Annotated in this window: 55 protein-coding genes and 1 pseudogene (1 of these 56 cut by a window edge); 20 read left to right on the forward strand and 36 right to left on the reverse strand. The window is 67.3% G+C overall.

What is annotated here, in order from left to right; genetic code table 11:
- From CA982_RS01780 to CA982_RS01810, 7 genes and pseudogenes are all read left to right on the forward strand, one after another.
- A pseudogene (locus tag CA982_RS01780) lies at positions 1 to 501 on the forward strand (IclR family transcriptional regulator C-terminal domain-containing protein); the annotation flags it as partial.
- A gap of 121 nt (positions 502 to 622) precedes the next feature.
- Positions 623 to 1,096, forward strand: coding sequence for a hypothetical protein (locus tag CA982_RS01785; protein ID WP_086533644.1), 474 nt, complete (start codon positions 623 to 625; stop codon positions 1,094 to 1,096).
- Positions 1,097 to 1,325: 229 nt separating this feature from the next.
- Positions 1,326 to 1,772, forward strand: coding sequence for a dihydrofolate reductase family protein (locus CA982_RS01790; RefSeq protein ID WP_086533645.1), 447 nt, complete (start codon positions 1,326 to 1,328; stop codon positions 1,770 to 1,772).
- A 59-nt stretch (positions 1,773 to 1,831) separates the two neighbouring features.
- Positions 1,832 to 2,755 (forward strand): enoyl-CoA hydratase, encoded by a 924-nt coding sequence (locus tag CA982_RS01795; RefSeq protein ID WP_086533646.1) that lies wholly within the window; start codon positions 1,832 to 1,834, stop codon positions 2,753 to 2,755.
- 1 nt (position 2,756) lies between these two features.
- Positions 2,757 to 3,923: an acyl-CoA dehydrogenase family protein gene (locus CA982_RS01800; protein WP_086533647.1), complete on the forward strand. Its 1,167-nt coding sequence runs from the start codon at positions 2,757 to 2,759 to the stop codon at positions 3,921 to 3,923.
- A 5-nt stretch (positions 3,924 to 3,928) separates the two neighbouring features.
- Positions 3,929 to 4,897 carry an acyl-CoA dehydrogenase family protein gene (locus CA982_RS01805; RefSeq protein ID WP_086533883.1) on the forward strand — a complete coding sequence of 323 codons (969 nt, stop codon included), beginning with the start codon at positions 3,929 to 3,931 and terminating at the stop codon, positions 4,895 to 4,897.
- Positions 4,894 to 6,000: an acyl-CoA dehydrogenase family protein gene (locus CA982_RS01810; protein WP_086533648.1), complete on the forward strand. Its 1,107-nt coding sequence runs from the start codon at positions 4,894 to 4,896 to the stop codon at positions 5,998 to 6,000. Before CA982_RS01805 ends, CA982_RS01810 begins: the two co-directional genes overlap by 4 nt.
- A gap of 6 nt (positions 6,001 to 6,006) precedes the next feature.
- On the opposite strand, the gene CA982_RS01815 is transcribed toward CA982_RS01810, so the two are convergent.
- The 7 genes from CA982_RS01815 to hsaA form a co-directional block, all read right to left on the reverse strand.
- Entirely contained in the window at positions 6,007 to 6,636 is a 630-nt protein-coding gene (locus CA982_RS01815; RefSeq protein ID WP_086533649.1) for a TMEM175 family protein, read from the reverse strand.
- Positions 6,637 to 6,674: 38 nt separating this feature from the next.
- Positions 6,675 to 7,817, reverse strand: coding sequence for a sulfotransferase family protein (locus tag CA982_RS01820; protein WP_086533650.1), 1,143 nt, complete (start codon positions 7,815 to 7,817; stop codon positions 6,675 to 6,677).
- Positions 7,810 to 8,601: an SDR family oxidoreductase gene (locus tag CA982_RS01825; RefSeq protein WP_086533651.1), complete on the reverse strand. Its 792-nt coding sequence runs from the start codon at positions 8,599 to 8,601 to the stop codon at positions 7,810 to 7,812. The genes CA982_RS01820 and CA982_RS01825 overlap by 8 nt, the downstream gene beginning before the upstream one ends.
- A complete protein-coding gene (locus CA982_RS01830) occupies positions 8,598 to 9,875 on the reverse strand; it encodes a hypothetical protein (RefSeq protein WP_244176092.1) in 1,278 nt (425 codons plus the stop codon). The genes CA982_RS01825 and CA982_RS01830 overlap by 4 nt, the downstream gene beginning before the upstream one ends.
- A complete protein-coding gene (gene hsaB, locus CA982_RS01835; protein ID WP_086533652.1) occupies positions 9,872 to 10,474 on the reverse strand; it encodes a 3-hydroxy-9,10-secoandrosta-1,3,5(10)-triene-9,17-dione monooxygenase reductase subunit in 603 nt (200 codons plus the stop codon). The genes CA982_RS01830 and hsaB overlap by 4 nt, the downstream gene beginning before the upstream one ends.
- Positions 10,475 to 10,490: 16 nt before the next feature.
- The gene (gene hsaC, locus CA982_RS01840; protein WP_086533653.1) at positions 10,491 to 11,402 is read right to left on the reverse strand and encodes an iron-dependent extradiol dioxygenase HsaC; all 912 of its coding nucleotides are present in this window, start codon (positions 11,400 to 11,402) and stop codon (positions 10,491 to 10,493) included.
- A gap of 213 nt (positions 11,403 to 11,615) precedes the next feature.
- Entirely contained in the window at positions 11,616 to 12,800 is a 1,185-nt protein-coding gene (gene hsaA / locus CA982_RS01845) for a 3-hydroxy-9,10-secoandrosta-1,3,5(10)-triene-9,17-dione monooxygenase oxygenase subunit (protein ID WP_064569517.1), read from the reverse strand.
- 226 nt (positions 12,801 to 13,026) lie between these two features.
- Here hsaA and CA982_RS01850 point away from each other — a divergent pair, with 226 nt between their 5' ends.
- The 3 genes from CA982_RS01850 to CA982_RS01860 all read left to right on the forward strand — a co-directional run bounded on the left by CA982_RS01850 (position 13,027) and on the right by CA982_RS01860 (position 15,338).
- Complete coding sequence (locus tag CA982_RS01850; RefSeq protein WP_086533654.1) at positions 13,027 to 14,265, forward strand: 3-ketosteroid-9-alpha-monooxygenase, oxygenase component; 1,239 nt, start codon at positions 13,027 to 13,029, stop codon at positions 14,263 to 14,265.
- 26 nt (positions 14,266 to 14,291) lie between these two features.
- On the forward strand, positions 14,292 to 14,675 hold the full coding sequence (locus CA982_RS01855) for a hypothetical protein (protein WP_086533655.1): 384 nt from the start codon (positions 14,292 to 14,294) through the stop codon (positions 14,673 to 14,675).
- Between the two features lie 135 nt (positions 14,676 to 14,810).
- The gene (locus CA982_RS01860; RefSeq protein ID WP_167383319.1) at positions 14,811 to 15,338 is read left to right on the forward strand and encodes a C40 family peptidase; all 528 of its coding nucleotides are present in this window, start codon (positions 14,811 to 14,813) and stop codon (positions 15,336 to 15,338) included.
- Here CA982_RS01860 and CA982_RS01865 read toward each other — a convergent pair.
- Positions 15,313 to 15,906: a hypothetical protein gene (locus CA982_RS01865; protein ID WP_086533657.1), complete on the reverse strand. Its 594-nt coding sequence runs from the start codon at positions 15,904 to 15,906 to the stop codon at positions 15,313 to 15,315. The genes CA982_RS01860 and CA982_RS01865 overlap by 26 nt on opposite strands.
- 155 nt (positions 15,907 to 16,061) lie before the next feature.
- On the opposite strand from CA982_RS01865, the gene CA982_RS01870 reads away from it, so the two are divergent.
- Positions 16,062 to 16,856, forward strand: a complete 795-nt coding sequence (locus CA982_RS01870) for a VOC family protein (RefSeq protein WP_086533658.1) — start codon at positions 16,062 to 16,064, stop codon at positions 16,854 to 16,856.
- Positions 16,857 to 17,288: 432 nt separating this feature from the next.
- Here CA982_RS01870 and CA982_RS01880 read toward each other — a convergent pair whose 3' ends face one another.
- Positions 17,289 to 18,359, reverse strand: coding sequence for an HNH endonuclease (locus CA982_RS01880; RefSeq protein WP_086533885.1), 1,071 nt, complete (start codon positions 18,357 to 18,359; stop codon positions 17,289 to 17,291).
- A gap of 180 nt (positions 18,360 to 18,539) precedes the next feature.
- Positions 18,540 to 19,679: a TDT family transporter gene (locus CA982_RS01885; protein WP_086533659.1), complete on the reverse strand. Its 1,140-nt coding sequence runs from the start codon at positions 19,677 to 19,679 to the stop codon at positions 18,540 to 18,542.
- Positions 19,680 to 19,781: 102 nt separating this feature from the next.
- Between CA982_RS01885 and CA982_RS01890 the strand changes: the two genes are divergently transcribed.
- A complete protein-coding gene (locus CA982_RS01890) occupies positions 19,782 to 20,699 on the forward strand; it encodes a LysR family transcriptional regulator (RefSeq protein WP_086533660.1) in 918 nt (305 codons plus the stop codon).
- 22 nt (positions 20,700 to 20,721) lie between these two features.
- On the opposite strand, the gene CA982_RS01895 is transcribed toward CA982_RS01890, so the two are convergent.
- The 12 genes from CA982_RS01895 to CA982_RS01950 all read right to left on the reverse strand — a co-directional run bounded on the left by CA982_RS01895 (position 20,722) and on the right by CA982_RS01950 (position 34,498).
- Positions 20,722 to 21,213, reverse strand: coding sequence for a nuclear transport factor 2 family protein (locus CA982_RS01895; protein WP_086533661.1), 492 nt, complete (start codon positions 21,211 to 21,213; stop codon positions 20,722 to 20,724).
- Complete coding sequence (locus CA982_RS01900; protein WP_208617869.1) at positions 21,210 to 22,097, reverse strand: LLM class F420-dependent oxidoreductase; 888 nt, start codon at positions 22,095 to 22,097, stop codon at positions 21,210 to 21,212. The genes CA982_RS01895 and CA982_RS01900 overlap by 4 nt, the downstream gene beginning before the upstream one ends.
- A gap of 2 nt (positions 22,098 to 22,099) precedes the next feature.
- Positions 22,100 to 22,954, reverse strand: coding sequence for an SDR family NAD(P)-dependent oxidoreductase (locus tag CA982_RS01905; RefSeq protein WP_086533886.1), 855 nt, complete (start codon positions 22,952 to 22,954; stop codon positions 22,100 to 22,102).
- A gap of 43 nt (positions 22,955 to 22,997) precedes the next feature.
- On the reverse strand, positions 22,998 to 23,780 hold the full coding sequence (locus CA982_RS01910) for a hypothetical protein (RefSeq protein WP_086533663.1): 783 nt from the start codon (positions 23,778 to 23,780) through the stop codon (positions 22,998 to 23,000).
- A 76-nt stretch (positions 23,781 to 23,856) separates the two neighbouring features.
- On the reverse strand, positions 23,857 to 25,323 hold the full coding sequence (locus tag CA982_RS01915; protein WP_086533887.1) for an FAD-dependent oxidoreductase: 1,467 nt from the start codon (positions 25,321 to 25,323) through the stop codon (positions 23,857 to 23,859).
- 161 nt (positions 25,324 to 25,484) lie between these two features.
- Positions 25,485 to 26,579 (reverse strand): 4-hydroxy-2-oxovalerate aldolase, encoded by a 1,095-nt coding sequence (gene dmpG / locus CA982_RS01920; protein WP_086533664.1) that lies wholly within the window; start codon positions 26,577 to 26,579, stop codon positions 25,485 to 25,487.
- The gene (locus CA982_RS01925; RefSeq protein WP_086533665.1) at positions 26,576 to 27,481 is read right to left on the reverse strand and encodes an acetaldehyde dehydrogenase (acetylating); all 906 of its coding nucleotides are present in this window, start codon (positions 27,479 to 27,481) and stop codon (positions 26,576 to 26,578) included. Before CA982_RS01925 ends, dmpG begins: the two co-directional genes overlap by 4 nt.
- A gap of 62 nt (positions 27,482 to 27,543) precedes the next feature.
- A complete protein-coding gene (locus CA982_RS01930) occupies positions 27,544 to 28,332 on the reverse strand; it encodes a 2-keto-4-pentenoate hydratase (RefSeq protein ID WP_086533666.1) in 789 nt (262 codons plus the stop codon).
- 198 nt (positions 28,333 to 28,530) lie between these two features.
- Positions 28,531 to 29,259 (reverse strand): ABC transporter ATP-binding protein, encoded by a 729-nt coding sequence (locus CA982_RS01935; protein ID WP_086533667.1) that lies wholly within the window; start codon positions 29,257 to 29,259, stop codon positions 28,531 to 28,533.
- Entirely contained in the window at positions 29,256 to 32,072 is a 2,817-nt protein-coding gene (locus CA982_RS01940; RefSeq protein ID WP_086533668.1) for a branched-chain amino acid ABC transporter permease/ATP-binding protein, read from the reverse strand. The genes CA982_RS01935 and CA982_RS01940 overlap by 4 nt, the downstream gene beginning before the upstream one ends.
- Before the next feature lie 25 nt (positions 32,073 to 32,097).
- Positions 32,098 to 33,354 carry an ABC transporter substrate-binding protein gene (locus CA982_RS01945; protein ID WP_086533669.1) on the reverse strand — a complete coding sequence of 419 codons (1,257 nt, stop codon included), beginning with the start codon at positions 33,352 to 33,354 and terminating at the stop codon, positions 32,098 to 32,100.
- 274 nt (positions 33,355 to 33,628) lie between these two features.
- Positions 33,629 to 34,498, reverse strand: coding sequence for an SDR family oxidoreductase (locus tag CA982_RS01950; protein ID WP_143412512.1), 870 nt, complete (start codon positions 34,496 to 34,498; stop codon positions 33,629 to 33,631).
- A 153-nt stretch (positions 34,499 to 34,651) separates the two neighbouring features.
- Between CA982_RS01950 and CA982_RS01955 the strand changes: the two genes are divergently transcribed.
- From CA982_RS01955 to CA982_RS01965, 3 genes are all read left to right on the forward strand, one after another.
- Entirely contained in the window at positions 34,652 to 35,221 is a 570-nt protein-coding gene (locus CA982_RS01955; RefSeq protein WP_244176093.1) for a TetR/AcrR family transcriptional regulator, read from the forward strand.
- A 132-nt stretch (positions 35,222 to 35,353) separates the two neighbouring features.
- Positions 35,354 to 36,562, forward strand: coding sequence for an NADH:flavin oxidoreductase (locus CA982_RS01960; RefSeq protein WP_086533671.1), 1,209 nt, complete (start codon positions 35,354 to 35,356; stop codon positions 36,560 to 36,562).
- A gap of 132 nt (positions 36,563 to 36,694) precedes the next feature.
- The gene (locus tag CA982_RS01965) at positions 36,695 to 37,471 is read left to right on the forward strand and encodes an IclR family transcriptional regulator (RefSeq protein ID WP_086533672.1); all 777 of its coding nucleotides are present in this window, start codon (positions 36,695 to 36,697) and stop codon (positions 37,469 to 37,471) included.
- 28 nt (positions 37,472 to 37,499) lie between these two features.
- On the opposite strand, the gene CA982_RS01970 is transcribed toward CA982_RS01965, so the two are convergent.
- Positions 37,500 to 38,123, reverse strand: coding sequence for a PadR family transcriptional regulator (locus tag CA982_RS01970; RefSeq protein WP_086533889.1), 624 nt, complete (start codon positions 38,121 to 38,123; stop codon positions 37,500 to 37,502).
- Between the two features lie 197 nt (positions 38,124 to 38,320).
- On the opposite strand from CA982_RS01970, the gene CA982_RS01975 reads away from it, so the two are divergent.
- Complete coding sequence (locus tag CA982_RS01975; RefSeq protein ID WP_086533673.1) at positions 38,321 to 38,668, forward strand: hypothetical protein; 348 nt, start codon at positions 38,321 to 38,323, stop codon at positions 38,666 to 38,668.
- Positions 38,661 to 39,359, forward strand: a complete 699-nt coding sequence (locus CA982_RS01980) for a Dabb family protein (RefSeq protein ID WP_086533674.1) — start codon at positions 38,661 to 38,663, stop codon at positions 39,357 to 39,359. The genes CA982_RS01975 and CA982_RS01980 overlap by 8 nt, the downstream gene beginning before the upstream one ends.
- 67 nt (positions 39,360 to 39,426) lie before the next feature.
- On the opposite strand, the gene CA982_RS01985 is transcribed toward CA982_RS01980, so the two are convergent.
- From CA982_RS01985 to CA982_RS01995, 3 genes are all read right to left on the reverse strand, one after another.
- A complete protein-coding gene (locus CA982_RS01985) occupies positions 39,427 to 40,338 on the reverse strand; it encodes an alpha/beta fold hydrolase (RefSeq protein WP_086533675.1) in 912 nt (303 codons plus the stop codon).
- A gap of 104 nt (positions 40,339 to 40,442) precedes the next feature.
- On the reverse strand, positions 40,443 to 40,703 hold the full coding sequence (locus CA982_RS01990; protein ID WP_244176110.1) for a hypothetical protein: 261 nt from the start codon (positions 40,701 to 40,703) through the stop codon (positions 40,443 to 40,445).
- 27 nt (positions 40,704 to 40,730) lie between these two features.
- Positions 40,731 to 41,279, reverse strand: coding sequence for a flavin reductase family protein (locus CA982_RS01995; protein ID WP_086533890.1), 549 nt, complete (start codon positions 41,277 to 41,279; stop codon positions 40,731 to 40,733).
- Positions 41,280 to 41,572: 293 nt separating this feature from the next.
- Here CA982_RS01995 and CA982_RS02000 point away from each other — a divergent pair, with 293 nt between their 5' ends.
- A complete protein-coding gene (locus tag CA982_RS02000; protein WP_086533677.1) occupies positions 41,573 to 42,388 on the forward strand; it encodes a mycofactocin-coupled SDR family oxidoreductase in 816 nt (271 codons plus the stop codon).
- A 65-nt stretch (positions 42,389 to 42,453) separates the two neighbouring features.
- Here the strand turns inward: CA982_RS02000 and CA982_RS02005 are convergent, their stop codons facing one another.
- From CA982_RS02005 to CA982_RS02050, 10 genes are all read right to left on the reverse strand, one after another.
- Positions 42,454 to 44,151, reverse strand: coding sequence for a 3-ketosteroid-delta-1-dehydrogenase (locus CA982_RS02005; RefSeq protein ID WP_086533678.1), 1,698 nt, complete (start codon positions 44,149 to 44,151; stop codon positions 42,454 to 42,456).
- A complete protein-coding gene (locus tag CA982_RS02010) occupies positions 44,148 to 46,157 on the reverse strand; it encodes a flavin-containing monooxygenase (RefSeq protein WP_086533679.1) in 2,010 nt (669 codons plus the stop codon). The genes CA982_RS02005 and CA982_RS02010 overlap by 4 nt, the downstream gene beginning before the upstream one ends.
- Positions 46,154 to 47,038 (reverse strand): SDR family NAD(P)-dependent oxidoreductase, encoded by an 885-nt coding sequence (locus tag CA982_RS02015; protein ID WP_086533680.1) that lies wholly within the window; start codon positions 47,036 to 47,038, stop codon positions 46,154 to 46,156. Before CA982_RS02015 ends, CA982_RS02010 begins: the two co-directional genes overlap by 4 nt.
- Before the next feature lie 19 nt (positions 47,039 to 47,057).
- On the reverse strand, positions 47,058 to 47,957 hold the full coding sequence (locus CA982_RS02020) for an SDR family NAD(P)-dependent oxidoreductase (RefSeq protein WP_086533891.1): 900 nt from the start codon (positions 47,955 to 47,957) through the stop codon (positions 47,058 to 47,060).
- Positions 47,958 to 48,061: 104 nt separating this feature from the next.
- Entirely contained in the window at positions 48,062 to 49,024 is a 963-nt protein-coding gene (locus tag CA982_RS02025) for an alpha/beta hydrolase (protein ID WP_086533681.1), read from the reverse strand.
- 18 nt (positions 49,025 to 49,042) lie between these two features.
- A complete protein-coding gene (locus tag CA982_RS02030) occupies positions 49,043 to 50,644 on the reverse strand; it encodes a flavin-containing monooxygenase (protein WP_086533682.1) in 1,602 nt (533 codons plus the stop codon).
- Positions 50,641 to 51,606 (reverse strand): VOC family protein, encoded by a 966-nt coding sequence (locus CA982_RS02035; RefSeq protein ID WP_086533683.1) that lies wholly within the window; start codon positions 51,604 to 51,606, stop codon positions 50,641 to 50,643. Before CA982_RS02035 ends, CA982_RS02030 begins: the two co-directional genes overlap by 4 nt.
- Before the next feature lie 28 nt (positions 51,607 to 51,634).
- Positions 51,635 to 52,819 carry an acyl-CoA dehydrogenase family protein gene (locus tag CA982_RS02040; protein ID WP_086533684.1) on the reverse strand — a complete coding sequence of 395 codons (1,185 nt, stop codon included), beginning with the start codon at positions 52,817 to 52,819 and terminating at the stop codon, positions 51,635 to 51,637.
- Between the two features lie 39 nt (positions 52,820 to 52,858).
- Complete coding sequence (locus tag CA982_RS02045; protein WP_086533685.1) at positions 52,859 to 54,049, reverse strand: 3-ketosteroid-9-alpha-monooxygenase, oxygenase component; 1,191 nt, start codon at positions 54,047 to 54,049, stop codon at positions 52,859 to 52,861.
- A 147-nt stretch (positions 54,050 to 54,196) separates the two neighbouring features.
- Complete coding sequence (locus CA982_RS02050; RefSeq protein WP_086533686.1) at positions 54,197 to 55,282, reverse strand: ferredoxin--NADP reductase; 1,086 nt, start codon at positions 55,280 to 55,282, stop codon at positions 54,197 to 54,199.
- A 250-nt stretch (positions 55,283 to 55,532) separates the two neighbouring features.
- Here CA982_RS02050 and CA982_RS02055 point away from each other — a divergent pair, with 250 nt between their 5' ends.
- Positions 55,533 to 56,333: an IclR family transcriptional regulator gene (locus CA982_RS02055; protein ID WP_086533687.1), complete on the forward strand. Its 801-nt coding sequence runs from the start codon at positions 55,533 to 55,535 to the stop codon at positions 56,331 to 56,333.
- A 128-nt stretch (positions 56,334 to 56,461) separates the two neighbouring features.
- Positions 56,462 to 57,169, forward strand: partial view of an SDR family NAD(P)-dependent oxidoreductase gene (locus CA982_RS02060; RefSeq protein ID WP_086533688.1) — the 5' portion only. The gene runs 90 nt beyond the window's last position; only the first 708 of its 798 coding nucleotides appear in the window; it begins with the start codon at positions 56,462 to 56,464; its stop codon lies beyond the right edge, outside the window.

Raw genomic sequence — 57,169 nt, forward strand, 5'->3', positions numbered from 1 at the left:
CCCCACCCCTGGCTGCGCAACGGCAGCCGGATCAGACTCCGTCCGCCGATCTGCCGGGAATTCATCGCGTTCGACCCGGACGACGACCGCTCGGACTGGATCGGCCGGGCCGCCGAATCCACCCGCACGCGGTTGCGCATGGTGCTCGACGTCGTCGCCGACCGCGGCTATTCGATCGAGCGCATGACCGACGACCACGTGGCGATGATCGAGGCCCTGAGCTCGCTCGACACCATGTCGGACACCCTGCGCGCCAGGGTCGGCGACCTGCTCACCGAACTGTCCGTCATCGACTACCTGCCCGAGGAGATCGACTCCTGCGCGGTCGAGGGCACCGGGGTGCCCGTGGTCACCATCGGCGCACCCGTCTTCGACGCCGCCCAGCGAGTGATCGCGGCGATCGTCGTGTGCCCGAACCGGACACTCGCCGTCGACGAGTTGCACCGGCTGGGCGAGGCCACGCGGGCAGCTGCCGACGGGATATCGCGCCATCTCAGGTGAGGAGACAATCGGCCGATCGAATGGACTCGCCGCGCCGAAATCGACACGAAACGGGCTTTCTGCGGGAAACTGACCGATGATCACGCCACGCGACCATCGCCACCAGCAAGGGAGTCGAGACATGCCCGGCACGAAGACGATCACCCGGTTGGCCGCCGCCGCCATCGCACTGGCCTCGGCCGCCGGCCTCGGCGTCGCCGCAACCGGCGACGCCGATGCGGTGACGCGCGAGTATCCGCTGTCGAACTGCGTGGGCCTGAGCCCCAACGTCGTCGACGTCCCGTTCCTGGCGCGACGCGCCATCGTCAGCACGTATGCCGGAAACGCCTACATCGCCAGCGACTTCACCAGCTACTTCCCCGGCGGGTATCAGTCCTCCGCCCGTCTCGACTGGCACAACCTCGCCACCGGCAAGCGTGGCTCCAAGGTGAGCAACGTCCGCGTGAACCCGCCTTACCAGGGCGTCCACTACTTCGTGATCCCGGTCAGTCAGATCGGCAAGGGCCGCGTCGCGGTGACCTTCGGCGCGGTCAACCGGAACGCACTCTGGAGCATCCCGTCCACGAGTTGCGGTGGGAGCATCGTCATCCCCTGAGCCCGGCTCCCGCCACCGATGACTTCCGGCGGCGGCACCCTGCTCCCCAATCTGAAAGAAAGCGACCCCATTGCTCCCTGAGGAGGCCCGGAGCTTGCGGAGGGCGCGTTCAACTGCTCCCTGAGGTGCGAGGAGCGCAAGCGACGAGCCACGAAGGGTTGGCGAGGCACGTCACCCTGCCCTTCGTGGCTCGCTTCGCTCGCTCCTCAGGGAGCAGAGAAATCATCGGATGGTCCTCGGTGCCACCACGTTTCGTGAGTTCGTCGAGTTGATCCCGGTCACCGCGGGCGCCCCCGCGGACACCGAGGACATCGACGACTGGCTCGCCCTGATGCGTGCGATGCCGGCGACGGTCATCTCCTCGACGGTGACCGACACCAGCGGGTGGCCCGACGCGACGGTCGTGTCCGGCGACGCGGGCGACACCGTACGACGCCTCAAGGACGAGTCGGACGTCCCGCTGCACTCGCACGGCAGCCTGTCCCTCAACGCCTCGCTCATGGCCGCCGGTCTCGTGGACTTCGTCCGGGTGACCATCTTTCCGGTGATCAGCGGCACCAGCGGCACCGAGCCCGTGTTCGGCGCGGCCACCGACTTCGACCTCGATCTCGTGGACAGCCGCCTCCTCGACGGCCGGATCCAGGAACTCACCTACCGCCCCACACCGCACTTCTGACCCGGGCGATCGCCCACACCGACTACCAACCAAGCACTTGCTAGGTTAGGCTCGGGGGCATGAGTGACGCCGTCATCCCACCCCCGCTCGGACCCGACGATCTGGGTCCCGACACCTCACCGGTCGCCTACGAGACCGGCGGCCCCGAGGGCGCGGTGGCCTATGTGACGCTGAACCGCCCGGAGTACCGCAACGCGCAGAACTCGGTGATGACCTATTCGCTCGACGCGGCGTTCCGCAGGGCCGTCGACGACGCCGCGGTGAAGGTGATCGTGCTGCGCGCCAACGGTAAGCACTTCTCCGCAGGCCACGACATCGGCACCCCCGAACGCGACTTCGACACGTACTACGCGAACGCGGCCGTCCTGCACTGGGATCACACCGACAAGACCGGGGCCGATCAGCGCCTGGCCCGCGAGATGGAGGTCTACATGGGGATGTGTCGCCGGTGGCGCGACATCCCCAAACCCCTCATCGCACAGGTCCACGGCGCCTGCATCGCGGGCGGTCTCATGCTCGCGTGGATCTGCGACTTCATCGTCGCCTCCGACGACGCCTTCTTCTCGGACCCGGTCGCGCGGATGGGCATCCCCGGCGTCGAGTACTTCGCCCATGCCTTCGTGCTCGGCCCGCGCCGGGCGAAAGAGATCCTGTTCACCGGCGAGCGGTTCACCGCCACGCAGGCAGCCGACTGGGGCATGGTCAACCATGTCGTACCGCGCGATGCGCTCGAGACCAAGGTGAACGAGATCGCCGAGAAGGCCGTCGCCATGCCGATGCAGGGTCTCTTCCTGAGCAAGAAGGCCGTCAACATCTGCGAAGACCAGATGGGGCTGCGCACGTCGATGGACTCGGTCTTCGGGTGGCACCACTTCGCGCACGCGGCCAACTCCGAGGCGGGCGGCGACTCGCTCGGCGGCATGGACGCGAAGTCGATGAAGGCGTCGGCATCGACCGGCACCGCGTCGGGATCGGGGAGCTGACGTGGACCTGCTGTTCGACGACGCCGCCGACGCCTTCCGCGCCGAGGTCCGCGCATGGCTGGCCGAGCATGTTCCGCACGAACCGCTCCCGTCGATGGACACGGCCGAGGGATTCGAGGCGCACCGCGAGTGGGAGCGGACGATGGCCGCCGACCGGATGTCGGTCGTCAGCTGGCCGGAGGAGTACGGCGGCCGCGATGCGCCGCTGCTGCACTGGGTCATCTTCGAGGAGGAGTACTACCGTTCGGGTGCGCCCGGACGCGTCAGCCAGAACGGCATCTTCCTTCTCGCACCCACCCTGTTCGAGCACGCGAGTCCCGCTCAGCTGGAACGCATCCTGCCGCGGATGGCCAACGCCGACGACATCTGGGGGCAGGCCTGGAGCGAACCCGAGGCCGGCAGCGACCTCGCGTCGCTGCGGTCGACCGCCGTTCGGACCGACGGCGGCTGGCTGCTCAACGGGCAGAAGACCTGGAGCTCGCGGTCGAGTTTCGCCGATCGGGCCTTCGGCCTGTTCCGCACCGACAAACAGGCGCAGCGCCACAAGGGGCTCACCTACTTCATGTTCGACCTGCGCAGCGAGGGCGTGACCGTCCGGCCGATCGCACAGCTCGACGGCGAGGCCGGATTCGCGGAACTGTTCCTGGAGAACGTCTTCGTCCCCGACGACCCGTCGAGCCCGGGTGAGTCGGGCGTCATCGGTGAGGTGGACAACGGGTGGCGGGTCGCGATGAGCACCGCCGCCAACGAGCGCGGACTGTCGTTGCGGGCGCCCGGCCGATTCCTGGCCACCACCGACCGCCTCGTCGAGCTCTGGCGGTCGAACCGGGATGACGTCCCGTCGACGGCGAACACCGATGCGCGCGTCGCGGATGCGTGGATCGGGTCGCGCGCCTACGAACTGTCGACCTACCAGACGGTGAGTCGCCTCGCGGCCGGCGGCGCGCTCGGCATGGAGTCCTCCATCAACAAGGTCTTCTGGTCCCAGTGGGACATCGCCGCCCACGAGACGGCGCTCGACCTCCAGGGCCCCGCGGCCGAACTCGACGACCAGTGGACCGACGGTTACCTGTTCTCGCTGTCCGGGCCGATCTATGCGGGCACCAACGAGATCCAGCGCAATGTCATCGCCGAGCGCCTGCTCGGCCTTCCCCGCGGAGATCGGTGATCATCATGGACTTTCGACTCTCCGACATCCACACCGATCTCGCCTCGACGGTGGATGCGATGCTGGGCAAGGCCGACATGCCGACCGCCACGCGCGCCTGGGCGGCCGGCGACCGCGCGGCCGTCGCCAAGGTCTACTCACAGCTCGCCGATGCGGGCATCAGCGGTCTGCTGATCGACGAATCACACGGCGGCAGCAGCGCCGGGGCGGTGGAGATGGTCGTCGCCGTCGAACAGCTCGGACGCCACTGCGCCCCGGGGCCGATCGTCGAGAGCGTGGCCGTGCTGCCGATCCTGCTGCACGACGCCGACGTGTCGGGCCCCCTCAGTGACCTCGCCGAGGGCCGGCTGGCGACGTGTGCGATCCGACCGCTCCAGCCGTTGGCCGCCGACACGGCCTCCGCCGATGTGTATCTCGTCGACGACGGCGTGCTCTCCCGTGCGACCGTGCAGAGCACCGAGGCGTCGGTGGACGGCACCCGCACCCTGTCCCGGGTCACCGCCGGGGAGGTGCTGGCGAGCGGGGTCGATGCCTCCGACGCGGCCGACGCGGGTGCTCTCGCCACGGCCGCGCAGCTGCTCGGTCTGGGTCAGGCCATGTTGTCCATCGCGTCGGAATATGCGCAGTCGCGCAAGCAGTTCGGCCGCCCGATCGGATCCTTCCAGGCGGTCAAGCATCACCTGGCCGACGTGGCGATCGCCATCGAGATGGCGCGTCCACTCGTCCACGCGGCCGCCCTGGGCATCGACGGCCAGGTGCCGGAGGGCACCGATGTCTCCCGTGACGTGTCCGCGGCCAAGGTCGCGGCCGCCGAGGCGGCCGACCTGTCGGCCCGCCGCTCGCTGCAGGTCATGGGTGCGATCGGCTACACCGCCGAACACGACATCTCGCTGTACATCACCAAGACCCGGGCGCTGCTCAACGCCTGGGGCTCCCCCGCCGTACACCGCCAACGCATCCTGGAGACGCTGTGACCGTCAGTACCAGCACCGAAAGCCCGGCGATCAGCGCCGAGGAACGGGAGGCACTCGTCGAGGCGGTGCGGGATCTGCTGCGCCGCCGCGGCGATTCGACGGCGGTCCGCGCCGCCATGTCGGCGCCCGGGCGGATCGACTCGAGCCTGTGGCGGACGCTGTGCACCGAGATCGGCGTGGCCGCGCTGGCGATCCCCGAGCAGTTCGGCGGCGCCGGGGCGTCGTGGGTGGAGTCGGCCGCGGTCCTCGAGGAACTGGGCGCCGCACTGAGTCCCGTCCCGGCGCTCGGCTCCGCGCTCGCCACCGGCGCGATCCTCCTCGCGGCCGACGACGACGCGTCGTCGCGACTGCTCCCCGCCCTGGCCGCCGGCGAACGGACGGCCGCGGTGTGCTGGGCCGGTGAACGCGGCTGGCAGACCCCCGGGGTGCGCGCCGAGGCCGGACTCCTATCCGGGACCTCACACTTCGTCGTCGACGGCGAGTCGGCCGACGTGCTCCTCGTACTGGCGGCCGGTCCCGGTACGCACGTGACCCTGCATGAGGTGGCCGCTGATGCGGACGGTGTCTCGGTGTCGCCGATGCCCGTACTGGACCCCACCCGAGCCCTGTCGTCGGTGCGTTTCGACGAGGCCGCGTCCACGGCGATCCCGGCCCCGGACGATCTCGCAACCCGCCTCCGGGCGCTCGCGTGGGCCCTGCTGTCCGCCGAGCAGGTCGGTGGCGCACAGCGGGCCCTCGACCTCACCGTCGACTACACCGGGTCCCGCAAGCAGTTCGGCCGCACCATCGGCTCGTTCCAGGCACTCAAGCACCGGATGGCCGACATGTACGTGTCGGTCGAGACGGCGCGGTCGATCGCCCGGGCCGCGGTCGCCGCGATCGCCGCCGACGACCCCGATGCCGACGCCCTGGCAACGGCCGCCCATGTGTACTGCTCCGATGCCTACCGTCGGGTCGCGGGTGAGGCGATCCAGTTGCACGGCGGGATCGGCATCACCTGGGAACACGACATCCAGCTGTATTTCAAACGCGCGCAGGCGACCTCGCAGATGTTCGGCGCACCGCACAGCGCCGTGGCCGAACTCGCGCGCTCGCTGCGCTGACGCCGGTCAGTCCCGCCGGCCGCGTCGGCGCGCGATCATCCGCTCGATCGGGTCGGTGAGCACCAACAGCACCAGCGGGAGATTTCCGCTGCGCGGGAACACGATCGCGACGACCAGGGCGATGGCGAGGATCACGAGTGTGCCGACTCCACTCGACGACGACGCCCACCGGTCGGTCGCGTCGTCGTCGGCCAGCAGCTCCCGGTGCCGGCGGCCCCATTCCGCGATCGCGATGAGCGAACCCACGGAGACGGCCAGCACACCGATGTAGAGGATGTTGGCCTGCCCGACGTGCGCGCCGTCGACGAGAGCCGTCGCGAATGGCAGCGCCACGATCGTCAGCAACCAGACGAAGTGGAGATTGATCAGCGTGCGATCGTAGGCGCGGAAGTACTCCATCGTCTGGTGGTGCTGACGCCAGAGGATCCAGATGACCGCGAAACTGACGAAGAAACTGACAAGCTCGACCGACCTGTCGGACACCACGTCCGTGACCGACGAGTCCTCACGCAGATCGTTGGCGATGTCGACGAGCGGGAGCACCAGCAGGGTCAACGCGATCGCGACCACCGCGTCGGCGAAGGCGATGAGCCGGCTCAGTCCCTCCGTCGACTGTCGGTTCTCCGGTTCTGTCATGCGATGCACTGTAGAGCGACCGGCCGGCGATCGGTGTGTCAGACGGCGAAGGCCGCCTCGACCGTGGCCTCGTCGAGTCCGTAATCGGAGAGCTGATAACGGTGCTGGGGCTTGCGTGCGCCCGACTGGCTCTCCTCGTCGAGGGCCGTGACCGCGGCCCGCGCCGCCTCCGACATCGGGGTGTCCAGCGCGGCGTAGACGCGCTCGACGGTGTCCATCGGGTCCGACCGCAGGTCGGTGAACTCGATGTCGAGGAACTGCGCCGGGTCATAGCGCTTGCGCGCCGCCGAGAACTCCCGCAGACCGCGCGACCACAACTCGAGCTGGTCCTGGCCGACCTGTGCGCCGGTGAACGTCGTCGACCACCCCGGGGTGGCGTGCTCGGCCAGGCTGCACATCGACGCGATGAGCGTGGTGGGCGGCCGGTGGGTCTGGATCACCAGGGCATCCGGGTACGCCGCCATGAGCGCATCGAGGGCGAACAGGTGGCTGGGGTTCTTCAGAACCCAGCGTTTCCCGGGATCGTTGAGGCCGATCAGCTGGAGATTCTTGCGATGCCGGAGATAGGCCGGCGTCCAGTCCTGGCGGCTGAGCCACTGCGAATAGGTCGGGACGTGCGCCAGCGATTCGTACGAGATCGACATGACGCTCTGCCGGAGCAGCTGCCAGCACTCCTCGACCTCACCCGCGTCCATGTAGTGCAGCCCCATGAACTCGGGGTTCTCGACGTGGTGCTGCTCGAAACCGGCTTGGATCTGCTGGTAGACCGGGTTGTCGGGCCAGGTGTCGCGGGGCGGCCGCGGTTGCGGGAACTCCGCGAGCCACATCTCGACGCCCTGATGCGCGGGATCGGCGGCGAGCAACCGGTGCAGCGCCGTCGTTCCCGTACGGGGCAGACCGGTCACGAAGATCGGCCGCGTCACCTCGACATCGGCGTACCCGGGGTTCGCCTTCCACGATGCCTCGCTGAGCAGCCGGGCGACCAACGCCCCCTTGAGGAAGAAGCGGAACATCTTGCTGCCCATCTCGGTCAGTCCCGCCTCGGACCGGTACGACTCGAGCAGGATGCCCAGAGGCTCCAGGTAGTCGGTGCCCCCGAAGTCGTCGAGGCCGGTCGCGCGAGTCGCCGAGGAATGCAGGTCCTCGATGGTGCCGACGTCGGTACGTGCCGCACTAGTCATGGTATTCACCGCAATTCACGTCCAGGGTGTGTCCGGTGATGGCACGCGCCATCGGGGAGGCGAGGAACACGACGGCGTCGGCGATCTCGTCCGGCTCCGGCAATCGCTTGAGGTCGGACTTCGAGGCCGTCTGTTGGTAGACGTCGTCGGGTGAGATCCCGTACTTCTTGGCGACCTCGCCGAAGTACCACTTCAGCTGGTCATCCCAGATGTAACCCGGTGCGACCGAGTTGATGCGAATCCCCTTGTCGCCGAGCTCGGAAGCCAGCGACTGCGACATCGCCAGCAGCGCCGACTTCGCGATCTTGTAACTGCCGTATCGGGGTTCGGAGTGCCGGATGACCATCGAGTTGATGTTCACGATCGAACCGTCGGCCTCGGCCAGCGCCGCGGTGAACGCGCGGATGACCCGCAACGTCCCCAGCACGGTGACGTCGATACTGCTCGCTATCTGGTCGAAGTCGGTGCGCGACAACGGCTTCATCGACGGGAGTGCGAAGGCGTTGTTGACCAGCACATCGGCTCGGCCGAACTCGGCGACGGCGGTGGCGACCAGGTTGTCGACGGCGGCGTCATCGGTGATGTCGGCCGGGACGACGAGACTGGTCCCGCCGGCGGCGTCGATCTCGGCGGCGACCTCCTTCAGCCGTGATTCCGTGCGGGCGGCGAGGACGACCCGCGCGCCCTCCGCGGCCGCACGAAGGCAGATCGACCGCCCCAGTCCCGGACCGACTCCCGACACCACGACGACCTTGTCGGCCAGTAGGCCCCCCGGCACGCTCATCCCAGCATCCTCTCGGCGAAGGCACGCTGACGTGCCGCAATCCGTTCCGCCCAGCCGTCGGCGTCGATCCTGTTGTGTTCGAGGTGCGGCAGGTGGGCGGCGACGTCGTCGAATGCGACGACCTGCGCGGTCGGGCCCAGCTCCGGGCCGATCGGGGAATCGCTACGCTGCCAGCGGAATTGCAGGATGCCCTGCGACCGGCCCGTCGTCTCGATCCAGTTCGCGACGCCCGGATCGCGATGCGACACCACCATCCGGATCATGCCGTCCGGATCGACCTGCGCCTGAGCGGAGTTCAGGCTGGTCTGGTGGTTGACGTAGTCGAGCGAGATGTACCACATGCTGCCGAGCTGGAAGCCCTGGTATGGGGCGTCCGACCGCGGGATGGTGATGACCATCGCCTCGTCCGGACCGAGCCGGAAATGACCGACCGAGGAGAACTGTGTGCTGAGCCCCCCGGGGGTCTGCCGCGGTTCGGTGAACGTGTTGACCGGCTCGTCGAGGTAGAACCATTTCGGGAAGTTGAACCAGGTGTTGATGCGGGCCGTCAGCATCTTGCCCGCGGTCGCGTACCGCCGCGACACCCGGGCCAGGTCCGGTTCGGCCGGCGCGGTCCCCACGGTGTCGACCCGCTCGATGGTGATCGACCCCTTGCGCGCCGACCAGTCGGAGTAGACCTCGCGCACCGCGAGCATCGACGCGCCCTCGCCGAGCGGAAAGTAGTCGTCCGGGGCGTCCGGGATGGGTGGGCCGAAGGTCAGCTCGTAGGAACCGTCGGAGGCGATCGTCAGTCGGCGATCGTCGAAGGCGTCCTCGCCGCCGGGCACGGACGAGGCCGTGTAGTCCCCGCGCAGCACCTGGAAGCTCAGATCCGCTGTGGTCCCGCGCCGTCCGCGCACCCGATACGTGCCGCTGGGCTCGACATCGGCGTGGTAGTAGAGCGTGTCCGGGTTGTCCAGGCCCATCTTCGTGGCCGGCCCCGTGGACGTGACGAAGTTCGGGTGCGAGAGGGACCGGGCGCGCACCAGCTGGACGATCGCGGCGATGCTGCCCGCGAGGTAGTCGTAGCCCTCGGCGAGGTCCTGGTCGGTCTCGGCGAACTCGGCCGACGCCACCAGCCTCTCGGCCTCCGCGATCGCGTCCAGGAGCGGCTGCGTGACCAGTGGCGGTGCGGTGCCCCCTGTGTCGGTGCCCCCTGTGTCGGTGCCCGCTGTGTCGGTGCCCGCTGTGTCGGTCTTCGTCGTGTGGGTGCTCGTCGCGTCGTCGACGGTCATAGCCAGGTGTCCCCGCCCGTCCATGTCAGGAAATTTTCCAACTCTGCCTGCGCGGGCGTGACCCGCGGGTGTTCGGTCGACAGGTAGCCGCCACGGTAGAACAGCAACGGCTTGTCCTGCAGCACTTCTCCGAGAGTCAGCGCACGTCCGATGACGATGTGGTGGTCGCCGCCGTCGGTGACACTGTCCACGTCACACTCCACCCAGGTGAGTCCGTGGCGGATGACCGGAAGGCCGGCCGGCGACGGGTCCCAGGTGATGTTCGCGAACTTGTCGTCGCCGGGGGCGCCGAACGCCGCGCTGACGTCCTGCTGGCGATTCGAGAGCACGTTCACGCAGAACTTGCCCGTCTTCTCGATCACCTTCCAGCTCCGGGAGGTCTTCATCGGGCAGAACAGGACCAGCGGCGGATCGAGTGACAGTGCGGCGAACGACTGGCAGGCGAAGCCGACCGGTTTGCCCTCGTCGTCGAGCGTCGTGATGACCGTGACCCCGGTGCAGAACTGGCCCATCGCGGTCCGGAACTGGCGGGAATCGAAGTCGGCGGACCCGTAGGGCGACCGCGCGTGGGGCTGCTGGGTCGTGGCGCCGGAGGGCATCTCAGAAAGGGGCATCTCAGCCCTTGAACCCGACGCTGAAGTCATGCCCCCACAGACTCACGGCCGTGCTCTCCCGGGCAATCCACTCGTCGTCCTTCACAGTTCTTCCCTCGCAACCGAACTCGATGTCGAAGCCGCCGGGCGTCTTCATGTAGAAGGAGAGCATGAGGTCGTTGACGTGGCGGCCGAGCGTGGCCGACATCGGCACCTTCTTGCGCAACGCCCGGTCCAGGCACAGACCCACGTCGTCGGCGTTCTCCACCTCGACCATCAGGTGCACGATGCCGGTGCTGTTCGGGATCGGCAGGAAGGCCAGCGAGTGGTGCCGCGGGTTACACCCGAGGAACCGCAACCACGGCACCTCGTCGCCCTCTTCGCGGCCGACCACCTGCGGAGGCAGCCGCATCGAGTCGCGGAGCTTGAATCCCAGTACGTCCCGGTAGAACTCGAGCGCGGCCTTGTCGTCGGAGCAGGTCAGCACGACGTGCCCCAGGCCCTGCTCCTCGGTGACGAAGCGGTGGCCATACGGGCTGACCACGCGCCGGTGCTCCAGCGCGGCGCCGTGGAAGACCTCGAGGGTGTTGTCCGCCGGGTCGTCGAAGACGATCATCTCCGCGACGCGACGGTCGGCGATCTCCTCGTCCTTGCCCTCCCGGAACACCACACCCGCGCGTCCCAGGCGATCCCGGACATCCTGCAGCTCGGCGGCATTCGCGACCTCCCAGCCCGCGCTCGCGAGCCGGTCGTGCTCGGACGGCACGATGACCAGCCGGGCCGGGAAGTCGTCCATGCGGAGATACAGGGCGCCCTCGGTGAGACCGGAACCCTCGATCATGCCGAGGACCTTGAGGCCGTAGGTACGCCACGCCTCGACGTCGGTGGCCTCGATCCTCATGTATCCCAACGAGCGGATCGGACTGTCGCTCATCTGCTGACTCCTCTTGTGTGCTCTTGTCGACGGCGCTGGCCAGACCCTTCGTGACGCCCTCCGCAAGCTCCGGGCTCCTCAGGGGGCAGGGGATGCGCCCTCCCGCCCGTTGAGGAGCGAGCTTGCGAGCCTCTGTCTTTGCTCCCTGAGGAGCGAGCTTGCGAGCCTCTGTCTTTGCTCCCTGAGGAGCGAGCTTGCGAGCGTCACGAAGGGTCACACCATCGTGTCGCCGATGGGAATCCCGAACTCGCCGTTGCCGAATGCGACGTAGGCGCGCTCCGGGTCGTTCGCGGCGTGCACACGGCCGGCGTGGGCATCGCGCCAGAAGCGCTGGATCGGTGTCCCGTTCTCCAGGGCGTGGGCACCCGAGTTCTCGAAGAGCCGATCGATGGCGGCGATCGCACGTCCGGTCGCACGCACCTGGTCACGTCGTGCGGACAGGCGCAGCTCCATGGGGATCTCCTCGCCGGCGAGGATGAGGTCGTACTCGGCCTGCAGATTGCCCGACAGCTGACGCCAGGCGGCGTCGATGTCGCTGGCGGCCTCGGCGATCCGGACCTTCGCGAACGGATCCTCCTTGGCCTTCTCGCCCGCGTACGCCGCCCGCACCCGCTTGCCCTGGTGCTCGACGTGGGCGCGGTAGGCGCCGTACGCCATGCCGACGATCGGCGTCGCGATGGTGCTGGGATGAATGGTGCCCCAGGGCATCTTGTAGACCGGCGCGGTGTTCCGCTCCAGGCCCGGACTCTGACCCATCGACATCGTGCGCATGCTGAGCATGCGGTGGCGGGGCACGAACACATCCTTGACCTCGATCGTGTTCGACCCGGTGCCCCGCAGTCCGACGACGTTCCACACGTCCTTGATCGTGTAGTCCTCGCGCGGGATCAGGAAGCTGACGAAGTCGACGGGCTTGCCGTTCTTGATGACCGGACCCCCGACAAAGACCCAGTCAGCAGTCTCGCACCCCGACGACCACGCCCACGAACCATTGACCTTGTAGCCGCCGTCGACGACCTCACCCATGCCCATCGGCGCGTACGACGACGAGATGCGGACGTTGGTGTCCGAACCCCACACGTCTTCCTGGGCCTGCTGGTCGAACAGCGCGAGGTGCCAGTTGTGCACGCCGATGATGCCGGAGACCCACCCGGTGGAACCGCACGCCGACGCGATACGACGCACCGCCTCGTAGAAGGTGACCGGGTCGACCTCGTAGCCACCCCATTGCTCGGGCTGCAACAGCCTGAAGAAGCCGGCGGTCTCGAGGCTCGACACGGTCTCGTCGGGGATGCGGCGCAGATCCTCGGTCGACTGCGCACGCTGCTCGAGTTCCGGGAGCAGGACGTTGATCTTCTCCAGGACCTGCTCGGCGGCTTCGCTCCGTTGTGCTGGCATCTCGCCTGCTCCTACTCGTCTCTCCCTCGACCGGACACGCCGGCCGCTGTAACCATCGAGTTCGAGATTAGAACACGTTCTCATTTCTGTCGAGCACCGGGACTTTATGCCCATGTACAGGCCCGATCGCCCTCCGAGGAGGCGATCGGGCTGACAAATCTGAAACGTGTTCTAGTATTGAGTACAGTTCTTCGACGCGACACGAGCCACAGACAGGAGAGGGCACATGTCTTCAGGACCCGAGACGATGACCCCGAGCAGCCCCGGCACGCCGAGCGCAGCCGCCGCCTCCGACGGAGCGGACGTGGGCATCCGGGAGATCGACACGGGTGCGCCACCCACCCGCTTCGCGCGGGGCTGGCACTGCCTCGGGCTGCTCGACGAGTTCTCCGACGGCAAACCCCACTCCGTCACGATCTTCGGCACCAAGCTGGTGGCCTGGGTCGACACCAAGGGCGAGGTGAACGTGCTCGACGCCTTCTGCCGGCACATGGGCGGCGACCTCTCCCAGGGCAAGCTGTCCGGTGACAACGTGGCGTGCCCGTTCCACGGCTGGCTGTGGAAGGGCAACGGACGCTGCGCCGGTGTGCCCTACGCCAAGCGCAATCCCAAGCTCGCCAAGACCCGCTCGTGGCCGTCGATGGTCCGCAACGGCCAGGTCTTCGTCTACAACGATCCCGAGGGCAACCCGCCCCCGGAGGAGTGCATCATCCCCGAGCTCGAGGAGTTCGGGTCCGAAGAGTGGACTCCCTGGACCTGGAATCGCATCGTGATCGAGGGTTCCAACTGTCGCGAGATCATCGACAACGTCGTCGACATGGCGCACTTCTACTATGTGCACTTCGCACTCCCGGACTACTTCAAGAACGTCTTCGAGGGCGAGATCGCCGCGCAGTACATGAATTCGCACGGTCGGCCCGATGTCACCCTCGGCACCAACTACGGCGACAGCCGTCTCGAATCGATCGCGGCGTATTACGGGCCGTCGTACATGCTGAACCCGATGATCCAGTACTACGGCGGGTACGCCGTGGAGACCATCCTCACCAACTGCCACTACCCCATCGACGAGAACTCCTTCGTCCTGATGTACGGCGTCATGGCCAAGGTCCCCGAGGGCCTGACCGCCGAGCAGGCGTCGAAGATGGCGACGAAGATCAGTGCCGGCGTCGAGGTGGGCTTCCTGCAGGATGTCGAGATCTGGAAGAACAAGACCCGCATCGACAATCCCCTGCTCGTCGAGGAGGACGGTCCGGTCTACCAGCTCCGCCGCTGGTACGACCAGTTCTACGTCGACAAGGCCGAGGTCACCGACGAGATGACCGGCCGGTTCGAGTACGAGATCGACACCTCCAAGGCACTCGAGAGCTGGAACGAGGAGATCCAGGAGAACCTGCGTCGCCAAGAGGCCGAGAAGGCGACCGAGTCCGCCGGCGCCGACTCCACCGAGAAGGCCGAGGTCTGACGGTGACCCGGGCAGCAGGGGTTCGCGTGGCTACCGACCGTTGGGCCAAGGCGCCCGACTTCCACGACGATCCGGACCGGCTCGCCCGGGTTCACGAGGCCACTCGCCGCGACCGCGAGCACTATCTGCAGGGCGGGATGCGCGAGATCGAGTGCCGGGCGTGCCACGCCTGCGTGCTCGTGAAGAAGACGAGTTCGTTCCACACCAGCGTGCAGTGGAATGCCGACGCCCGGGACCGCTGCCTCGGCCTCGAACAGATGCGTGCCGGTGGCGACGACGGGAACGGCCCGCTGCTCCCCGGTGCGATGATGCCCACCTGCGCCCGGCTGTCGGCGAGTATCGACCACGGGGTCACCGAGGGCATCATCCCCGCCGAGTCGCCCGCGTCGGATCCGGACGGTTACTGGTGACCGGGGCGTCGGCAATTAACCACACCCGCAGCACCATTAGTTAACACAAGCCTCAAGCATCACAGCGGTCACACCTTCGTCACACCTGGGGAACGACGGACGACACGCCGGGCCACCTCGGCCAAGCTGATCGTCATGTCCGTATCGATGACGCGTGCCACGCGCGTGACCTGCACCATCGCACTCACCGCCGCGCTGTCGGTCGGTGTTCCCCTTGCCGGCTCCCCACTCCTCGACACCGGTCGTGCCGCGGCTGCGGGGTCGTCGGACTCCTCCGGGTCGGTTCCCATCTACCTGCCGGTGCCGACCACCGTCGGCCTCAACGCACTCGGGGCGGCGATCACCCAGATCGGCAAGCCGTACAAGTGGGCCGGCGTCGGCCCGCATTCGTGGGACTGTTCCGGGCTGGTGCGGTGGGCGTTCTACACCACCGGCGTCCACCTCCCCCGGACCAGCCAGCAGCAGGCGAAGGTCGGACACGCGATCCCGTTCCGGGCACTCGCACCGGGCGACATCATCATCTTCGGCCGCGACGCCGGGCACGTCGGCATCTACGCCGGCGCGGGCCGCGTGTTCAACGCCTACGGCCCCAACGGCGTCCCGATCGGCTTCACGAAACTCAAGAACATGGGCTACATCAAGACGATTCGTCGGCTTGGCTGAGCCCGGTTCGGTTGAGCCCGGTTCGTTCGGTGGGCTCGCCCGCGACGGAACGCGGCCACACGGTGCTCAGCACCCAGAAGCCGACGGCGGCCAGTAGCAAGATCCCGACCACGACGGTCCCGATCAATCCGTAGCCCGCCTGCATCTCGGGAAGGTCGGCGTCGAGCGCCTCGGATACGCGGTCGGAGAACAGATGCGCGGCCGGGTCGCTCAGCGTCCGGATGCCGACGACGAGCACGACGATCGATGCGAGTCCGATCAGCCCGACGGCGGAGGGCCGCAGGCGTGGGCGCCACCAGCCGAGGGCGGCGACGAGCGCGATCACCGCGCCGAGCACCACCACGCTCAGGCCGGGTCTACCGGTGTTGTCCTCGAAGAAGAACGCGACGTCGTCGTCACTGGCGCCCAGGATCGTGACGCGTCCCAACCCGGTGATCGACGGTTCGACACCCTCGTCGGTGCTGCCCCACTGCACCTGCGCGAACAACACCAGCAGCAGCCCACCCGCCATCATCACGGGCCACGCCAGGCCGCGGAGTCGTTCGACGGTCACCGGATGCGTCGTCATCTGACCAGGGTGCCATGGCTCGATACCGGTGGATATGAGTCGACTCGCCGACAACACGGTCCGTGACCGATGAGTTTGCGCGACCCTGTCAGTCAGAAGTGTGTCGACGGGCAGTCGTCCACCAGTTCACGCGGAGCAAGAAAGAGGACCCAGCAATGGCAGAGTATGCAGCCCCCTCCGGGGCACCGATCTGGTTCGACCTGATGAGCAGTGACACCGCGAAGGCCGAGGAGTTCTACGGCGCGATCTTCGGCTGGGAGGCCGAGGCGCCCGACGAGGAGATGGGCGGTTATCGCAACTTCCTCAAGAACGGCCGACGCGTCGCCGGTCTGAGCCCGGTGATGGAGGGCGCCGGACCTCCCGACATCTGGTCGGTGTACCTCCACACCGAGGACGCCGACGCCACGGTGAAGGCCGTCGAGGCAGCCGGCGGCTCGATCATGGTGCCTCCGATGGCCATCGGCGACGAGGGCACGATGCTGGTGGCGGGTGATCCCGCGGGCGCGGCGATCGGGTTCTGGCAGCCGAAGAATCATCAGGGTTACACCGAGTTCGGCGAGCACGGCACGCCCTACTGGTTCGAATGTCAGAGCATGGACTACGCCAAGTCCCTCGACTTCTATCGGGCCGTGCTCGGCGCGCGCATCGAGGAGGTCGGCACCGGCGGCGACCCGGACGCCGTGGGACCCGACAACTACGGCCAGATCTTCTACGGCGAGACGTCGTACGCGGGGATCATGGACTCGGTCAAACTCTTCCCCGCCGGGGTGCCGTCGTTCTGGCAGATCTACATCACCGTCGACGACGTCGCCGCCACGGTGAAGCAGGCCGAATCACTCGGTGCCGAGATCCTCATGGCCGGCGAGGACACCCCGTACGGCACGCTCGCCGCGATCAAGGACCCGATGGGCGCCCTGATCTGTCTGGGGCATCCGCCCGCCGGCATGTGAGGTGCGGCCGCGGTAGGGCTCACGCGTACCGCGCGTGAGCCCTACCTGCGACCTCAGTTGCGCACGGTGGTGTGGTCGCAGACGATCTGTACGGCACCGAGGGGCGCCGTCCTCATCGATGCCTGGGGAACCGCGATGATCGTGTTGCCTCTCGCCGGAACGTCGATGCTGGGCGCGTTCGTCACGTGGGCCTTCCGAGTCGAGACCACCGGCCTGAGCCACGACGAGCGGACCGAATGCACGACGCCCCGTCACCGATCGGAACCGTGCAAGCTCCGCAGCCCGACCCAGCCGGGATTCGTAGCGAAACGACCTGCTATGGGCCGTCTTCCGCTACGGCATCCCGGCGGGGGCCGGTCGTTGCACACTGTGGAGTTGTCAAAGGTCGTGTGGCATCGAAGTCGACGCCGGAGGGTTCGAGGGCCGAGGTGGTTACACGAGGGCGTCGTCGAGTCGCATGGTGCGCCGGTTGTAGGCCGGTCGGGGTAAGCGGCGTGGGTCGATGTCGGCCGGCGGGATCAACCACGGATGCCGGTCGGGTCCCATCACCACGCGCCAGCCGTGGTGATGCACCTGGGTGTGACAGCGCTGGCACAGCAGGCACCCGTTGTCCAGATCAGTCGCACCACCATCAGCCCAATGGACGAGGTGATGGACTTGGGTATGCGCCGCGGGGGCACCGCATTTCACACAGCACTGATCGCGCACGACGATCGCCTGCCGCAGATGATGCGGGAACAACCGTTTCGTGGTGCCCATCCGCAACGGCACGCCCTCGTCGTCGAGGACGATCTCGGCCACGCCGCCGTCACACGACAGGCGTCGGGCTGTCGACGCTGTGACCGCCCCGACCCACGGCAGGCGCGCCGGATCAGTGCCGTCGGCCGGGATGGTCACCAACACCTGCGTACGCGGCGCCCCCGCCTGTGTCATGGCCGCGCCGATCGCCGCCTGATCCAACAACAACTCCAGCGCATCCGCACGACGCTCCCCGACACCGCGCCGATCGTCGGCGCCGTCGGGTTCGGGTCGCGGACCGGATCGTTCGTCGATCATCGACAGGAACTTCTCCCCGATCACCGCCGTCACATCTGCGGTGATCGCGACCCTGCCCTCCTCGCTCACCCGGGTGTGCAGGGTGTTCAACGACGCATCATCTGCGGCCGCCACCGTGTCGGGATCGGCGTCGGCGACGCGCATCGCTATCCCACGGGCGTGGTCGTCGATTTCGGCGGGTGTGGCACCGGAGAACGCCTGGGTGAGCAGTTCGCTCTCGAATACCGACCGGTCGTCGTCGGAAAGTGTTGTCGCAGATCGCGACCCCGCGCGCGCCGCCGCGCCCGATGCATCTAAAAGCACTATGTGGATGGCGATTTGGTGGTCGAGGACGTTGCGCAACACCCGTAGTTCGTCGAGTCGGTCGATCACCGCGCGACCACTTCCGTCGTCGGGCGGTGGCGACAAGACGATGAGAGTGTCACGGAGCTCGGTGATCGAGGGCATGACACCAAGATACTCGCCAACACGTTCGATGACGAAGATTCTCCACAACCCGATCGTCTTCGAGTTCAACTGTGCTGCACACAATGTCACTTACGCATCAGCGGTGAACCATGGTGGACTGTGGTGAACAGAAACCCCACCAGTCACATCACGTGTCTGACCGGACCGACGGGCAGTGGGTCACGGCGCGCGCAGCAGCTCGCGGGACACGACCCCGCGAAGAGTCCGAACCGCCACCACGCTCCATGCCACGACGAGGACCGTGAATCCGACGACGGCCACGACCTCGAAGACCGTCCCGCCCACCGTCAGGGCCAGCGCACTCGAACCCGTGACGTAGGTGCCGAGCGGGAAGGTGAACGACCACCAGGTCATCGCGAACGGCATCCCCGACCTCAGCGTCCGCGCGGTGAGCCGAGCAGCCACGACGATCCAGAGAGTGGCCGCCACCCAGACGGTGAGGCCGTAGCCGACGGCGAACGAATGCAGCGTCCCCGCCATGGGCGCGGCGACCACCTGCGGTGACACGTGGGCGAGCAGGCACGCGGCGGTGACCGACTGGCCGAGCGGCCCGAGGACGATCCACCAGGTGGGGATCATGTGGGCGGCACCGACGTCGCCGGTGCGCAGTCGCGCCGCCAGCACGCCCATGATCGGGAGCGAGGCGAGCGCGGCCAGCACGAACATCACGCCACCGATGGCCATCACGCCGTGCGACGCCCAGCCGGCGGGCAGCTGCGCGGTGAGGACCGCGGCCGCCGACGCCGAGACCATCGGGGGGACGACCGGCATCAGCCAGCCGCCGAAGGCGGCGCCGACCGCCGGACGACCGATGATCAGGTGCCGGTACGGGATGGCCACCGCGGTGAAGACCCCGCCGATGGTGCCGATGACCCAGCACACGACATCGATCCCCAGTGCCAGATCCCGCCCGATCACCGTCGCGCCGACCACCATCGTGCTGGTCCCGACCGTCATGATCGCCATCGGCACGGCCCCGTAGAAGTGGGCGACCACCCGATGAGCATGGTGACCGCGGGCGATCTCCGGGTCACGGACCCAATGGCGGACGGTGGCGACCAGCACGGCGGCGAACACGGTGCACGCCAACAGCCAGAAGACCGTCGCCACCTCTGCCAGACCCGCGGGCTGCCAGGGCAGGCTGTGCGCGGCGATCGCGATGATCCCCGTGCCCATCACCGCCGCGAACCAGTTGGGCGGTACGTACGAGGCTCGGCGCTGGACCGTCGCGCGACCTGTGGCGGTCGCGAGGTCCGTCGTCGCGAGTCCGGTGGTCGCGGTCATCGTGGTCATGTCCATCAGAGTCCCGCGGATGCCACGATGCCGGTAGGACCCGAAACGTTGGCAGGGTACAACCGTTGTTTGTAGCCGGGGCATCAGCGGTGCTTGTACCCTCGAGCGATGGTGCTGAGTCCGCGGATGCCCGACCTCGCCTCGCTGGAGACCCTGCAGGCGGTGGTCGGAACGGGCAGTCTCAACGCCGCCGCGACCCGACTCGGCGTCACCCAGCAGGCGGTGTCGGCGCGTATCCGTGCGATGGAGACCCAGCTCGGCGTGGCCCTGTTGACACGCACGCCGCGCGGCTCGGTGCCGACCCAATCCGGACGACTCGTCGCCGAATGGGCCGACCGGTTGCTGACCCTGGCCGGCGAGTTCGACGCCGGGCTGGCCGCGTTACGCCTCGAACGACGCGATCAGCTACGTCTCGCGGCCAGTCTGACCGTCGCCGAACACCTCTTGCCCCGATGGCTTGTCTCCTTCGCCGCCCAGCACGAACCCGCACCCAAGGTCTCCTTCACGGCGACCAACTCCGATCACGTGTACGACCTGGTCCGTGCCGGTGGTGTCGAACTCGGTTTCGTGGAGGGATCGCGCGTTCCGACCGGCCTGCGCAGCCGGACCGTCGCGCGCGACGAGCTGATCCTCGTCGTGCCGCCGGGTCATCCGTGGACGAGGCTCCGGCGCCCCGTCACGGCCGTCGAGCTCGCACGCACCTCGCTGGTGACACGTGAGGAGGGTTCCGGGACGCGGGAATTCCTCGAGCGAGCGCTGACGAGGACCCTCGGACCGGGACGAGAGTCGGCACCACCCGTGTTGGAACTGTCCACGACGGCGTCGGTGCGGGCGGCGGTCATCGCGGGGGCCGGGCCCGCCGTGCTCAGCGATCTCTCGGTCGCTGACGATCTCGGACATCGGTCGACCCACGTCGGCATCGCCGACCTCGACCTCGCCCGGCCCCTGCGCGCGGTCTGGCTGTCCGGCGCCCAACCGGGTGCCGGTGCCGCGCGCGACTTCCTCGCGCACATCAGCCGTAGCTGAGCACCAGCCGGGTGGCCGACAATCAGATGTCGAGGCCGCGCACCGCGGCGTTGAGCAGGGCGTGGGCCACGGAATTCCCGTCGAGCGCACGGCTTGTCCGCCGGCTCGCTTTCCATCCCGCGCCGGTCCGGACAAACCGCCAATGATGTGCGGTCGCACGATGAACTCGAAAACCACTGTCCTGCGACAGGATCAGAAGTGAGTAGCCGGCTGCCGTCGCCTCGTCGGCGTTCACGGTCACATGTACCGGCCCCTGGAAATGGGCGCAGCCTCTCGCGATGAAGTCCTGATGAGCCCGCGACCTCACCATCGCGACGATGTCGTCACGTCCCTGCATGAACAACCCGTCGACGTCGTAGACCCCGTCGGACGTCCACAGCGCGGCAACGGCATCCGCGTCACCGCTGTCGACGAGAGGGCCATACGATGCCACGAGGCGGGTGATCTCGCGCTCGTCGCGCAGAATGCGCAACTCGGCCTCCACGGCTGAGATCCGGTCGTCGGATGACGTCATGGGTGTCCACCTCCGCTGCTCTTCGTTGCCGGCGCCGCAAGATCGAAGAGTTCCGCCAGTGCCGTCAACTGGTCGATGTAGTGATCGACCGACGACGCCACAACGGTCACTCCGACCACCGTGGCCCCGGCAGCCGATGCCGCTGCCACGTCGGCGCGCGCTCCGTCTGGGTCGTCGGCCGGGTCCAGGCCGCCGGCCGGCAGGATCACCTCGAAGTCGGCCGGCAGGTCCACGTCGGACAGCATCTCTCGCAACCGCTCACGGTCCAGACCGAAGGGCACCCAACCGTCACCGAGCTGCGTGGCACGGCGGAGCGACCTGACAGTGCGGCCCCCGACCCACACCGGGACCGAAGGCTGGACCGCATGCGGTTCGACCAGCATGCCGCCGAAGCGATGATGAGTCCCGTCGTACGACGGCTCGCGCTGTGACATCGCAGCCCGTATGGCACGGAGCGCATCATCGGCGAGTTCGCCCCGGCCGGCGAACCGGGCACCGAGAAGATCGAACTCCTCACGGAGCGAACCGACTCCGACGCCGAGCGTGACCCGGCCACCGCTGATCGCATCGAGGGTTCCGTACCGCTTCGCGATCTCGAGCGGATGATGGTAGCCCAAGACCAGCACTTGCGTCAGCAGCCTGATGCGCCGCGTCCGCGCCGCGAGGAAACCGAATGTGGACAACGGGTCCCAGTATGTTCCGCCACGCGTGGCGGCGACGCCGGTCGGCACGGCCACGTGCTCACTGCAGGTCAAGTACTCGAAGCCGAGTTCGTCGGCCGCCACCGCGATCTCGGCCAACTCGGCGATGCCTGCGGACGCCTCCCACTCACCGGCGACGCCGGGTAGCCGGGTGACGATCGGACTGGTGACCCCGATGCGCACCATCAGCCTCGACCCCGGGCACGTTCGGAAGCATCACCCGCCCGCTGCGGGAACAGCTTTCGCATCCGGGCATCCTGCCGGAGGATCAGCTCCCGACGGTTGGGCCCGTTGATCTCCGCCACACGTTCGGCATTGCCGCCCGCGACCCAGACCGGCCCATCGGCAAGATGGGCGAGGCCTTCCCGGGCAACATCGTCGGGCTCACTGATGCCCGATGCACCAGCGAGATTCATCCCGGCACGCTCCATCGCCGGTGTTCGGGTGACTCCCAGCACCAATTCGAGCACATCGACGCCGTGGTCACGCAGCTCCAGCCACAGCGACTCGGCGAACACGCGACCGAACGCCTTGACCGCGCTGTAGATCGACAGGTGCTTGCCGCCGAGATAACCGCTCATCGAGCCGATGAGCAACAGACCGCCACTCCCCCGCGCACGCATCCGGGCACCGAAGTGGTGCACGAGAGCCAGCTGAGCGGTGATGTTGAGGTCGATGACACTGTGGAAGCGTCCCAGGCCCCCCTCGACGAACTCACTTCCGTAGGTGTTCGCGCCGGCGTTGTAGATGAGCATCCCGACATCCAGATCCTCTGTCTCGGCGATTATCCGACCCGCCGATGCGGCCTCGGTGAGGTCGAGCGACAGTGTCCGCACCTCGACTCCGCATTCCCGCACCGCGTCAGCGGTCTCCTGCAACGGCCCTGGTTTGCGAGCGACGAGGACGAGATTGATCCCGGCCTCGGCGAGCCGATGCGCAAACGCGGCACCAACCCCCTCGGATCCGCCCGCGATCACGGCCCAGGGGCCGTACTTGCCCGGGTCGACGAGCTTCGACCCATCGGTGTCGGTGTCGGTCATCGTTGTCCACCTCTCGGTTTCATCCATTGCACGTCGCGACTGGTCACCAGTCGACGAAGGGCACGATGGTGCGCAGCGGGACGCTCGCCAGCGTCTGGACCGCCGAATCGTCTCGGCCGTATCCATGCTCGGTGTCGAACGCGGCGGCCGCCTCCTGGAGGCGCGTGGTCGTCGACGCGAGATCGTCGTCGATGTACACCAATCGGATTCGCATCGAGCCGGCCGGATCGTCCGCGTTGACCCGTGGGCGCATCGTGACGTTCTGATGGTGGCTGAAGCTGAATGTCCACACGCCCGCCACCCCGGCGAGATCGAGAAGTTCCGGTATCAGCTCGCGATCCTCGGCCGCATGGTGCTCGTGCGCGAGAACACCGCGCGCGTCGTCGAATCGGGTGAGTGTGAGGTGAACACCCTGATTCGGGCGGAACGGCAACACCTCGGCCGAGACGAGTGCCGATGGCGCCGCGTAACCCTTGACGGGCCGAAAGAATCCCAGGAGTGGCCGCTGGACTCCGGGGATCAGCGGCCCGCGCCCCCACTCGAACGAATCCGCGCCGAGCTGATTCCACTCCGCGACCGACTTCTCGACGGGGTTGTCGAACCAGTACATCGCAACGTAGTCGATCGCGTCGAATTCGTCGTTCACACAGGGACTTCCGGTCACCTCGACGTTGCGCGACCAGCGTTCACCCCACGCGACCCCGGGAAGCGCGAGATTCTCTGGCCGGTGGTCCATCAGGTGCCATCGGTTGTAGTCCCGATGGTTCTCGGGTGTGTTGTCCGAGAGCGCGACGAACGAGAAGAACGCCAGCGGGAAGCGAGTCACTCGGGTGCCTCCTGTCGTGTCATGGAGCAGCCGTCCTGTTCTCTGACGGCGCTGTCCTACCGTGCATGTGCTTCGCTCAGCCGGCCGCCGCGGCGCTCACCCCGGCCCGACGCCCGAAGAAGCTGCCGTCCCCCAGACTCGCGCCGCTCGCGTACCCGCCGGCGCACACCCCCGAGGTGCACCGGCCGGCCGCGTACAGGCCCGGTATCGGAACACCGGAGACGTGCAGCACCTCGGAGTCGACGGTGGTCTTCAACCCGCCGAGGGTGAACCCGCCCGTCATCCCCCGCAGATCGTAGGCAGCCACCGGCGTCGAGATCGGCTTCAGCCATTGCGATTTCTTGCCGAACAGTGGATCGGTTCCGTTGGCGGCGTGCATGTTGTAGAGATCGACCGTCGCCGACAGCGAACCGGTGGGCAGGCCGATCTCGGCTTCGAGCTCACCGACGCTCTCGCACACCCACTTCGGCGTGGCACGCATCATCGCACTGGTCGACTCGGTGGTCAGCGCCTCCTCGTACGATGCCTCGTCGATGATCACGAAGGCCTCGCCCCCTTGGTTCAACAGCGTCGCCTGCCCGATCCGGCCGGGATAAGTGTCCTCGGTGACAAACCGCTGGCCCTGTCCGTTGACGAGGATCCCACGGGCCATCAACTGCGGGTCGCAGAAGATCGCCACCTCGGTCGCGTCCATGTGCGCCGTCGCCGCGCCGAGTGCTTGACCCATCAGAATCGACCGGCCGTCGTGACTCTCGATCGAGGCCGCGGGACGACCTTCGATCTGCGGCGCGTGATCGTGGAGCATCGTGTCGTCGTAGGCGAAGCTCCCGGTCGCGAGGACCACGCCGCGACGTGCACGGATCGCCATGTCGTTCCCGAAACTCCGTGAGACGACGCCGACCACTCGTCCGTCGTCGTCGACGACCAGCGACCGGATGCTGTTGTCGTACAGCGTTCGGACGCCCAGATCGTCGACGAAATCGAGGAGCGGCTTCATCAGCATGTACCCGCCGGCCTGCTCGCCGCCGGTGACCGCCGCACGACGTGGGAGGTGTCCACGCGGCGCCGGCGGGATGGTCGCGTTGAACGGCGCGGCATTCTCTCCGCCCGAGTACATCAGGCCCTCCCCGTGAGGAGGTTCCCATCCGGGCTCGCCCCAGAATGATTCGTCGAAGACGACACCCGCACCGACGAGCCAGTCGTAGTGCTCGACACTTCCCTCGCAGTAGACGTCTATCTTGGCCTCGTCGACGCCGGGTCCGAGCGCGGCCTTCATGAAGGACTTCATGTTCTCGACCGAGTCGTCGAACCCGAGCGCCCGTTGCAGGGCGGTTCCCCCGCCCAGGTAGATGAATCCACCGGACATCGCCGCGGCGCCACCACCGCCGCCGAGCCGTTCGAGTGCCACCACGTCGGCACCGGCCCGCGCGGCCTCGATGGCCGCTGCCGCACCAGCCACCCCGAGTCCGGCGACCACGACGTCGGCCTCATCGGTCCACTCGATCTCAGCGGCCGAGACCGGCATCAGTGTCCCATCGTTCATGTCATCCTCCTTCGACGTGAATCTCATTCATTCATCGCCACATCGGGAGGGGTATCCCCGATCCCGGACACCGGGAGGGTTTGCCGTCGGAGTGCGTCTGTCTTCCAGCACGACGACGGCGGACCGAATGACATCGGCCGCCGTCGTCGTGGTGTGGCCGGTCAGACCCCGGCGTTCGCGTCCTGCTTCTTCTTGAGCTCGAGCGCGATGTCGATGAGCTGATCCTCCTGGCCACCGACCAGTTTCCGGCTACCCGCCTCGAGGAGGATCGCCGCGGCCGAGACGCCGTAGCGTTCGGCGTGACCCTCGGCGTGTTTGAGGAACGAGCTGTAGCAACCGGCGTAGCCCATCATCATCGCGGACCGGTCGACCAGGCACTCCGACGGCATGGCCGGCCGGACGACATCCTGTGCGGCGTCGGCGATCTTCATGAAATCGACCCCCGTGGTGATGCCGAGCTTGTCACACACACCCACGAAGGCCTCGGTGGGCGTGTTGCCGGCGCCCGCCCCGAAACGCCGGATCGAGCCGTCGATCTGTTGCGCGCCCGCGCGGATCGCGTTGACCGAGTTGGCAACCGCGATGTCGAGGTTCTCGTGCCCGTGGAACCCGACCTGCGCGTCGTCGCCGAGTTCGGCCACCAGGGCCTCCACCCGAACGGTCACGTCCTCGAGGACCAGCGCACCGGCGGAGTCGACGACGTAGACACACTGACACCCGGCATCGGCCATGATGCGGGCCTGCTTGGCGATGACCTCCGGAGGCTGGCTGTGGCTCATCATCAGGAACCCGACGGTCTCCAGGCCGAGATCGCGCGCGAGTCCGAAATGCTGGATCGAGACATCGGCCTCGGTGCAGTGCGTCGCGATGCGGCAGATCTGACCGCCGTTGTCCTGCGCCGCGCGGATGTCGTCCTTGGTGCCCAGCCCCGGCAGCATCAGGAAGGCGATCTTCGCGCGCTTCGCCGTTTCGGCGGCGGCTTTGATCAGCTGCTGCTCAGGGGTTTTGGAGAAGCCGTAGTTGAACGACGACCCGCCCAGGCCGTCACCGTGGGTCACCTCGATGACCGGCACGCCGGCCTCGTCGAGGGCGCCGACGATCGCACGCACCTCGTCCTCGGTGAACTGGTGACGTTTGTGGTGGCTGCCGTCACGCAGCGACGAGTCCGTGATGCGGATGTCGAGGGCGTCGGAGTACTTGCGCGCGTTCGCCATCAGCTTCGGGTCACGCGGTGTCAGAACCACATTGGTGCTCATGCGGGGACTCCCAACTTGGTTTTCGCGATCTCTTCGCCGACCTTCGTGGCGGCAGCGGTCATGATGTCCAGATTCCCGGCGTACGGCGGCAGGAAGTCCCCTGCACCCTCGACCTCGACGAAGATCGACACCCGGGCGTGTCCGCCGTTCAGGACGCTCGGCGGGTCGAACTGGGGGTCCTGCAGCAACCGGTATCCCGGCACGTAGGCCTGGATCTCTTTCTCCCGCCGGTGAATCGACTCGGCGATCGCGTCGGTGTCGGCATCCTCGGGGATGGCACAGAAGATGGTGTCGCGCATGATCATCGGCGGGTCGGCCGGATTCAGGATGATGATCGCCTTGCCGCGCTGCGCGCCGCCGATCGTCTCCACTCCCGCCGAGGTCGTCGCGGTGAACTCGTCGATGTTCGCGCGGGTGCCCGGCCCGGCCGACACCGAGGCCACCGATGCGACGATCTCGGCATACGGCACCGGCACAACCGAACTCACCGCGTGCACCATCGGGATGGTCGCCTGACCACCGCACGTGATCATGTTGGTGTTCGGTGCATCGAGATGCTCGCGGAGATTGGCCGGGGGCACCACCGCGGGGCCGACGGCAGCCGGGGTGAGGTCGACGGCGATGATGCCCGCCTCCTCATACTTCGGCGCGTACTCGCGGTGCACGTACGCCGAGGTCGCCTCGAAGATCAGATCCGGACGCTCCGACGACGCCAGCAGTTCGTCGGCACCACCACTCATCGTGATGAGGCCATGATCGGCCGCGCGCTTCATGCCCTCGGAGGCGGCATCGATGCCGACCATCCAGCGCGGCTCGATCACCTCGGAGCGCTCCAGCTTGTACATCAGGTCGGTGCCGATGTTGCCCGACCCGATGATCGCTGCGGTCAGCTTGGCTGCCACGGGTTCCTCCTCTTGCTCGGTGAAAGCTGTTGTTGTCTCGGTGAATCGAGGGACACTTCGCGTCAGGTGAAATCGAGTGTGACGCTGCCCAATCCGGCGAAGTCGGCCACGAAGTGATCGCCCGACGAGATGTCGATGGCCCGCGTCGCGGTGCCCGGGAGGATCACGTCGCCCTTGCGCAGGCGCACCCCGAAGCCCTCGACCTTGCGCGCGAGCCAACTCACGGCATTCAGCGGATGACCCAGCACCGCCGACGAGTTGCCCTTCGCGACGATCTCACCGTTGCGCGTCAGCGTCGCCTCGATGTCACCGGTGTCGATCTCGGAGATCGGGACGCGTTGCTGACCGAGAATCCAGCCACACGACGACGCATTGTCGGCGATCGTGTCGCCGAGCGTGATCTTCCAGTCCTTGATCCGGGAGTCGATCAACTCGATCGAGGGCACCACCCAGGCCACCGCGTCGATCACATCCTCGTTGGTGCATCCCTCGCCCGGCAGGTCCTCGCCCAGGATGAAGCCGACCTCGACCTCGACGCGCGGAAAGCAGAGCTTCTTGGCATCGATCGGGGTGTGCTCGAAGTACTGCATGTCGTCGAGCAGATGGCCGTAGTCCGGTTCGTCGACGCCCATCATCTTCTGCATGGCCTCGGATGCCAGGCCGACCTTGTGCCCGGCGACCTTCGCCCCGGCGTCGAGCCGCTTGCGGATGTTGATCAGCTGGATCTCGTACGCATCGACCACATCGAGGTCGGGGTGGGCGTCGGTGGGGCGGTCGATGGCGGTCGCCGACGCCTCCGCCCGCGCCAGATCGGCCGCGATCTGCTCACGAATCGACTGGTCAACCGCCATTTCGCCTCACTCTCGTACACCTGGGGGAACGCTCACCACCGTGGTGGTACCGAAGCGCATCACTCAATTCTAGAACACGTTCTAATATTCCGGAATCCCGTTGCACCGGATCCGGGTCGACGTGACCATGCTGATTCCACTACGTCTGTGCGCTCCGTTGGCCGGAGAGTCCATTCAGCGGGACCGTCACCGCCACGGTCAGACCGCCACCGAGCCCTCGGTTCCCATGTACGCGCGCTCGATTCGCCCCGGTTCGGCGAGCAGAGCCGACGCCGAATCGTCGATGAGCACGTTCCCGTGCACCACCACGGCCGCGGTGTCCGCCACACTCAGGGCGAGGTGTACATGCTGTTCGACGAGGACGACCGCCATCCCGGTGTCGGCGGCGAGGCGCCGGAGAACATCGAGGATCTCGTCGACGATCACCGGCGCGAGCCCCATGCTGAGCTCGTCGATGAGCAGGACCTTCGGCCGCTGGACGATGGCGCGGCCGATCGCGAGCATCTGCTGCTCACCACCGGACAGTCGCCCCGCGTCGATCTTCAGCCGTTTCTCGAGAGAGGGAAAGTACTCGATCACCTGGTCGACGGCCGCGGCCCGCCGACTGCGCTCCCGCACGGCCAGTCGGAGGTTCTGCACCGTCGACAGCTGCCGGAACAGCGCGCGATCGTCCGGCACGAGCACCATCCCGGCACGAACCGCGTCACGCGGACGCCCGCCGGCGAGTGATGTCCCGTCGACCGCGACGTCACCGCCGAATCGCGGCAGCATCCCGGAGAGTGCCATCAGCAGCGTTGTCTTGCCCGCGCCATTCGGACCCAGCAGACATCTGATCTCGCCCGGCTCGACAGTCAGGTCGACATCCCGGACGCACGGCCGCTGCTTGGTGTAGCCCGTCGTCAGTCCCTTACATTGCAGCGCGCTCACGACAGAACCTCCTGAGTGCTCGTGGTCTCGGTGACGGTGGACTGGGTGGCGCTGTGCAGTTCCGGGATGACATCGGGGTCGACATCTGCGGCGCCGCTGGGCATCCCGAGGTAGGCACGGACAACGGCATCATCGGTGCGGATCTGTTCGGGCGTTCCGGTCGCGATGACCTTGCCGAGGTCGAGAACCACGACGCGGTCGCAGATCGACAGGACGAGGTCCATGTCGTGGTCGACCATCAGGATCGAGGTCCCGGCGTTGCGGGCCATCCGCAGCCGTTCGCCCAGCCACCGGCTCTCCGCGGAGTCCAGCCCGGCGGCCGGCTCGTCGAGCAACGCGACCCTCGGCGATGCCGCAAGCACTCGTGCCACCGACACCAGCTGGCGCCGGCCTTGGGAGAGGGTGGCGACCTCGGCGTCGGCCATCTCGTCGAGCCCGACCATCTGCAGCACCTGTGAGACCCGATGGTCCACCGGCACATCCGACCGGGACCGGCTGGCGCCGACGGTGACGTTCTCGGCGACGGAGAGGTCGTCGTACAGCTCGACGTCCTGGAAACTCCGCCCCAAACCGTGCCGACTGCGGACGTGCGGGCGCAGCGTACTGATGTCGCGGCCACCGAGCATGACCGCGCCGGTGGACGGCGCGAATCCGGTCACCGCATCGATGATCGTGGTCTTCCCGGCGCCGTTCGGTCCGATGAGTCCGACGATCTCGCCCGGATAGACCTCGAAGGACACGTCCTCGGCGGCGACCACCGCACCGTAGCGGACGCCGACACCGGCCACCGCCAGAACCGGATCGGTGCGGTCGATCGTCGGCGCCGCATCGCCGGAGGGCGCGGGACCTGCGGCAGCCGATGCCTCGCCTGCGGTCCGCCGCAGCGCGGGCAGCGCCGGCCAGGGGATGCGCGGCAACCGGCTCGCGATACCGTCCGGGTTGGCCATCACCGAGACGATCAGCAGGATTCCGCTGATCAGCGTGTAGTACTCGCCGATGTCGGCCGCCCGGTCGAGGACGATGTACAGCAGACCGCCCGGAGCCATCAGGCCGGCCAGGATTCCGCCGGTGATCGAGGTGATGCCGGCGATGTACATGACCGCGAACAGACTGATCCCCAGGAACACCGTGAACGACTCGGCGGTGGCGAGGGTCTGCTGGTAGCCGAGCAGGGAGCCGCCCAGGCCGGCGATGAACGCACCGATCCCGAAGGCGGCCAGCTTGGTTCGCGACACATCGATGCCGGTGGCCGCCGCCGACCGCTCGTTGGCGCGGACGGCCAGCATGTCGGTCCCCAGTGTGCTGCGTCGCAGCCAGGCCACGCCGAGCCCGACGAGCACGAGCACGATCAGGCACAGGACGCCGAACGCGAGGCGCGGGTAGTTCTCCCCGGCGCCGATCCCCAGGTCGATCCCGAAGATCCGCGGAGTGTCGATGGGCGCGCCGGTGACCCCGCCGTTGAGCGAGGGATTCCGGAACCAGAACGCCTCCAGGAAGACCGCGAACGCCAGGGTCACGACCGTCAGCGGGAGACCCCGGACGCGCAGGGCCGGCAGACCGACCACGACACCGAGCACGGTGGCGACGGCCGCCGCGACGATCGGCGCGAACGGGAACGGGATACCGAGGTGGGTGTTGAGGACAGACAGCGAGTAGGCGCCCACGCCGGCGAGGGTCAACTGCGCCAGCGACACCTGCCCCGCATACCCGGTCACCACGACCTGGGACAGTGCGACCACGGCGAAGATGATGCTGGTGATCACGGCCGCCCGGTAGCTGCCGGTGGTCAACATCAAGGCGACGACGGCCACTGCGATGGAGACCAGTGCAGGGAAGAGGATCCGCTCCGGACGGGGCGCCCGGCCCAGGGCCTGTCGCACCAACGCACCACGATCGGGGAGCGGCCGTCCTTTCACCACCAGGAAGCCGAGGATGAGGATGAGTGGGATCGCCTCGGAGAGGCCGGTTTTCGGAAGCCAATCGAAGGTGTTCTGCAGATTGGTCGCCTCGGACTGCAGGGCGCCGATCGCGATCCCGGCGATCACGGTGAGCCAGATCGACGAGAAGTTGCCGACGAGCGTCGCGGCGAGCGCAGGCACGATGAACATCGTGTAGGCGACCGGATTCAGCGAGACCAGCGGGGCGATGAGAATGCCGCCGAGACCCGCCAGGACCGAGGACAGCGCCCAGTTGCTGAACGCGATCTTGTCCGGCGACAACCCGGTCAGGTAGGCGCCCTTCTCCGATTCTGCCGCCGCCTCGGTCGCGACGCCGAACCGGGTGTAGCGGAAGGCGAGGGTGGTGACGATCGCGAGACCGACGACGCAACCCGCGAGCCACAGGCGATCGGTCGGCGCGACGCTGTCGCCGATCGGGATCGTCTTCATCGGGAAGATCGGTTCCACCAACGGGATCTGGGTGCCTACGCGCTGGGCGATGACCGCCTGCAGCACGATCATCAGCCCGATCGACGCCACCGCCTTGGCCACGACAGAGGCATTGCGCATGGGCCGGAAGATCAGCGCATAGCAGAGCACACCGAGAACAGCAGCGATCGCGAGGGCGATCGCCATGGCCGGGACCACCCCAAGCGGTCCACCGAGGTGGATCGACTTGGGGAGTCCCGGTATCGGGACCATCAGCTCCCCCGTCCTCAGCAGGACGTAGGTGTACGCGGTGTACAGCGCAACCGCGCCGGTCGCGAAGTTCACGACGCCGGAGCTCTTGAAGGTCATGACGAGCGCGAGCCCGATGGCCGCGTACACCGCCCCGTTGCCGAGGCCGAGCACGAGATAGGAGAGATGGTCAGTCATGTCGTTTCCTCTTGTGCCGGAACGCTTACGCGGCCGGCTTCTGTCCGGCGAGCTTCAGGTCGACCGGGACACCCTGATCGTTGATCGTGCCGTAGAGCATCTGGCTCGAGCAGAGGGACGGCATCTGCGGGAAGGCAGTTCCGTTGCAGGTGAATGTGATTCCGCCGCCGGCGGGCATCTCGATGTTCTTGCTCGTCTTCAGTGCATCGGCGATCGAGGCCGCGTCGACATCACCTTGGATACCGTCGGCCGCGCGCACCAATCCGAGGAGCACCTGGTAGCCCGAGGAACCGGGGCCGGTGATCGACAGGTCGGGTGCGTACTGACCGAGGACGCTCCGGTACAGAACCGAATCCGGCTCGTCGGAGAGATAGTCGGTCGCGGTGACGCCGAGGTTGCCCTTGATCGAGTCGATGCCGATCACGTTGGTGACGTTCGGGTCGAGGCAGGTCGGGATCAAGATCTTCTTGACCGTCGGGTCCTGGGTCTGGACCGACTTGAGGACCGCGGCACAGGTCGCCGCGTCGGCCACGACGCTGATCCCGTCCGGCTTCTCCGACAGACCGGCCGAGACCATCGGAGTCGGGTCCGGCACGCCCAGCGGGATCGGCACGACGTTGAGATCGATGCCCATTCCCTGGAAGATCGGACCGCCCATCTGACTGATCACGGTGCCGATGCCACCGCCGTCGCTGGCGAAGACGGTGACCTTTTTCAGGCCTTCGCTCTTCGCGGCGGTCGCCGTGGTGGTGAGCGATCCCGGCAGTCCGGCCGACAGCGCCGACACGCCCGGCGAGGTGAGCTCGGCGGCGGAGACGGCGTTGAGCGTCACGTACGGGATCTTGGCGCCGGTGATGATGGGGACGATCACCTGCCCCATGGACGTACCGGGCGAGAGCACCGCAGCGACACCCTGTTCCACGAGCTCGTTGGCACATTTGGTGGCCGACGTGGGCTCTTCCTGCTGCTTGCAGACGACCAGGTCGACCGGGTGCCCGGCCAGGCCGCCGCCGTTCTGGTTCACGTATTCGACTGCCGCTTCCGCGCCCTGCCGGTACTCGGGCAGCGAGACCGCGGCACCGCCCTCGGCGGAGATGAAGCCGATCTTGACAGGCGTGCCGTCGGCCGGGTCGGCGGGCAGGGACGTCGTCGCCGCCGACGGTGCGCTGCTGCTCGAGGAATCGTCACTGCCGCATGCCGTCAGGCCGACCACGCTCACAACCGCGAGCGCGCTCAGGCCGGCCACGGCTCGCCGATGGCGAGTCAGTCCACCGAGTTTCATAACAGGTACTCCTTCACAGAACTGCGAGGCCCGCGCATCGGACAGGACATCCCACACATCGGCTCCCCCGCGTGATTCGCATCACCCTCCGGGTGCAAGCAGTGAATTATGTGCGCACGCGATGCCGATGCGAAGACAGCAGTTCCCGGTCACCGGGACATTCGTCGAGCTCTCCGCCCCGCATTCCCTGCGGCGCCCTGACCTGCACAGAAACCGCCCCGGGCCGCGGAGGACGGAGCGGGGCGGTTGGTGAGGCGAACGAAGGAGATCCGTGTCAGCGATACGGCGTGAATCCCCGGAACCGTCGGACGTAGCCGATCAGGTGCCGGATCGGCACCGCTCGCGGCCAGTCCTTCGCACGGAAGTACGCGTCCGAACCGCCGTCCACGAAGAGCACACTCCCGCAGAGGAATCGCGACGAGTCGGACAGCATGAACAGGACCCAGTCGGCGAGATGCCCGGCATCGCCGAATCCCCCGATGGGGACCGGGAAGCTTCGGATGGCCTTCGCCTCGGTCGGGGTCGCCAGCTGCTTCTCCAGCAGCGGGGTCAGGATCGCACCGGGCGCCAGCGCATTCAGCCGGATGCCGGCGCCCGCCCACTCACGGGACACGGCTGCGCGCCGCACCCAGTGACTGACCGCCAGCTTGGAGCCCGCATAGACGATGGGCGCGGCCTGCTTGCCGAAGATCCGCACCGACCGGCACACCTTGTCGATGTCCCGCTCGGCGAACGCCGCGAGGGTACGCGAGGGCACCGCGGGGACGGTCGTGGTCGAGTTGCTGGAGAAAACCACCACCTTCGCCTCGTCGGCAGCGGCGAGGGCGGGCCGCCAGCCCTCCAACAGTTCCACGACGCCCAGATAGTTGACCTCGGCGATGAGTCGGAGCCGCTCCTTCCCCGGCGTCGGCCCCAGACCCGCGGCGAGAACCGCACCGTCGAGCCGTCCACCGGCTGCCGCAAGGACGTCGGCGATCGCCCTGTGCCGCCCGTCCGCGGTGGACAGGTCCGCGAGGACCTCGGCGTCGACGAGGTCGACGCCGATGACCGTATGCCCCTGTGCGCGTAGCTTTTCTGTGACGGCACGGCCCATTCCCGACGCCGATCCGGTCACCACGTAACACTTCACCGCTCGTTCTCCCATCTCGCGCTCCGCTGTCTCGATGACGACGGCACCGCACTGCCGCCAATATTTGACACACTAGGACAAAAATGGTCTGCTCGATAGGTGTTACCCGTCGACGATCCGCCCTCGCCACCCTCCCCGGGCCGCCGGCGCGGTCGCGGGCGGCCGTCGGTGATCGACTCCGGAGCCGTCGCGGAAGCTGCATTCCGCCTATGGCGTGAGAAGGGATTCGCCGACACGAGCTGGGCCGACCTGGCCGAGGCCACCGGGGTGAGCGCGCGAACGCTGCTGCGCCACTTCCCCACCAAGGCCGACATCGCCTGGATCGGCGTCGCGCACGCCACCGACCGGTTGCGAGATGCTCTCGAGAAAACTTCTGCTGCAGACTCCCTCGCCGATGCGATCCGCGCCGGCGTCGTCAGTTCGGTGTCGCATCACCCCCGCGTGCAGCGCGTCAATCCGGCCTGGTTACGGCTGATCGCCGACGAGCCAGAGCTCGTCGCGATGGCACCCCGCGCCTATCGCCCCTGGATCGACGAGTTGGCTGCCTTCATCGGCCGGCGGGTGCCGCACGCTCCGCCCGCGATCTGCCGCGCACTGGCGTCGACATACCAGGCCGCCGCGTTCGCCGCTCTCACCGAATGGGCCGATTCCGGCGCGATCGGGGACTCCGCGGACGCGGTCGACGCGATGCTCGGCTGGATCGACATCCGGATCCCGGAAACCCCCACCCGCACCTGAGGTCCCATCTCACACGAGGCCACCCGGTCCACATCCCCCGTCACAACCGGTCCGGCACCGGTTGTGCACGGTCCCCTGTCATCTCATCCGCAGTCCCGGCCCCGGCCCAGCCCACCGAATCAAGGAGTCCCGATGCCCGACATCGCATCCCCCGTTCCCGCGACGACCACACCGAATCCACTGGCACCGGCCCGACTGGGTCCGGTGTCGATGCGCAACCGCATCATCAAGTCGGCGACCTTCGAAGGTGTCACCCGCAATGCGCTGGTGACAGACGAACTCGTCGACTTCCATGTGGCCGTCGGCACGGGCGGCGTCGGGATGACCACCGTCGCGTACCTCGCCGTCGCACCGGAAGGGCGCACCGAGCGCGATCAGATCTACTGGCGGCCGGAGGCCCTGCCGGGTTTACGGCGGCTGACCGAGGCGGTGCACGCCACCGGCTCCAAGGTATCGGCCCAGATCGGGCACGCAGGGCCGGTGGCCAACTCGCGGTCCAACGGACTGCCATCCATCGCCCCGTCGGCCCGACCGAACCCGCTGGCGATGGGATTCGACCGTGCCGCCACCGAGGACGACATCGTCCGGGTCATCAAGGCGCACGGGGACGCCGCACGCATGGCGAAGGACGTCGGCTTCGACGCGATCGAGATCCATCTCGGCCACAACTACCTCGCGAGTTCTTTCCTCAGCCCGAACATCAACAGGCGCAGGGATTCGTGGGGTGGTTCGCTGTCCAATCGCGCGCAGTTCGCCCGCCGGATCGTCGCCGAGGTCGGCGACGCGGCCGCCGGAGAGGTCGCCGTCATCGCCAAGATGAACATGGCCGACGGCGTTCCGGGCGGGCTGTGGCTCGACGAATCACTCCGATTCGCCCAGATGCTCGAGGCGGATGGACATCTCGACGCGATCGAATTGACCGGCGGATCGTCTCTGCTGGACCCGATGTATCTCTTCCGGGGCGACGTACCGATCCGAGCGATGGCCGAGACACAGTCGGGCATCGTCAAACTCGGCATGAAGATGTTCGGCCGCTTCGTCTTCAAGCAGTACCCCTATCAACCGCTCTACTTCCGCGATCACGCGCGGCAGTTCCGCGAGGCACTGACCATGCCTCTCGTGCTCCTCGGCGGGGTCACCGATCATGACGGCATGACCACCGCGATGCGCGACGGCTTCGAGTACGTGGCCATGGCGCGCGCACTGTTGCGTGAGCCCGACCTGATCAACCGCATCCAGAAGGATCTGGCGACGACCTCGCTGTGCATCCACTGCAACCTGTGCACGGCGAGCATCTTCACCGGCACCAGATGTCCGCTGGTGGTCGACGCGAGGGCGTGAACCCGGCCGCAGCCGGCGTCGATTCTGTGCAGCACTTTCGTGAGCCGTTTCACATCGGCTACGCTCTGTGGCACAATTCCTAATAGAAATAGCCACGTCAGGGCGATGCAGCCCGGAAACAGGAGCGACGTTATGTCCATCCCGAACGAGATCGCCGACGACGCCCCGTCAGCCCCGAGCGCAATTCTCGATCGGCTGTCGCTCGTCCTCGACGCCTTCGACGGCCGGGACCGGCTGAGCCTCGCCGAGATCGTGCTCCGGACCGGCCTGCCGCGATCCTCGGCGCACCGGATGCTCGAGCGGCTCGTCGCCCTGCGGTGGCTGAGCCGAGACGGCCGCAGCTACAGCCTCGGTATCCGGCTCGTCGAACTGGGATCGCTGGCCGTTCACCAGGACCGTGTGCACGCCGCGTCGACCGAACACCTGCACCAGCTGTATCGGACGACCGGCATGGTCGTGCACCTGGCCGTCCTGGACGGTGACGATGTCGTCTACCTGGACAAGATCGGCGGCCGGCTGGCGCCCCTCGTGCCCACCCGGATCGGGGGTCGCCGGGACGCACGCCGATCGGCGCTGGGACGGGCATTGCTCGCCTACACCGGGCACCGGATGCCCGGCGCCGATCTGATACTCGAGCATGGAATCGCTTTCGAGCGCAACGAATCCGTCAGCGGGTTCGGTTGTATAGCCGCGCCGATCGGACCGATCGGCGAGGCGACCACGGCAGTCTCGGTGTGTGGGCCCCTGCGCGATCTGACCTTCGATTCGACGATGATCACCCCGGTGCGCCTGACCGCCGGCGCCATCTGGCGCAGCATGTGCGACGGAACCCGGGTCACCCCTACCCTGCAGCGCCGCAACCTGATGCGGTCATTGCCCACCGCGGCGCGAGTACTCGCCGAGGGGTGACCGTGTCGCCAACTCGGGGCGCGACCCGTCAGCCGGGCTGTCCGGGGTCGGTCGTTGTCGAGTCGGCGGGGACGTCACGCCACGCGCCGGGATTCCGCGGGATGGGCAGTCCCCGATCGTCGTGGTCGGCGGCCGACTCGAACCGCGCGGCGGCGGAGTCGATCTCCGCCAACAACTCTTGCGCGAGCTCGATCTCGGACTGGTAATAGCGCTGCGCCCACCGCAGGCTCATCTGGGAGAAAGCCCAGCCCGGTTCTGCCTCGGAGTGTTCGGCGTGCAGAGCAGCCCGGTCCGCGGTCTCGCGGAGGTTCGCGATGTGGGCACGCACAACATGTTTGAGTTCCTCGGGTGTCTGCAGATGACCCATGTACAGACGCAACATCACCCCGTGTTTCAGCACGGGGATCTCGACGTCGGCCGAGCGAGACCAGCTGCGCAGCGCCTCGAGACCGGTGTCGGTGATGCCGTAGACGCGCCGTCCCCGGACACCTTCGTCGGACACCTTCCGCGACACGACCAGCGACTGGTCCTCGAGCTTCTTCAGTTCGGCGTACACCTGGCTCACCGACGGGCTCCAGTAGAAGAAGCCGATGCTCCAGTCCGCCCACTTCTTGAGATCATTGCCGGTCAATTCCTCGCCGAACGACAACATGCCCAGCACCGCCCAGCTCGTCGCCGGCAGGTTCGGATGGAGATCGTCGCTCACCAGGCGAGACTATCAACGGGCCGCCCGTGACCAGGCGTCTGCTTTCCCGGCCATCGGGAGCGCAGCGCACCCGATCCGCTCACCTCCCGGCCACCGGGAAACAGACCGGCAGGTCGTCCACCAGCCCGATACCGTGATCGTCCATGAGCGACCGAACCATCTTCGTCGTCGATCAGGTCCTCCTCGAACCCGGTGCGGCGCGGGACTTCGTCGCCGCCTATCTCGATGTGTACGCACCAGCCGCCGCGCGCCGAGGCCTCACCCTGGACCGGGTTGTCATCAGCCCGCCGGTCTGGCTCGACGACGCCAGCAACACCGTGACCGCCACCTGGTCGGTCGAAGGAGCGCGTGGCTGGTGGCAGGCCATGGTCGCCGCCCGGCACGACCCGACCCCCGCGCAGTGGTGGACCGACATGGCCCCCTTCATCGTCGAACGGTCGCGGTCGATGGCGGCGGATGTCGCTGACGTGGAGGGACTCTGCGATGTATGAGATCACCCGATTGCTCCATCTGAAAGACCCCGGCGATGCCCATGCGCTCGACGAGGTCGTCGAGCGAATGACCTCGGCCGCCTCCGCAACAGGTGCGCGCCGGACCCTTGTGTCGCCGACGCTGCCCGGAGTCCGCAACGGCGGCGACCTCGTCGTCCACCTGCAGTTCGATTCCGAGGAGCAGTGGCGGCGCACTCGCGCCGGTGTCGACAGCGCGACCTCGGGCGTGGCTGTCGCTCACGTCAACTCGGTCGAGTACCACGGCGCGAACACCCGCCTGACCGGGGATTCGGGCCGACGGCACCGCACAGGCCACGGAATCGTCTATCGCGCTCTGCTCCTGCGCGTCGACGAGAAGGCGTCGGATCACCAGATCGACGAATTCGAACGTGCACTGCTGCGCATGCCGCGGTACATCACCTCGATGCAGGCGTGGCAGCTCAGCCACGTCGCCGAGGCGGGCGGTGACTCGCGGTGGACGCACGTCTGGGAGCAGGAATTCGCCGGCATCGACGGCCTGCTCGGCGAATACATGGACCACCCGATCCACTGGGCGACGGTGGACCCGTACTTCGACCCCGAGAATCCGCTGTGCATCGTGCGAGAGCGGGTCTGCCACAGCTTCTGCATCGTCGGCGAACCCATGGTGGCGACAACCGAGCTGGCGGGTTCGATGGATTCCGCGCGGTAGGACATCGAGACGAGCGCCGGCCCACGAGATTCTCCCGCGGGCCGCCGGTCGTCCGCCCCCCGCGACCTCAGCGCCTCAGAAACGCGAGAACCGCCGACTCCCAGGCCTTCTGCTGCTCGATCATGACCCAGTGTCCGCAGTTGGGGAAGATGTGGACCTCGCCGAACGGCAGGGTCCGCATCGGGATGATCGACATGTCCACGGGGCTCACCCGATCGTCGCGCCCCCAGGTGATCAGGGTCGGCACCTGGAGCTTGCGCAGGTTCGCCCAGCCGGGTGTCGCGTCGGAGGTCCGCATCGCATCGGACATCCGTCGTAAGGCTGCCGAGCCGTACATCGCGCGCGAGCTGGCCAGCGTGTCCGGATCCGTCGCCTGACCCCATCGCTCCTCGATCATCTCCTCGGTGATCAGCGATCGGTCGTAGACCATCGAATTGAGCCAGGCGACCAACGATTCTCGGGTCGGGTTCTCGACGAACTCGCTGAGACGGATGATGCCCTCCCCCGGCTGCGGGCCGTAGAGATTGGTCCCGGCGCCACCGACGGTCACCAGCCGCTCGACGCGATCCGGAGCGTTCAGCGCGAAGTCGGTGGCGATGAACCCGCCCATGGAGTTGCCGATCAGGCGGACGCGCTCGAGGCCCATTCCGTCGAGAAAGGCCGTGACCGCGGTCTGCGCGGACATCATCGGATGGGGCTCCCCGAAGCTGTCGCTGACCCCGAAGCCCGGTAACTCCAGCACGAACGTCCGGAAGTGGGCCGCGAGCGCGGGGAGGTTTCCGCGGAAATTGCGCCAGCCGGTGACTCCGGGACCCGACCCATGGAGAAGGACCAACGGCGGGCCGTCGCCGGCCTCGCGGTAGCGCAACACACCGTGTTCGGTGGGCAATTCGAGGAGCTCTGGCGTGGTCCGGGGGTCTGCGCTCTCGGTGTCTGAGATGTGGGTATCCGGGGTTCGGGTGTCTCCGTTGATCGTCATCTCACGAGCGTGCCACCGTCACCGCGAGACGACCGACGCCGTTCCCGTTCACCGGCACACGCGGGACCGGTCTCTCCGCGCGGCGTCGAGGACGACGCCGGACCTCAGTGCAACCGCGGGAGCTGCTCTGCTGTAGGAAGTTCCAGCACGGACTCGGTCAGTTCGTGATCGGCGACGGCCTCATCGATCGTTCGGCGCAACTGCTCACACCGGCGCGAGTGCGAGCCGAAGACATCGGCATCGGCAAGCGCGGCGATGAAGGGACATTCGCGCGAGTCGAAGGTCCATTCGATGGATGTATGTGCCGCGCTGAACTTCTCGACGCGCACGACCCGGCCGCAACCCCTGCAGTCCAACGGTGTCATCGTCACGGTGTTCTCCCCTCTTCCCGCTCAACCCGCCCGTGCCGCGGACAGGCGCCCGTACCGGCCGCGGAAGAACAGCAGCGGCGCCTGGTCGGTGGCGTGCAGGTGACGAACTCTCGCCACCACGATCGTGTGATCGCCCGCCTGGTGTTCGTCCTCGATCTCCGCTTCGACCCAGGCCACGGTTCCGGTCAGCACGGGCGCGCCAGACGGTGACGGGTCCCAGCTCAGGCCGCGGAATTTCTCGGTCCCACGCGCCGCCATCTGACGACAGATGTGCTCCTGCGCCTCCGCGAGGATGTTGATGGTGAACCGTCCGGATGCGCGGACCAGCGGCCACGATGAGCTCGTCTGCGCGACGCAGAAGGCGACCAGTGGCGGGTCCAACGAGACGGAGGTGAACGAATTGGCGGCCAGGCCGGTGGGTTCCCCGGTCTCGGGGTGCACGCCCGTCACCGCGACGACACCGGTCGCGAAATGGCCGAGCACCTGACGCATGAGTTGCCCGTCGACCTCCGGCAGGCCCGCGCCGCCGTCGGTGTCCGTGCGCACCGCCTGATCCGGAACTGATGCCATCACACCCATCTCCTCGTGTCGACACCGATGTGAGGGCGACCATAGTTGCCGTGATCCTCTCGCGCGTCCCGGTTCCCGTTGGCCGGGACGAACCCCCGAGTCGCGAGGGCGGCTCGCCATCCGGCCCCATCCCACTGATCAGGAACACGGCTTGGTACGGCCTGGCGCGCCCTCGTAGCTTTGCCGGGAATCCTCCCCTCCGGAGGGCCGGACCCTGGTGCGCAGAAGTGTTGCGCATCAGGGGAACAACACCAGCAACTGAACAATCACGTGGTCGGGACCGAGAGGAAACAATGGGAACGCTCGATGGCAAAGTAGCCTTCATCACCGGTGCCGCACGGGGCCAGGGCCGCAGTCACGCGATCAAGCTCGCGAGTGAGGGGGCCGACATCATCGCGCTCGACCTCTGCGCGCAGATCCCGACAGTCGAGTACGCGATGTCGACGCCGGACGACCTCGACATCACGATCAAGGAGGTCGAGGCGCTCGGCAGCAAGATCGTGGCATCCCAAGGCGATGTCCGCGATCCCGAGGCGGTGTCGTCGGCCCTCGCACGCGGTGAGGAGACACTCGGCCGACGTGTCGACATCGTGCTCGCCAACGCCGGCATCATGCCCCTGGGCGTGAACGTGAACACCCATGAGGCATTCCTCGACGTGATCGACGTCAACCTCACCGGTGTCCACAACACTGTCGACGCGGCCGTGCCCAGCCTGCTGGAGAATCAGGGCGGGTCGATCGTCATCACCAGCTCCAGCCAGGGCCTCAAGGGCACCGGCGGCATGGGTGGGGTGAACGCGGCCTACACCGCCGCCAAACACGGCGTGGTCGGTCTGATGCGCAACTACGCCAATTGGCTGGGCCCGCAGAACATCCGGGTCAACACGATCCATCCCACGGGTGTGGCCACCCCGATGATCCAGAATCCGATCATCGAACAGTTCTACAGCGACCCGAACGCCGACTTCGACGCGGTCCGCAACATCATGCCGGTGCCGTTCATCGATCCGATCGACGTGTCCAATGCGATCGCCTTCCTGGTCAGCGACGCCGGCAAGTACATCACCGGCGTGACCTTCCCCGTCGACGCGGGTTTCAACGCGCGCTGACCCCTCGCACACGAGCGAACGGCCCCGATGACCTGGTCATCGGGGCCGTTCGCGGTGCTCGGTTGTCAGGGAGCGGCTTTCGCCGGCGCCGGCAACCGGCCGGCGGCGGCAAGTGCGGCGATGTATCCGTAGACGAGCCCCTGGCCGATCGTCGCACCCGCACCGGGATAGGTGGCGCCGAATGCGTTGGCGGCCGAGTTGCCGATGGCGTACAGACCGTCGATCACCGAGCCGTCCTCGCGCAGCACACGCGCCCGATCGTCGGCACGCAAGCCGCCACAGGTCCCCAGGTCGCTCAGCACGACCCGGACCGCGTAGAGCGACTTCCGCTGTAGAGCACGCAGATTGGGGTTCGGCGTGACAGTCGGGTCGCCGTAGTAGCGGTCGTACGCGCTTCCACCCCGGCCGAACGCGTGGTCGACCCCCACCTCGGCGGCGGCGTTGAACGAATCGAAGGTGTCCACGAAGCGGGACTCGTCGACCCCCATGCGAAGCGCCAGGTCGCGCGGATCGTCGGCAGCGACCGCGATCCCCTCGTCGTACCACTTCTGAGGCAGCGGTTGCCGCGGGAACAAGCCGCCCGCCATGACATAGCTGTTCCGGTACTTCTGGTCGAAGACGAGCCACATGTCCCCGACCGAGTCCCCCGCGTGTTCGCGTTCGAGCACCCGCTGTCCGAAACTCATGTAGTCCACTGCTTCGTTGATGAACCGGCGGCCCGAGGAGTCCACGATGAACGAACCCGGCAGGGACCGTTCGGCGAGCAGGACCGAGGGCGAGTCACCCGGGACTGCCGCCACGGCGGGGAACCACCACGACTGGTCCATCGAGGCCAGCCCGGCGCCGAGTTCCTGACCGATCTTGATGGCGTCGCCGGTGTTCGTCGTGGCGCCGAGGCTGATCCCGTCGATCAACTGCTCGGACTGGAACTTGTGGCGCATCTCCATGTCATGGTCGAATCCACCGGCGGCGAGGACCACGCCCTTACGGGCCTGCACGACGGTCTCGACACCGTTGCGCCGCACCACTACACCCGTCACCCGGCCCTCGTCGGAGAGCAGCCGAATCATCGGCGAGTCGGTCCACACCGGTATCCCGGCACGTACGACTCCGGCGAACAGGCCCGCGGCGAGGGCTTGACCGCCGGCGACGTACTCCCGCTTCAGGGCGAGTCCGCCGACGCCGATCGAGAGCGCTTTGGCGACCCGCCACACCGCCTTGCGCGGCACTCTCGTCAGCAGGTTGAGCCATTTGTAGTCGGCACCGGTGACGGGCATGGGCAGCGGCGCTTCCATCAGACCGGGACGCAATCGCGGTCGCTCGGACCCGAGCTGCGCCGCATCGAACGGCTTGCACTCGCAGGTCCGTCCGACCGCGGAGCCACCCGGCAACTCCGGGTGGTAGTCCGAGTAACCCGGTGCCCACATGAACTTCATGGGCGTGGTCCGCGAGAGCATTTCGACCGTCGCCGAACCATGGTCGAGGAAGGCGGCGCCGCGCTCACGGGGCGCGGTGTCGGCGACGACCGAGGCCAGATAGGTCGCCGCGACCTCGGTCGTGTCCTCGGGCTGCTCACTCGCGAGCACCGGGTTGCCGGGAATCCAGAACGCCCCGCCGGAGCGGGCGGTCGAACCACCCACGTACTCCGACTTCTCGACGATCAGGGTGCTCAGCCCCACCTCGTGCGCCGCAAGTGCGGCGGCCATCCCGGTACCGGCACCGATGACCACGAGGTCGACGGTGTGTGTGGAAGGTGCGCTCATCGGGCCACCTCCGCGGGCGTGCCGGTGCCGGAGACGAAGGTCATGTCCTCGGCATCCGGTTCCCGCATCATCGTCCAGTAGTCGACGAGGCGCCACGGGCACGGCACGATGGCACGTCCGCTGCTGTTGCGGTAGTAGCTGTTGACCGGTCCACCGGTGTGCACCCAGACCGTCTCGTCGAGGGCTTTGTCGACTTCGGCGTTGTACTCGTCGAGCACTTCCGGCCGCACGTCCATGGAGGCGTGGTCGTGCTCCAGCAGATACTGCAGGCACTCCACCACGTAGTGGACCTGTTCCTCGCTCGTGATGTTGTGTCCGGCACCGTGATTCGGTGCCGAGTTCGGACCCGAGGTCACGAAGAGGTTCGGGAAGCCGGACACCTGCACACCCTTGTACGCGCGCGGATCCTCACCGCCCTTCCAGACGTCCGCCAGTTTCTGGCCGTCCCGACCGACGATGTCGATCGTCGTCGTGAAATCGAGCGTGAAACCGGTGGCCAAGATGATCACATCGGCCGGGATGAACTCGCCCGTGGTGGTGTGCACACCGTCGGGGGTCACCCGCTCGAACGAGGCCCGGTGCAGCGAGACGTGGTCTCTCCTCAGCGCGGCGTAGAAACCGGGATCCTTGACGATCCGCTTGGCGTAGGGGCGGAAGTCCGGCGTCAACTTCTCGATGAGGTCGGGACGGTCCGGAAAGCTGTCCCGGAGATACTTCTGGGCGTTCTTCAGGACCATGTCGTTCTCGGCGGACGCGGAGAAGTGGCTGGCCGCCCACTCGGGGTCGACGCGCGGCAAGCGGTAGAGGTTGTCGGAGGCGAACCAGTAGGAACGCAGGCGGAACCATTGGTTGTAGAACGGGAGGTGTTCGAGCGCCCAGCGCTGTCCGGCCGGAACGTCGTGGACGACGGTGCGCTCGGGGACGATCCAGTGCGGGGTGCGGACGACCACGTCGAGGGCCGACACCTTGTCGACGATGCTCGCCACGACCTGGACCGACGTGCAACCGGTTCCCAGGACGACGACCCGCTTGCCGGTGACATCGACGTCGGCGTCCCACTCGGCGGTGTGGACGACGCGACCGCCGAAAGTGTCCAGGCCCGGGACGTCGGGGATGTTGGCAGAGTTCAGCATCCCCAGCGCCGAGATCACGGCCTTGGCACGGTGATGCTCGACGGCGCCGGAGCGGTCGCGTGTCACGACGTCCCAGATCTGGTCCTTCTCGGACCACGTCATGGACTGTACGGCGGTCTCGAGCCGGATGTGTTCGCGGAGCTCGTGCTTGGCGACCACGTCGAGCAGGTACTTCTGGTATTCGGGGCCTGTCGGGTAGTACCGGGACCAGTTCGGGTTCAATTCGAACGAATAGGAGTAGTAGTGGCTCGGCGTGTCGACAGCCGCGCCCGGATAGGTGTTCCGGGTCCAGGTGCCGCCGATCTCGTCGCGGGATTCGAACACCGTGTAGGAGAACCCCGCCTGGCCCAACTTGATAGCGGCGTTGATACCGGTGATACCGGCACCGATGACGATCACCTCGAAGTCGGCCGGCGGCGGGACGGTCACCGGCACGTGCCGCTCGTCGGTGACGAAACCGGCCTGTTCACGCAGCAGCGGGATGAACTCCTCGTCGACCTCTTGCGAGGTGGCCACCCGGGCCATCGCGGCGAACAGGTCGGGCGCGGGCACCTCGAGCTGCGTCGCGAGATCGGAGCCGGTGAGGATCTCCAGCGCCCGAGCCCGGATGTCGTCGGCCACGTCCTGCGGATACTGCCCGGCGGGCAGGGCATTCGGCGACGGAGTGCCGTAGTGCGTCCCGGGGCGGGAGTATTCGAGCCGGGAGCCGAATTCGTCGAGAAGTGCGGTGTCGCCGGTGAGATGCACGAGCGACATGAGCAGTGGCGCGGGATCACACTCCGCGAGCACATCGCGGAGCGAATCCGGATCGATTCGTGCGCCCGCGGGGTCGATTCCGCCGAGTTCGACTTCGGCAGAGATGGTGTCGGTCATGGTTTGCCTTCCGGGAGCGGCACACCCATGCGGGTGAGCATGTCTCGTGGGTCTGATGGTGGGCGAAGGTCCAGGAGCTGGCGGCCACGACGATGCGCGGCGGCCGTGCACATCTCGTCGTCGGAGTGAATCCAGAACTCACCCTCGGCGATCTGCTCGATCATGTGCCCGGCGGCGTCGAGCGGATCGAGCCCCTTGGTCACGTTGTCGCGCTGCATGGCGTCGAAGACCGCGTTGGCGGTCGGATTGTCGGTCGGCGCCTCCCGCTGGGCCGCGAGGAAGATCTGGCTGCGGACCGAGTGCGGGATGATCGCGCTGACCTGGATCGGGGCTCCCACGATCGACAGATCCTGGTGGAGGCACTCGGTCATCGCGAGCACCGCATGTTTGCTCACGATGTAGGGGCCCTGCACCGCAACCGCATTGAGCCCGCCGACCGAGGACATGTTGGCGATACACGCCGGTGATCCCGCCTCGATCATCCGGGGTACGAAGGAACGGAGGCAGTAGAACACGCCGTCGACGTTGATCTGCATGAGGCGTCGCCATCGTGCTTCGTCGATCTCCCAGAGCAGTCCGGCCGATTCGATCCCCGCGTTGTTGATGAGCAGTTCGACGCTGCCGTGCCGGTCGAAGACCGCCTCGGCGAGTGCCTCGACCTCGTCGGCGCGGCTGACGTCGACGCCCTGCCCGTCGGCCCGCCCTCCGCCCGCGGAGATGTCGGCGGCGACCGCGGCAGCGCGATCGGCGTCGATGTCCGCGACCACGACGGTCATCCCGAGAGATGCCAGCCGGCGCGCGAGTCCCTCGCCGATACCCGCGGCCGCTCCGGTGACCACCGCCGTACCAGTCGAGAAACGTTCTTGTGCAACAGCACCCATCGTCGTGCTCATTCCTCTGTCAGAGCCCGGTGGGGCGGATGTTGGGGTTGCTCCACGACGGCGGCTCGCGGCGCGGCAGCTCGTCGCGCCCGTCCAGCGTGCGGACGACAGTGTCGGTCACCCACGGGTAGTGGAGGCTGAACGCGATCAACCCGGTTCGTTCCGCCGCCGGTGCCGTACACATCTCCAGCACGGTCTGCGCGAGGTATTCGACGGGTTCGGTCTCGTAACCGTCGGGGAGCAATGCCGCCGCACCGGGCGTCCGGATGGCTGTCGACGGACCGACGGCATTGACCGCGATGTTGTCGTCGAGCAATTCAGCGGCGAGTCCCTGGGTGAACCGGTGCTGTGCCGCCTTCGTCGCGGCGTAGATGACGTCGCCGGAGGTCTTGTTGTATTCGCGGAAAGGGCGGATCGGGCTCAGGCCGGTCGAGGACCCGATGTTGACGATCCAGCCGGCGCCGTTCTTCCGCATGTGAGGTATCGCCCTCTGCGACAACAGGAACGGCACCTTCAGGTAGTGCTCGACAGTGCGGTCGAACGTCTCCTCCCCCATCGTCTCGACAGGGCTGTAGTCGGCGAACCCCGCATTGTTCACCAGGATGTCGATGCCGCCGGCGGCCTCGGCCACGGCCTCGACGAGGCCGTCGCGATCGACCGGATTCTCCAGGTCGGCCGGGATCGCGATCGCGATGCCGCCCGCTTCCTCGATCGCCTGGACGGTTTCGGCCAGTGACCCGGCGAGCAGGTGGTTCTCACCGTTGCGTACCGATGGTGACGGATCGGCCGACCGCGCCGTGACGACCACCGTCGCCCCTTCCGCTGCAAGGCGGCACGCGATCCCGCGCCCGATGCCGCGACTGCTGCCGGTGACCAGGGCGACCTTGCCCCTCAGCCGGCCCGCCACCTGTTGTGTCATGACCACTTCTCCGCACTTTCTGTGTTCTGCTTCACATCCCGCACCATGCTCGACGGTCCGCCGCGGGGGCGGGCCGTGCCGGTCCACTCAATGGGAAGCCGGATTCACTGCGTCGGCGCGAGGACGTCGCGCATCATCTGCCAGACCTTCTCCCGCGCAGGAGGCGTCAGCGACAACTGGGGAAAGGTCAAGAACCCGTGGAACAATCCGTCGAACCGGTGCTCGATGACCGGGACACCGGCCGCGCGCAGGCGGTGCGCATAGTCCTCCCCGGCCGAGCACGGGGGATCGAGTTCGGCCGTCGCCACCACCGCCGCCGGCAGCCCGGCGAGCGACGTCGCGCGCGTCGGAATGATCCGGGCGCTGTCACGCCCATTCGGCGCGTACTGATCCCAGTACCATCGCATCGCCTTGGTGCTGTTGTAGTAACCGACTCCGTACCGCCGATACGACTCGGTCTCGAGGTCGTCGTCGATGACCGGGTAGAGCAGGACCTGGGCGATGATCGCCGGACCGCTCCGGTCGCGCGCGGCGATGCTTGCGGTGGCGGCCAGGTTGCCGCCGGCGCTGTCACCGGCGACCGCGATCCGGGCGGGATCTCCGCCATAACCGGCGATGTTCTCGGCCGTCCAGCAGATCGCCCGGTACATGTCCTCCATCGCCGCCGGCGCCGGGTTCTCCGGCGCCAGACGGTAATCGACCGACACCACGACGGCGCCGACCTCGGCCGCCATCGCCCGGCAGAACTCGTCGTGACTGTCGAGATCGCAGAACACGAAGCCACCACCATGCGCGAACACCACGACCGGCCGGGCATCACCTCGACGATCCCCGGAATGACTGTGTGGCACGTAAATCCGCACTCCGAGTCGGCTGCCGTCGGGTCCGTCGATCGCGATGTCACGGGCAACCGCCATGTCGGGCAGCCGCGACAACGGCGCCCGCCGGGACACGATGATGTCACGAAGTTCGGCGGGATCGTGTTCGGTCACGTCCGGGAACCCGGCCTCCAACGCCGACAGCATCGCCTCGACGTCGGGGTGCAGATCGCTTCTGCGTTCAGACATGCTGCAGCCCCTTTCTTCTCACGAGATCGCGAAGCCCTTGTAACCGGCCTCCGCGACTTCGGCGCAGATCTTCCCGTAGTTGCCGAATCCACCGATGTAGGGCATGAACACGCGAGGCTTGCCCTCGATGTTCGCGCCCATGTACCACGAGTTCGCGGTGGGGAAGAGCGTGCCGGCAGCCTTGGCGTTACACTCCGCGACCCAACTGTCGACGGCTTCCCTCTCCGCCTCGATCGTCGCCGCGTTGTGTCCATCGACATGGGCGATGCACGCCGCGATCCAGTCGATGTGTTGCTCGGCGCCGAGCACCATGTTCGCCAGCACGCTCGGGCTTCCGGCGCCGGTCACGAAGAACATGTTCGGGAACCCGTTGACGGCGAGCCCGAGGTAGGTGCGCGGCCCGGCCGACCACTCCTCGACCATCGTTCGCCCGGCCCGACCACGGATGTCGATGCGGGACAGCGAACCGGTCATGGCGTCGAACCCGGTGGCGTAGACGAGCATGTCGAGCGGGTACTCCTGATCGGTCGTGCGCACCCCACCGGGAGTGATCTCCTCGATCGGGGTGGCACGCAGGTTCACGAGGGTCACGTTGTCGCGGTTGAAGGTCTCGAAATAGCCGCTGTCGGTGACGATCCGCTTGGTCCCGATGGGGTGATCGGTCGGGATGAGCAAGTCGGCGACCGCCGGGTCCTTCACGATCTCCCGGATCTTCGCCTCGACGTACTCACGGGCGGTGTCGTTGGCCTCCCGGCTGATCGTCTGGTCGGGGAACGCCTTGGCGAACAGATAGCCGCCGCGGTGCCACCACTCGTCGTAGACGCGCTTGCGTTCGGCCTCGTCGACCTCCATCGCGCCCTTCGGGTACGGGGCGTTCGGGGTGCCGCCGCCACTCTCCCGGGACAATCGCCTGCGCTCGGCGTAGTTCGCCTTGACGTCGGCGATCATCTCCTCGGTGAGTGGCCGATTGCCGGCCGGGATCGAATAGTTCGGGCTGCGCTGGAAGACCACCACCTGCTTCGCCGTCTCGGCGATCACCGGGATCGACTGGATACCCGACGAGCCGGTGCCGATGACACCGACACGTTTGCCGGCGAAAACGACTTCATGGTGGGGCCATTCGCCGGTGTGGTAGTTCTCCCCTTCGAAGAGGTCTCGTCCGGGGATGTCGGGCCGGTTGGTCGCCGACAAGACCCCGGTCGCCATGATGACGAAGCGCGCCCTCGTGGTGACCCCGGTGTCGGTGGAGATCGTCCACCGGGCGGTGTCCTCGTCGTAGACGGTCGAGGTCACCCGAGTGAGGAAGTCGTAGTGCGTGCGCAGATCGAACCGGTCCGCGACGTGTTCGATGTAGCTCAGGATCTCGGACTGCGTGGCGAATCGTTCCGACCAGGTCCACTCCTGCTGCAGGTCGTCGTCGAACGAGTACGAATAGTCGATGCTCTCGACGTCACACCGCGCGCCCGGGTAACGATTGTGATACCACGTCCCGCCCACGCCCTCGGCCGACTCGAACCCGTGAACGCTCAGTCCCTGCGAGCGGAGTCTGTACACCGCATAGAGGCCGGAGAGTCCCGCACCGATGACCGCCACATCGTGGTCGAAGTCCCTGATCGTCACGATGTCACTTCCTCGTCCTGGGCCGCTGCCACTTCCTCGTCCTGGGCCGCCCTGCGTGCCGCCTCTTTCGCCTCGCGCGCCCACATCCACTCATGACCCCAGTAGCTGTCGGCCGTGATTTCCTCTGCGGTGTAGTAACTCTCGTCGACGAGTTTCCCGCCGGTGCCGTACTCGATGTCCCAGCCGCCCGGAACGCGGACGTAGAAGGACACCATCTTGTCGTTGGTGTGCCGCCCGAGGGTCGAGGACACCGGGAAGTCGCGCGACATCACCTGGTCGTAGGCTCGCCCGACGGCGTCGAGTTCGTCGACCTCCACCATGACGTGGATCAGACCGGGATCGCGGCCCTCGAGGCTCGGCATGATCGCGAGACTGTGGTGCCGCTGGTTGACACCGAGGAAGCGGATGCGCAGCGGGCCGGCGCCGGGAGGCGACGGCATCCGGAACGCGCCGCGCGGAAGGAAACCGAGCGTCTCGGAGTAGAACCGATAGGACGCGTCGAAGTTCGTGGTCGGCATGACAACGTGGCCGAGGCCCTGCTGACCGGTGATGAACCGCTGACCGTACTTCGTGATCACCGGGCTGTGATCGAGAGCGGGGCCGTAGAAGATCTCCAGCGGCGTTCCGCCCGGATCCTTCAGCGAGATACCACCTTCGATCTTGCGGGCATCACACAGGTCTTGCGACATCGCCACGTGCTCGACGCCCTCGGCCTCGAGGGTGGCCACCAGCCGCCGCAGGGCGAGATGGTCACGGACCTCCCAACCCACCGCGCTGACCCGATCGACGTCCGCACGCTCGACGGTGATCCGGGACGGGCGCTCGTCCATCCGGAAGTGCAACGCGTCGCCTTCGGGACCCGAACCGGGCGCGAAACCCAGTACGTCGTAACCCAGTTCACGCCAGCGGTCCATGTCGGTGGCCAGGACGCGCACGTATCCGAGACCCTTGATCTCTGTCATGTCGTTGTGCTCCTTCGGATTCGCCGGCTCAGATCATCACCCGCAGCGGACCCGCCGGGACGTCGACACCGAGCGAGGCCAATGCCGCCGCATGGTACGGGGTGCTGGTGACGTGGATCGCGTGGTGCAGACCCGCGTGGGCGTCGCGCCAGAATCGCTGGAGCGGGTTGTCCATCCGAAGCGCGTTCCCGCCCGAACGGTCGAATACCTCGTCGGCCGCCCGGACCGCACGCCAGGCCGAGCGGATCTGGTTGCGCCGCGCGGTGGCCCGGGTCTCGAAGTCGACCTCCTGGCCGGCGTCGACGAGATCCCAGATTCGGTCCACATTGCTCAACAACTGCTGGCGCGCCGCGTCGATCTCCGACGCCGCCTCGCCGAGCGCGTGCAGGACATACGGATCGTCCTTGATCCTGGTGCCGGCGGCCCCGACCCGTTCCCGCTGGTAGTCGACGCCCGCGGCGAGCACACCCTCGCAGATCCCGATGGTCGCCGAGGTGATGCCGAGCGGGAACATGGTCGACCACGGCATGCGGTACAGCGTCTCGGTGACCCCGTACTCCTTGGCCGCCACTCCGTCGATGACCTCCTGCGACTTCATCACCCGGTAGTCCGGGATGAAGGCGTCGGTCACCACGATGTCCTTGCTGCCGGTCCCGCGCAGACCGACGACATCCCACGAGCCGTCGATGATCTCGTAGTCCGACCGCGGCAGGATGACGTGGAGTCCGGTCGGAGGCATGAGGGGCTTGCCGTCGTCGCCACCCACCATGGCGCCGAGGAAGATCCAGTCACAATGGTCGGTTCCCGACGAGAACTGCCACCGGCCGGTCATGCGGTACCCACCCTGGACCGGGATCGCGACGCCGCCGGGCATGTACGGCGACGCCTGCCAGGTGTCGGAGTCGCCGCCGAGGACCTCGTCCTGGACCTTCGGATCGGCGAAGGCCAGCTGCCAGGGGTGCACACCGACGATGCCGCCGACCCAGCCCGCCGAGCCGTAGATGCTCCCCGTCTTCATCACGGTCTCGGCGAACTCGCGCGGGTGGGCTTCGTACCCGCCGTACTCCTTGCGCTGCAGGAGTCGGATGATCCCGGATCGTTTGAGGCCCTTGGCGACGTCATCGGACAGTCGGCCGAGTTTCTCCGATTCGTCGGCGCCGGACCGCAATTCGTCCGCGCTGTCGACGATCTTGTCGAGGACTTCATAGCTCATGGTGTTCTCCTGGTGGGATGTCAGGTCGACCGCGGGCGGTCAGGATGCCGAGTCGGCCGAGGCGGTTGTCAGATTCGGTGCGAGGGCACTTCGGCCGGCTGCGATGTTGGCATCGACCTCCGCCTGCCACGACTGCAGCGCGCGCTCGGTGTCGATCTCGTACTCGAAGCGGTTGACCATCTCCGGGGCCACGTCCTCGACGTCGACGTAGAACTGCTCGTACCAACGGCGGAGCTGATAGACCGGGCCGTCCTCCTCGCAGAGCAGCGGATTGTCGATCCGCGACTTGTTCTTCCAGATGTGCACGTCCTGCTCGAAGCCGATGGCGACACCCTTGGCCACCGCCTGGGCGATCTGCTCGGCCTGGTCGTCGGCGAGCCCGGCGGGCTTCTCGACGATGACGCCGTATTGGAGCCGAAACGACGTCGCCGAGATCGGGTAATGGCAGTTGATGAGGTAGATGTTCGGCGCTCCCTCGGGGTCGCGGCCGCCGCTCCACAGCTTGTCGATCATGTAGGACGGCCCGTGATACGTGGCGTCCGACTGGCTTTCGGTGCTGTAGTTCGTGCTCTGACTGACCCCCGCCGCATCCGGCCGGGGCCGTGTCCGCATCGACTGCGTCGCCGTGTGCCCCTCGAACACATTTCGGAAGTACGTCGGCATTCCGTAGTGGACGTAGAAGAAGTGGGCCATGTCCACGACGTTGTCGACGATCTCGCGACAGTGCGACCCGGTGACCTCGATCGAGTTCCACACCCAGTCCGTCCACCCGGGATCCCCGTACGTCGGGATCTCCGGGATCGCGAGTTCGGCGGGTGGCTTCCCGTTCTGGGGGTCATGCCAGACGAACAGCTGGCCGCTGACCTCGGCGGTGTGCCATGCCCGCGTCCGGGCGATCGGCGGCACTCGCTTGGCGTACGGGATGGCCGCGCACTTTCCGTCGCCCCGCCACCGCCAGTCGTGGAACGGGCAGGCGATGGTGTTGCCCTTGACAGTGCCCTGGGCCAGGTTTCCACCCATGTGCCGGCAGTACGCGTCGAGAACGTTGAGCGTGCCGTCTTCGCCTGCGAACACGACGAGTTCGGTGCCGAAGGCAGCGACCTGGTGGGGTTGGCCGTCAGCGAAATCGCGCACCAGCCCGAGGCAGTGCCAGCCGCGCGCGAATCGTTCCGGCGGTGCGCCGGCGTCGATGACCCTGACTTCGTCTCTGGTGTCGGTGGTGGAACTCACTGGGCCTCCTGATCGGATTCTGGCGACAGTCGTCGCTGCATCGCGTTGTGCTCAGCTTGGCAATCCCCGACTCATCTGTGACGTGTGTCTCCCACCGAATGGGAGACCGAAACGCGCCTGTGTCGTCCGCCCGGCGACGAATCGGAGTCAGTACTCGATCTCGATGGTGTCGCTGACCGGCTCGGCCTGACACGCGAGGACATACCCCTCCGCCACGTCGTCCTCGGCCAGGATCTCGTTGTGCGCCATGGTCACCTCCCCCGTTTTCAGGACGCAGACACAGGCGCTGCAGGCACCCTCCCGACAGGAGTAAGGCGCGTCGAGGCCCGCCGCGAGCAGCGCGTCGAGCAGCTTCTGCCCTGCCTTCCATCCGACGGTCCGCCGGTCGCCGTCGAGTTCCACCTCGACCGTGCAGACGACCTCACCGGCGCCGGAACCGGTGGTCTCGGGCGACTCGACGGCGTCGAAAGGATTGCCGTGCAGCGACCGGAATCGTTCGGTGTGGACGTGATCGCGTGGGAAGCCGACCCGAGCACACACATCCGCGGTGAGATCCATCAGCGGGGCTGGTCCACAGACGTAGACCATGCGATCGGTCATCGACCGCAACAGCGCCGACAGCCCCTCTCGGGTCGGGTATCCCTGGACCGACTCCAGGATGTGCACCACGGTCAGTCGGGTGGCGAACCGCGCGGTCAGCGAACGGAGTTCGGCAGCGAAGATCACCGACTCTTCGTCGCGATTCGCGTAGAGGACGAATACGTCGCCGGAGCCCCCGAACAGCAGCGACTTCGCGATCGAGATGACGGGCGTGATCCCGCTGCCACCGGCGACCAGCACCACGGGTTCGGTCAACGAACGGGGACCGAAGGTCCCCCCGGGCGGAAGGACCTCGAGCTCGTCCCCCACACCGACGGTGTCACAGATCCAATTGGAGCCGTGCCCGCCCCGGACCCGCTTCACCGTGAACTTCACGTCGCTGTCCGCGTGCGGTGAACTGGCCAACGAGTAGCACCGCGCACTTCCCGAACCGGCGTCGGGCACTCGAACAGTCAGGAATTGACCGGGGGCGTAGTCGAATTCGGCGGCATCCTCGGGCCGGGGACGTATCACGACCGATCGGGCGTCGGCGGTTTCGTCGATGACCTCGAGCACGCGGACACGACGCCCGCGACGTCCCTCGGCGGCCGGCACCGTCACCACATCGGAGTCGGTGATCGCGTCGCTGGACATGAGTCTCCTCATCGGTTCTCGAGCGGGATCACCGCCGCGTCCGCATGCGGAACCCGGGGCGGCGACCAGACGGACATTCCGCGAAGGGTAAGCGGGCGGACACGCTCCGATGGGGGCTCGTTCCGCTGGCCGGGAGCAGTAGGCGACACAGGGTCGCATCGTCTGCGACGGTCGGTGTCGGTACCTGTGGCACCAGAGGAAGGCCGTCGGCGCGAGGGTATCGTGATCGGTGTCACATCGAGGAGGTCAGGTGAGGACGACACAGACGGGTGACACCCCGATTTCCGTGGTCGATCGGGTGTCGACGGTGCTCGAGGCATTCAACGGCGCAGGGCCGATGACCTTGGCCCAGGTGACCGCCCGCACGAAACTGCCGAGGTCGTCGGTTCATCGACTGCTCGAGCAACTGGCCCAAGCCGGCTGGCTGGCACGGTCTCCCGAGCAGACCTACGAGCTGGGGGTCAAGGCCTACGAACTCGGCCAGGCCGCACTCAACCAGAACCGCCTGCTCAAGGGGGCCCGTCCGGTGATGCATGCATTCGCGCAGCGCACCGGGTACACCATGCAACTCGGTGTCGTCGATCGGGGCGACTGCGTCTACCTGGCCAAGGTGAACGGGCGCCTGTCCGGACCGACCCCCACCGCGGTCGGCCAGCGCCTGCCCGCTCATGTCACCGCCCTCGGAAAAGTCGTGCTGGCCAACCGCAGCCCGCTTCCGGACCGCGGCGCGCCGGGCGGCCTACACCTCGACGACAACGGAATGCTCGTGCGGCAGACCGCGCTCAGCATCACCGACCTCACTCTGCTGAAGAGCGAGCTCCAGCAGATACGTGACCGCGGCGGGGCATTCGATCGGGGCGAGGCCTTCGCCGGCATCGGATGCGTCGGCGTGTCGATCGGACCCGCCGACCACATCTACGGCAACCTCGCCGGCCTGTCCATCTGCGGGCCGGTGGGCGCACTCGACCATCGCAAGCTGCTCGGCCCCGTCCGGATCGCGGCGCGCGAGATCTGGGACCGGTGCGTCGCCGCCGACCTGGCCGATCACTGATCCGCGGTTCTCCTCCGCCGTCACCGCCCACCGAGTGGGAGACGTGGGCGACGCGACCCTCCCCACCGGGGCACGATCGAGGCCCAGAGCCCTCGTGCACCGAACAGGGCGACGAGAAGGAGGAACGGATGAATCGATTCGACGGCCGACGGGTCCTGGTCACGGGCGCGGCTTCGGGCATCGGCAGGGCCACCGCGCTGCGGCTGCTGTCCGAGGGTGCCACCGTGGTCGGGGCCGACGTCTCGAGCGACGGGCTCGCCGCAACCGCGCAGGCCGCAGCCGACGTCGCCGAACCCGACCAGTTCGTCTCGCGTGCGATCGACATCGGCGACGAGGCCTCGGTACGTGACGGCGTCGCGTTCGCCACCCACCACCTCGGCGGACTCGACGTGCTGGTGAACGCCGCCGGGATTCTCCGCAGTGGACACACCGAGCAGGTCACGCTGCAGGAGTGGGATCAGATCATCCGCATCAACCTGACCGGCACCTTTCTGATGATCCGGGAGTCGCTGCCCGCGTTGATCGACTGCGGACGCGGCGTGATCGTCAACTTCAGTTCCACGTCGGCCAGCTTCGCGCACCCCTACATGGCCGCGTATGCGGCCAGCAAGGGCGGCATTCAGTCGATGACGCACACCATCGCACTCGAGTTCGCCAAGCAGGGGATCCGCGCCGTGTCGGTCGCGCCCGGAAGCATCTCGTCGGGCATGACTTCCGCGCCGGGGTTGCCCGAGGACTCCGACGTGTCGTTGTTCACGAAGATGCAGCCGGTGGTCCGGATCGAGCACGCGGATTCGGAACCACCCGCCGTACCCGGCATGGCCGGACCGGAGAAG

Source organism: Gordonia lacunae (assembly GCF_002149015.1).
In the GTDB taxonomy this organism is placed as follows: domain Bacteria; phylum Actinomycetota; class Actinomycetes; order Mycobacteriales; family Mycobacteriaceae; genus Gordonia; species Gordonia lacunae.

Coding starts and splice junctions, on each gene's coding strand:
- CA982_RS01995 (WP_086533890.1), bottom strand. CDS start 41,279: ATGGCATCAGTTCCGGATCAGGCGGTGCGCACGGACACCGACGGCGGC.
- CA982_RS02035 (WP_086533683.1), bottom strand. CDS start 51,606: ATGACAGAGATCAAGGGTCTCGGATACGTGCGCGTCCTGGCCACCGAC.
- CA982_RS01895 (WP_086533661.1), bottom strand. CDS start 21,213: ATGACGTCATCCGACGACCGGATCTCAGCCGTGGAGGCCGAGTTGCGC.
- CA982_RS01990 (WP_244176110.1), bottom strand. CDS start 40,703: ATGACACCGTTGGACTGCAGGGGTTGCGGCCGGGTCGTGCGCGTCGAG.
- hsaB (WP_086533652.1), bottom strand. CDS start 10,474: ATGCCCTCCGGCGCCACGACCCAGCAGCCCCACGCGCGGTCGCCCTAC.
- CA982_RS01940 (WP_086533668.1), bottom strand. CDS start 32,072: ATGACTGACCATCTCTCCTATCTCGTGCTCGGCCTCGGCAACGGGGCG.
- CA982_RS01795 (WP_086533646.1), top strand. CDS start 1,832: ATGAGTGACGCCGTCATCCCACCCCCGCTCGGACCCGACGATCTGGGT.
- CA982_RS01830 (WP_244176092.1), bottom strand. CDS start 9,875: ATGACCGTCGACGACGCGACGAGCACCCACACGACGAAGACCGACACA.
- CA982_RS01970 (WP_086533889.1), bottom strand. CDS start 38,123: ATGTTGTCGTTCGGCGAGGAATTGACCGGCAATGATCTCAAGAAGTGG.
- CA982_RS02000 (WP_086533677.1), top strand. CDS start 41,573: ATGGGAACGCTCGATGGCAAAGTAGCCTTCATCACCGGTGCCGCACGG.
- hsaC (WP_086533653.1), bottom strand. CDS start 11,402: ATGAGCGACAGTCCGATCCGCTCGTTGGGATACATGAGGATCGAGGCC.
- CA982_RS02020 (WP_086533891.1), bottom strand. CDS start 47,957: ATGACACAACAGGTGGCGGGCCGGCTGAGGGGCAAGGTCGCCCTGGTC.
- CA982_RS01890 (WP_086533660.1), top strand. CDS start 19,782: ATGGTGCTGAGTCCGCGGATGCCCGACCTCGCCTCGCTGGAGACCCTG.
- CA982_RS01960 (WP_086533671.1), top strand. CDS start 35,354: ATGCCCGACATCGCATCCCCCGTTCCCGCGACGACCACACCGAATCCA.
- CA982_RS02015 (WP_086533680.1), bottom strand. CDS start 47,038: ATGGGTGCTGTTGCACAAGAACGTTTCTCGACTGGTACGGCGGTGGTC.
- CA982_RS01815 (WP_086533649.1), bottom strand. CDS start 6,636: ATGACAGAACCGGAGAACCGACAGTCGACGGAGGGACTGAGCCGGCTC.
- CA982_RS01915 (WP_086533887.1), bottom strand. CDS start 25,323: ATGAACGATGGGACACTGATGCCGGTCTCGGCCGCTGAGATCGAGTGG.
- CA982_RS01975 (WP_086533673.1), top strand. CDS start 38,321: ATGAGCGACCGAACCATCTTCGTCGTCGATCAGGTCCTCCTCGAACCC.
- CA982_RS01785 (WP_086533644.1), top strand. CDS start 623: ATGCCCGGCACGAAGACGATCACCCGGTTGGCCGCCGCCGCCATCGCA.
- CA982_RS01880 (WP_086533885.1), bottom strand. CDS start 18,359: ATGCCCTCGATCACCGAGCTCCGTGACACTCTCATCGTCTTGTCGCCA.
- CA982_RS02010 (WP_086533679.1), bottom strand. CDS start 46,157: ATGACCGACACCATCTCTGCCGAAGTCGAACTCGGCGGAATCGACCCC.
- CA982_RS01805 (WP_086533883.1), top strand. CDS start 3,929: ATGGACTTTCGACTCTCCGACATCCACACCGATCTCGCCTCGACGGTG.
- CA982_RS02005 (WP_086533678.1), bottom strand. CDS start 44,151: ATGAGCGCACCTTCCACACACACCGTCGACCTCGTGGTCATCGGTGCC.
- dmpG (WP_086533664.1), bottom strand. CDS start 26,579: ATGAGCACCAATGTGGTTCTGACACCGCGTGACCCGAAGCTGATGGCG.
- CA982_RS01865 (WP_086533657.1), bottom strand. CDS start 15,906: ATGACGACGCATCCGGTGACCGTCGAACGACTCCGCGGCCTGGCGTGG.
- CA982_RS01820 (WP_086533650.1), bottom strand. CDS start 7,817: ATGACTAGTGCGGCACGTACCGACGTCGGCACCATCGAGGACCTGCAT.
- CA982_RS02025 (WP_086533681.1), bottom strand. CDS start 49,024: ATGTCTGAACGCAGAAGCGATCTGCACCCCGACGTCGAGGCGATGCTG.
- CA982_RS01825 (WP_086533651.1), bottom strand. CDS start 8,601: ATGAGCGTGCCGGGGGGCCTACTGGCCGACAAGGTCGTCGTGGTGTCG.
- CA982_RS01870 (WP_086533658.1), top strand. CDS start 16,062: ATGGCAGAGTATGCAGCCCCCTCCGGGGCACCGATCTGGTTCGACCTG.
- CA982_RS01950 (WP_143412512.1), bottom strand. CDS start 34,498: ATGGGAGAACGAGCGGTGAAGTGTTACGTGGTGACCGGATCGGCGTCG.
- CA982_RS01850 (WP_086533654.1), top strand. CDS start 13,027: ATGTCTTCAGGACCCGAGACGATGACCCCGAGCAGCCCCGGCACGCCG.
- CA982_RS02050 (WP_086533686.1), bottom strand. CDS start 55,282: ATGTCCAGCGACGCGATCACCGACTCCGATGTGGTGACGGTGCCGGCC.
- CA982_RS01930 (WP_086533666.1), bottom strand. CDS start 28,332: ATGGCGGTTGACCAGTCGATTCGTGAGCAGATCGCGGCCGATCTGGCG.
- hsaA (WP_064569517.1), bottom strand. CDS start 12,800: ATGCCAGCACAACGGAGCGAAGCCGCCGAGCAGGTCCTGGAGAAGATC.
- CA982_RS01985 (WP_086533675.1), bottom strand. CDS start 40,338: ATGACGATCAACGGAGACACCCGAACCCCGGATACCCACATCTCAGAC.
- CA982_RS01860 (WP_167383319.1), top strand. CDS start 14,811: ATGTCCGTATCGATGACGCGTGCCACGCGCGTGACCTGCACCATCGCA.
- CA982_RS02040 (WP_086533684.1), bottom strand. CDS start 52,819: ATGAGCTATGAAGTCCTCGACAAGATCGTCGACAGCGCGGACGAATTG.
- CA982_RS01945 (WP_086533669.1), bottom strand. CDS start 33,354: ATGAAACTCGGTGGACTGACTCGCCATCGGCGAGCCGTGGCCGGCCTG.
- CA982_RS01905 (WP_086533886.1), bottom strand. CDS start 22,954: ATGACCGACACCGACACCGATGGGTCGAAGCTCGTCGACCCGGGCAAG.
- CA982_RS01965 (WP_086533672.1), top strand. CDS start 36,695: ATGTCCATCCCGAACGAGATCGCCGACGACGCCCCGTCAGCCCCGAGC.
- CA982_RS01790 (WP_086533645.1), top strand. CDS start 1,326: ATGGTCCTCGGTGCCACCACGTTTCGTGAGTTCGTCGAGTTGATCCCG.
- CA982_RS01980 (WP_086533674.1), top strand. CDS start 38,661: ATGTATGAGATCACCCGATTGCTCCATCTGAAAGACCCCGGCGATGCC.
- CA982_RS01885 (WP_086533659.1), bottom strand. CDS start 19,679: ATGGACATGACCACGATGACCGCGACCACCGGACTCGCGACGACGGAC.